This is a genomic window from Paenibacillus nuruki (assembly GCF_001721045.1).
Lineage (GTDB): Bacteria > Bacillota > Bacilli > Paenibacillales > Paenibacillaceae > Saccharibacillus > Saccharibacillus nuruki.
Map to the genome: position 1 here is coordinate 1 of NZ_MDER01000060.1, position 57671 is coordinate 57671.

The 57671-nt window shown below is 38.5% G+C and carries 54 protein-coding genes (1 of these 54 running past the window's edge); all 54 read right to left on the reverse strand.

The window, feature by feature from the left end; all coding sequences use genetic code 11:
* Positions 1-109: 109 nt before the first annotated feature.
* Positions 110-640, reverse strand: coding sequence for a GNAT family N-acetyltransferase (locus PTI45_RS16130; RefSeq protein ID WP_069328633.1), 531 nt, complete (start codon positions 638-640; stop codon positions 110-112).
* A gap of 1 nt (position 641) precedes the next feature.
* Positions 642-1721, reverse strand: a complete 1080-nt coding sequence (locus PTI45_RS16135; RefSeq protein WP_139129270.1) for an N-acetylneuraminate synthase family protein — start codon at positions 1719-1721, stop codon at positions 642-644.
* On the reverse strand, positions 1711-2592 hold the full coding sequence (locus PTI45_RS16140; RefSeq protein WP_069328634.1) for an SDR family oxidoreductase: 882 nt from the start codon (positions 2590-2592) through the stop codon (positions 1711-1713). The genes PTI45_RS16135 and PTI45_RS16140 overlap by 11 nt, the downstream gene beginning before the upstream one ends.
* A 16-nt stretch (positions 2593-2608) precedes the next feature.
* On the reverse strand, positions 2609-3340 hold the full coding sequence (locus PTI45_RS16145; protein ID WP_069328635.1) for a cytidylyltransferase domain-containing protein: 732 nt from the start codon (positions 3338-3340) through the stop codon (positions 2609-2611).
* A gap of 43 nt (positions 3341-3383) precedes the next feature.
* Positions 3384-4331 (reverse strand): dTDP-glucose 4,6-dehydratase, encoded by a 948-nt coding sequence (locus PTI45_RS16150; RefSeq protein ID WP_069328636.1) that lies wholly within the window; start codon positions 4329-4331, stop codon positions 3384-3386.
* Positions 4332-4360: 29 nt separating this feature from the next.
* Complete coding sequence (locus PTI45_RS16155) at positions 4361-5356, reverse strand: SDR family NAD(P)-dependent oxidoreductase (protein ID WP_069328637.1); 996 nt, start codon at positions 5354-5356, stop codon at positions 4361-4363.
* Positions 5334-7160: a motility associated factor glycosyltransferase family protein gene (locus PTI45_RS16160; RefSeq protein WP_069328638.1), complete on the reverse strand. Its 1827-nt coding sequence runs from the start codon at positions 7158-7160 to the stop codon at positions 5334-5336. The genes PTI45_RS16155 and PTI45_RS16160 overlap by 23 nt, the downstream gene beginning before the upstream one ends.
* A 123-nt stretch (positions 7161-7283) precedes the next feature.
* Positions 7284-7631: an SPFH domain-containing protein gene (locus PTI45_RS16165; RefSeq protein WP_069328639.1), complete on the reverse strand. Its 348-nt coding sequence runs from the start codon at positions 7629-7631 to the stop codon at positions 7284-7286.
* Positions 7632-7633: 2 nt separating this feature from the next.
* The gene (gene fliS, locus PTI45_RS16170; protein WP_069328640.1) at positions 7634-8017 is read right to left on the reverse strand and encodes a flagellar export chaperone FliS; all 384 of its coding nucleotides are present in this window, start codon (positions 8015-8017) and stop codon (positions 7634-7636) included.
* 16 nt (positions 8018-8033) lie between these two features.
* Positions 8034-9512, reverse strand: coding sequence for a flagellar filament capping protein FliD (gene fliD / locus PTI45_RS16175; protein WP_069328641.1), 1479 nt, complete (start codon positions 9510-9512; stop codon positions 8034-8036).
* 12 nt (positions 9513-9524) lie between these two features.
* Positions 9525-9905, reverse strand: coding sequence for a flagellar protein FlaG (locus tag PTI45_RS16180; protein WP_069328642.1), 381 nt, complete (start codon positions 9903-9905; stop codon positions 9525-9527).
* A gap of 172 nt (positions 9906-10077) precedes the next feature.
* Entirely contained in the window at positions 10078-10845 is a 768-nt protein-coding gene (locus PTI45_RS16185; RefSeq protein WP_069328643.1) for a flagellin N-terminal helical domain-containing protein, read from the reverse strand.
* Positions 10846-11085: 240 nt separating this feature from the next.
* Positions 11086-11853 (reverse strand): flagellin N-terminal helical domain-containing protein, encoded by a 768-nt coding sequence (locus PTI45_RS16190; RefSeq protein WP_069328644.1) that lies wholly within the window; start codon positions 11851-11853, stop codon positions 11086-11088.
* 243 nt (positions 11854-12096) lie between these two features.
* Positions 12097-12864: a flagellin N-terminal helical domain-containing protein gene (locus PTI45_RS16195; protein ID WP_069328645.1), complete on the reverse strand. Its 768-nt coding sequence runs from the start codon at positions 12862-12864 to the stop codon at positions 12097-12099.
* A 177-nt stretch (positions 12865-13041) separates the two neighbouring features.
* Positions 13042-13275, reverse strand: coding sequence for a carbon storage regulator CsrA (gene csrA, locus PTI45_RS16200; RefSeq protein ID WP_069328646.1), 234 nt, complete (start codon positions 13273-13275; stop codon positions 13042-13044).
* Entirely contained in the window at positions 13275-13715 is a 441-nt protein-coding gene (locus PTI45_RS16205) for a flagellar assembly protein FliW (protein WP_069328647.1), read from the reverse strand. Before PTI45_RS16205 ends, csrA begins: the two co-directional genes overlap by 1 nt.
* 76 nt (positions 13716-13791) lie before the next feature.
* Positions 13792-14700 (reverse strand): flagellar hook-associated protein FlgL, encoded by a 909-nt coding sequence (gene flgL, locus PTI45_RS16210; RefSeq protein ID WP_069328648.1) that lies wholly within the window; start codon positions 14698-14700, stop codon positions 13792-13794.
* A gap of 21 nt (positions 14701-14721) precedes the next feature.
* The gene (gene flgK / locus PTI45_RS16215; protein ID WP_069328649.1) at positions 14722-16269 is read right to left on the reverse strand and encodes a flagellar hook-associated protein FlgK; all 1548 of its coding nucleotides are present in this window, start codon (positions 16267-16269) and stop codon (positions 14722-14724) included.
* A 15-nt stretch (positions 16270-16284) separates the two neighbouring features.
* Positions 16285-16794: a flagellar protein FlgN gene (locus PTI45_RS16220; protein WP_069328650.1), complete on the reverse strand. Its 510-nt coding sequence runs from the start codon at positions 16792-16794 to the stop codon at positions 16285-16287.
* Positions 16795-16797: 3 nt separating this feature from the next.
* On the reverse strand, positions 16798-17085 hold the full coding sequence (gene flgM, locus PTI45_RS16225; protein WP_069328651.1) for a flagellar biosynthesis anti-sigma factor FlgM: 288 nt from the start codon (positions 17083-17085) through the stop codon (positions 16798-16800).
* A gap of 306 nt (positions 17086-17391) precedes the next feature.
* Positions 17392-17805 carry a TIGR03826 family flagellar region protein gene (locus tag PTI45_RS16230; protein WP_069328652.1) on the reverse strand — a complete coding sequence of 138 codons (414 nt, stop codon included), beginning with the start codon at positions 17803-17805 and terminating at the stop codon, positions 17392-17394.
* Between the two features lie 182 nt (positions 17806-17987).
* Positions 17988-18764, reverse strand: a complete 777-nt coding sequence (locus PTI45_RS16235) for a ComFC family protein (protein ID WP_083243574.1) — start codon at positions 18762-18764, stop codon at positions 17988-17990.
* Positions 18765-18781: 17 nt separating this feature from the next.
* The gene (locus PTI45_RS16240) at positions 18782-20809 is read right to left on the reverse strand and encodes an ATP-dependent helicase ComFA (RefSeq protein ID WP_069328653.1); all 2028 of its coding nucleotides are present in this window, start codon (positions 20807-20809) and stop codon (positions 18782-18784) included.
* A 100-nt stretch (positions 20810-20909) separates the two neighbouring features.
* Positions 20910-21635, reverse strand: a complete 726-nt coding sequence (locus PTI45_RS16245) for a response regulator (protein ID WP_069328654.1) — start codon at positions 21633-21635, stop codon at positions 20910-20912.
* Positions 21636-21648: 13 nt separating this feature from the next.
* The gene (locus PTI45_RS16250; protein WP_069328655.1) at positions 21649-22800 is read right to left on the reverse strand and encodes a sensor histidine kinase; all 1152 of its coding nucleotides are present in this window, start codon (positions 22798-22800) and stop codon (positions 21649-21651) included.
* 61 nt (positions 22801-22861) lie between these two features.
* Positions 22862-25543: a stalk domain-containing protein gene (locus PTI45_RS16255; protein ID WP_069328656.1), complete on the reverse strand. Its 2682-nt coding sequence runs from the start codon at positions 25541-25543 to the stop codon at positions 22862-22864.
* 359 nt (positions 25544-25902) lie between these two features.
* Entirely contained in the window at positions 25903-27105 is a 1203-nt protein-coding gene (gene metK, locus PTI45_RS16260; RefSeq protein ID WP_069328657.1) for a methionine adenosyltransferase, read from the reverse strand.
* 334 nt (positions 27106-27439) lie between these two features.
* On the reverse strand, positions 27440-28012 hold the full coding sequence (locus tag PTI45_RS16265; protein WP_069328658.1) for a hypothetical protein: 573 nt from the start codon (positions 28010-28012) through the stop codon (positions 27440-27442).
* A gap of 119 nt (positions 28013-28131) precedes the next feature.
* Complete coding sequence (locus tag PTI45_RS16270) at positions 28132-30510, reverse strand: copper amine oxidase N-terminal domain-containing protein (protein WP_069328659.1); 2379 nt, start codon at positions 30508-30510, stop codon at positions 28132-28134.
* 510 nt (positions 30511-31020) lie between these two features.
* The gene (locus PTI45_RS16275) at positions 31021-35058 is read right to left on the reverse strand and encodes an S-layer homology domain-containing protein (RefSeq protein WP_069328660.1); all 4038 of its coding nucleotides are present in this window, start codon (positions 35056-35058) and stop codon (positions 31021-31023) included.
* A 233-nt stretch (positions 35059-35291) separates the two neighbouring features.
* Positions 35292-36419 (reverse strand): MraY family glycosyltransferase, encoded by a 1128-nt coding sequence (locus tag PTI45_RS16280; RefSeq protein WP_069328661.1) that lies wholly within the window; start codon positions 36417-36419, stop codon positions 35292-35294.
* 113 nt (positions 36420-36532) lie between these two features.
* Complete coding sequence (locus tag PTI45_RS16285; protein WP_069328662.1) at positions 36533-37291, reverse strand: WecB/TagA/CpsF family glycosyltransferase; 759 nt, start codon at positions 37289-37291, stop codon at positions 36533-36535.
* Between the two features lie 6 nt (positions 37292-37297).
* Positions 37298-38449 carry a polysaccharide pyruvyl transferase CsaB gene (gene csaB, locus PTI45_RS16290; protein ID WP_069328663.1) on the reverse strand — a complete coding sequence of 384 codons (1152 nt, stop codon included), beginning with the start codon at positions 38447-38449 and terminating at the stop codon, positions 37298-37300.
* The gene (locus PTI45_RS16295; RefSeq protein ID WP_069328664.1) at positions 38422-40449 is read right to left on the reverse strand and encodes a DUF5693 family protein; all 2028 of its coding nucleotides are present in this window, start codon (positions 40447-40449) and stop codon (positions 38422-38424) included. Before PTI45_RS16295 ends, csaB begins: the two co-directional genes overlap by 28 nt.
* 195 nt (positions 40450-40644) lie before the next feature.
* Complete coding sequence (locus PTI45_RS16300) at positions 40645-42360, reverse strand: phospho-sugar mutase (protein WP_069328691.1); 1716 nt, start codon at positions 42358-42360, stop codon at positions 40645-40647.
* Positions 42361-42421: 61 nt separating this feature from the next.
* A complete protein-coding gene (fabZ, locus tag PTI45_RS16305) occupies positions 42422-42859 on the reverse strand; it encodes a 3-hydroxyacyl-ACP dehydratase FabZ (RefSeq protein ID WP_069328692.1) in 438 nt (145 codons plus the stop codon).
* Positions 42860-43078: 219 nt separating this feature from the next.
* Positions 43079-43378, reverse strand: coding sequence for a DNA-directed RNA polymerase subunit beta (locus PTI45_RS24480; protein ID WP_083243576.1), 300 nt, complete (start codon positions 43376-43378; stop codon positions 43079-43081).
* Positions 43371-44195, reverse strand: a complete 825-nt coding sequence (locus PTI45_RS16315; protein WP_069328665.1) for a flagellar hook-basal body protein — start codon at positions 44193-44195, stop codon at positions 43371-43373. The genes PTI45_RS24480 and PTI45_RS16315 overlap by 8 nt, the downstream gene beginning before the upstream one ends.
* A gap of 36 nt (positions 44196-44231) precedes the next feature.
* Complete coding sequence (locus PTI45_RS16320) at positions 44232-45113, reverse strand: flagellar hook-basal body protein (protein ID WP_069328666.1); 882 nt, start codon at positions 45111-45113, stop codon at positions 44232-44234.
* 99 nt (positions 45114-45212) lie between these two features.
* Entirely contained in the window at positions 45213-46211 is a 999-nt protein-coding gene (mreB, locus tag PTI45_RS16325) for a rod shape-determining protein MreB (protein ID WP_069328667.1), read from the reverse strand.
* Positions 46212-46583: 372 nt separating this feature from the next.
* Positions 46584-47954, reverse strand: a complete 1371-nt coding sequence (gene murA, locus PTI45_RS16330) for a UDP-N-acetylglucosamine 1-carboxyvinyltransferase (RefSeq protein WP_069328668.1) — start codon at positions 47952-47954, stop codon at positions 46584-46586.
* A gap of 247 nt (positions 47955-48201) precedes the next feature.
* Positions 48202-48450 (reverse strand): DUF1146 family protein, encoded by a 249-nt coding sequence (locus PTI45_RS16335; RefSeq protein WP_069328669.1) that lies wholly within the window; start codon positions 48448-48450, stop codon positions 48202-48204.
* A gap of 377 nt (positions 48451-48827) precedes the next feature.
* Entirely contained in the window at positions 48828-49244 is a 417-nt protein-coding gene (locus tag PTI45_RS16340; RefSeq protein WP_069328670.1) for a F0F1 ATP synthase subunit epsilon, read from the reverse strand.
* A gap of 34 nt (positions 49245-49278) precedes the next feature.
* Positions 49279-50679 (reverse strand): F0F1 ATP synthase subunit beta, encoded by a 1401-nt coding sequence (atpD, locus tag PTI45_RS16345; RefSeq protein WP_069328671.1) that lies wholly within the window; start codon positions 50677-50679, stop codon positions 49279-49281.
* Positions 50680-50773: 94 nt separating this feature from the next.
* On the reverse strand, positions 50774-51643 hold the full coding sequence (atpG, locus tag PTI45_RS16350) for an ATP synthase F1 subunit gamma (RefSeq protein ID WP_069328672.1): 870 nt from the start codon (positions 51641-51643) through the stop codon (positions 50774-50776).
* Between the two features lie 135 nt (positions 51644-51778).
* A complete protein-coding gene (gene atpA / locus PTI45_RS16355) occupies positions 51779-53293 on the reverse strand; it encodes a F0F1 ATP synthase subunit alpha (RefSeq protein ID WP_069328673.1) in 1515 nt (504 codons plus the stop codon).
* A gap of 15 nt (positions 53294-53308) precedes the next feature.
* Positions 53309-53857 (reverse strand): F0F1 ATP synthase subunit delta, encoded by a 549-nt coding sequence (locus PTI45_RS16360; protein ID WP_069328674.1) that lies wholly within the window; start codon positions 53855-53857, stop codon positions 53309-53311.
* Complete coding sequence (gene atpF / locus PTI45_RS16365) at positions 53854-54339, reverse strand: F0F1 ATP synthase subunit B (RefSeq protein ID WP_069328675.1); 486 nt, start codon at positions 54337-54339, stop codon at positions 53854-53856. Before atpF ends, PTI45_RS16360 begins: the two co-directional genes overlap by 4 nt.
* 107 nt (positions 54340-54446) lie before the next feature.
* The gene (gene atpE, locus PTI45_RS16370) at positions 54447-54671 is read right to left on the reverse strand and encodes a F0F1 ATP synthase subunit C (protein ID WP_069328676.1); all 225 of its coding nucleotides are present in this window, start codon (positions 54669-54671) and stop codon (positions 54447-54449) included.
* A gap of 145 nt (positions 54672-54816) precedes the next feature.
* Positions 54817-55611, reverse strand: coding sequence for a F0F1 ATP synthase subunit A (gene atpB, locus PTI45_RS16375; RefSeq protein WP_069328677.1), 795 nt, complete (start codon positions 55609-55611; stop codon positions 54817-54819).
* Entirely contained in the window at positions 55604-56017 is a 414-nt protein-coding gene (locus tag PTI45_RS16380) for an ATP synthase subunit I (RefSeq protein ID WP_069328678.1), read from the reverse strand. Before PTI45_RS16380 ends, atpB begins: the two co-directional genes overlap by 8 nt.
* Positions 56010-56255, reverse strand: coding sequence for an AtpZ/AtpI family protein (locus PTI45_RS16385; protein ID WP_069328679.1), 246 nt, complete (start codon positions 56253-56255; stop codon positions 56010-56012). Before PTI45_RS16385 ends, PTI45_RS16380 begins: the two co-directional genes overlap by 8 nt.
* Positions 56256-56422: 167 nt before the next feature.
* Positions 56423-57595 carry a non-hydrolyzing UDP-N-acetylglucosamine 2-epimerase gene (wecB, locus tag PTI45_RS16390; RefSeq protein ID WP_069328680.1) on the reverse strand — a complete coding sequence of 391 codons (1173 nt, stop codon included), beginning with the start codon at positions 57593-57595 and terminating at the stop codon, positions 56423-56425.
* A 20-nt stretch (positions 57596-57615) separates the two neighbouring features.
* Positions 57616-57671, reverse strand: partial view of a uracil phosphoribosyltransferase gene (gene upp / locus PTI45_RS16395; protein ID WP_069328681.1) — the 3' end only. 574 nt of this gene lie beyond the right edge of the window; 56 of the gene's 630 nt are visible here — the last part of the coding sequence; its start codon lies off the right edge, out of view; it ends in the stop codon at positions 57616-57618.

Consider the following 57671-nt stretch of genomic DNA (forward strand, 5'->3'; position numbering starts at 1 on the left):
ATACTATTCATTCCGTAACTTATTGCAAAGTCAGGCTTAAAGTTTATTAACTCTTCGTAAGAATCTGAATTAAGATCACAACTCGAAAAATTTAAATATCGTACATAATTTATTTTTTAAAATCAGAAGAAAGAAAACTATAAAAAATAGAATCATGCCAAGATCCATTTGCCCAATGAGTTTGTCGATGTTTTCCATCGACTTGAAATCCTAGTTCCTGAAGAAAATCATTTTTGGAATGATCAAAATTATAAATTTCACACCATAATCTGTGCAAATTTAATTCTTCAAAAGCATATTTCATCATACATTTGGCAGCATCGATAGCATAATACGAGTCAATATAAAGATCATTTATTCCTATATAAATAGAAAAGTCGGCGCTACGATTAATCCAGTCAATATAACAAAGACCACTAGCTCCCAAAAGGTTTCCGTTATCTCCATCTATTATTGCAAACATGACTGTATTAGGATCGCCTATAACTCTTTTATTGAACCAGTCTAGTTGTTGATCATAATTAAGCTCACGATATTCTCTAAAAAACTGACGCATTTCTGGTTTATTTCTCCAAGTTAACAGTTGACTAAGATCCTCTTTTTCGATAGCTCTTAATTTTATATGTTCTCCATGTAACATGTTATCGCCTCATATCTTTCATATATAAAGCATCACCTTGATTTTTATCTATTAACAAGATCTGACCTACAACAATATCTTTCTCATAAGGATGAATACTATCTTTAGGGGCTGGACGTAATGCTTCTACATCCTCATCTTTTATGATATCTCCTGCTTTTAACGACTTTGTTAATCTTAGACAACGTCGTTGAACAATAAAAGCATCTTTTTCATTATCTTCTACCCGTTTGGTTCCATCGCCTAATGCAGCCTCTAATTCTCTACTACGATCAATCATATCTCTCCACGTTGTAGGATTCATAGAAAACAGATGATCTGGACCTACACGATTATTATCATCTGTAAAATGCTTTTCAATCACTCGTGCTCCTAAAGTGATTGCTCCTAGAACAGTCGCATGACCAGGAGTATGATCAGATAATCCTAAAATCATATGAGGATATTTAATGGCATACGTCTGTAAAACTCTAAGATTAACATATCCAAGGTTCTCTAAATTGCCTGTATAATTTGTATTACATTGTAATAAAATCAATTGCCGATTGTATTTTAAAATCGTTTGAACTGCACGCTCTACATCTGATATTTCAGAAGCACCTGTTGCAAGAATAATTGGTTTTTCTTTCTTGGCAATTTCTTCTATAAAATCTACCCATGATATATCGCCTGATCCTACTTTATAAGCAGGCACATGAGCATCAACTGATGTTATTGCAGCATAATCATAAGGTGTAGTCATAAAATCAATCTGAGCTGATTGAGCAGTAGCTATCAATTCTTGGTTCCAATCTCTATCAAACTCATACTTTTTGTACGTATCAAATACAGAATTTTTCCAGTTTGATTGATGGCTTGATAATCCATTTAATTCTTTAAAACCATAATCGCTGACTATTTTTTCTGCTTTAAAGTGTTGAAACTTGGCAGCATCTGCTCCAGCTTCTTTAGCTAACCATATAAGTTCTTTAGCTCTTTCTAAATCACCATCATGATTAGCTGCTATATCTGCAATAAAATATGTGGGAGAATTAATGCTAATTTCTTTTTCATTTATTTTGATTGAACTATCATATTTCACTAGTCAAATCCTCCTGATAATTGATGTATAGGTCTTGTACAACCTGCTCCAAATTAGGCATTTCATATCCTAGAACATGTTCTACCTTTTCTACATTTAATCCCAAACTATCTGCCCTCATCAATTGTGTATTCTTGTGGATACTCCCTGTATTTGAATTAGACATATCCAAATCAAATTTTTCAGATAATGCTTGTACGAACTGTTGTTTGGAAAAAACGTTTTTAGAAGCAATATTAAAAATGCCATATACATTTTTCATCAAAAGATCGTAAAGAATAACAGACAATTGAGTAACGCTAATACTCGAAGTATAAAAGTCATTAAATAATGTGATCGATTCTTTATTCGTTAACGATTTTATAACCCATTCTACAAAAGTAGGTTGATTGGTTTTATTACGATACCCTACAATATTAGTTCTTATGATAAGACTTTTAGGAGAGGATAAAGCAAAACATTCACCTGCGTATTTAGTTCTTGCATATTCATTGACTAAGCGAACAGGGTATAATTCATCATGTAATTTAGTGTGATCATTTAAGTAATAATGATCCGTAGATATCTGTATCAAATACGTACTATGTTGCAGTGAATATTCTGCCAGAATTGAAACAGCTCTAGCATTAATCATATAAGCAATGGAAGGATTATTTTCACATTCCTGCAGATTAACATTAGCTACCGTATTAATGATCACATCGGGTTTAACTTTATATAGTACCGTTTCAATGCTATCTTTATTCGCAAAGTCTACTTTAAAGTCAGCATTTTCTCTTGAAGCAGTATACAACGTAACATTTCGTTTTTTTAATTCTATAACTAGTGCTTGTCCTAGCATTCCAGTAGAACCAAATAAAAGAACCTTCATTTACTGCCTCCTGAATTTATTCACCTAATTCTTTTTGTTTAATTTCTCGATTAATTTCAAATAAATCTGGATGCTCTTCCATCAGTTTGATTCCATCTAACCAACTAAAAATTTTGTTTTTAACATATAGATGCTTATAAATCTGAGTAATGAGTTCATAATCTTCTGGAGTATCCAAAGTCCAACGATATTTTGAATAGTCTTGTTCCCATATATAATCGTTTATTGAAAATTGATCCTCATGAAGATAGATATATGGGGTGACATGTTCTGTATGAATATCATTGTAAGCATTATCGTAAGATTTTTTTAAAGCATCAAATGAGAAAACTTCTGTATCTAAACCTCGGGGGAAGGTTGTGATTCTTTTATTGCTTACATAATCCACTTTACTTTCTTCCCAAAGTTTAATCGTTTCATTTGTAACCTCTGGATCGATAAGTGGACAATCTGAGGTAACTCTTATAATAACATCTGCTTGATATTCATTAGCAGCTTCATAATATCGAGATAAAACATGATCCGAACTTCCTCTATAAGCCATTACATTATATTTCATAGCCTCTTCTACAATTACAATATCTTCGGCATTAGTTGTTGTAGCAATAACAATAGAGTCTATAGAATCTACTGCTTTCAATCTGTTAATAACATGTCCAAGAACAGTATGGTCTTCTATCGTTTTCATTACTTTACCTGCAAGACGCGTAGAACCCATTCTTGCTTGCACGATAGCAACGCGGTTCATCAAGAACCCCCCTTTATTAACTATTTATAAAAAATTATTGATTTTATTTTTTAGCTGATTCAATTAGCCAGTTCTTTGTATACTCAATTCCTTGTGCCAAAGAAGTTTTAGGTTCCCAATTCAGTATTTTTTTTGCTTTAGTCCAATCACATAGTAATTTAGCAATTTCACTTTGTGGATGAATATGTTCGATATGTTTTATTTTTTCTAAATCTTTAGTAATTAAAAATGCCAAATCATTAACTGAAATATCTTGTCCTAATCCAGCATTAACAATTTCTCCATTTACTTTATCTTCAAAACCAGCACTAACTACAAACTCAGCACAATCCTCTACATACAAAAGATCTCTTGTTTGCGTACCTTCACCATAAATATTTAAATCTTTACCAGCAATATGATTTTTAAGGAATATGGCAACAACTCCACCTTCTCCTCCTGATTTTTGGAAAGGTCCATACGTATTAAATGGTCTTATAACAACAGCTGGAAGATCATAAGCGTAGTAATAAGAAAGTACCATATTCTCAGCAGCTATTTTTGCACCTGCATAAGGAGAAGCAGGCTTTGTCGGATGAGATTCATTAATCCCAGACTCGTCAAGACACTTTTCATACACCATACATGTACTCATAAATACCACTTTAGTATTGTATTTACGACATTGCTCCAAAATAAAAAATGTTCCTAATGTATCATTATTAAATGTTGTTCTAGGATTATCAATAGAATCTTGAACGTTGATAGATGCACCAAGATGATAACAAATATCAAATTTATGTTGAGTAAATAAATCAGCAAGTAGAGATTCATCTAAAATAGATGCTTTAATGAAAGATTGAAAGTTAGGATTTTCTTTAAACTCTTCAATATTTTCTTCTTGTCCATTAGACAAATCGTCCAATATCCATAATTTGTGACCTTTTTCTAATAAAGACTTAGCTACCCATCTTCCAATGAAGCCGGCGCCCCCAGTAAGTAAAATATTCATTATAAAACCCCTCTCTGTAGCAACTATTTTTATAATAATTTTTCTGAATTTAACCATTCTAATATTACTTTTTTATCTATCGGATTCATTTCTAATTCAAAAAGTTCCTTATTGATAGTAACTTTCTTTTCTTGGAAAGCTGATGGGATGATAAACATTTCATCTGTTTCAGTAGCTATTAATTGCTCATCCATAGTCATCAACTCTTCAAACCTTTTTTCTCCTGGTCGAAGTCCAATAGACTGTATCTCAACTTTTTCTGTTATGTTATATTTTTCAGAAACAGCTTCTACTAATACTTCTGCTAAATCTCCAATTCGAATTGTAGGCATTTTCAAAACAAATACTTCGCCACCTTGAGCAATTTCATTGGCTTTCATGATTAACTCTATAGCTTGAGTCGGTGTCATCATGTATCGAAGCATATCTGGATCTGTAATCGTAATTTTTTGTTTATCCAAGATTTGTTGTTTAAATAATGGAATAACCGAGCCACGAGAACCCATTACATTTCCAAAACGCACAGCTGAAAACACTGTAGATTTAGGACCTTTTTGATATTCAGCAGCAGAAATTAAACGTTCAGCTGTAAGCTTAGTTGCTCCATAGGTATTCGTAGGAGAAATCGCTTTATCTGTACTTGTAAATAGTACTTTTTGTACCCCATTTGCTACAGCTGCTTGAATAACATTTTGCGTACCTATTACATTAGTCTGAACCGCTTCAAAAGGATTGTATTCACAGAAAGGTACATGTTTCATAGCCGCTAAATGAAATACATAATCAATATCTTCCATCGCGCGCATTAATCGTTGTTGATCTCGAACGTCCCCGATCAAAAAGCGTAGTTTAGACGCATGCTCTTGTAAAGCTATACTCATTTCATACTGCTTGTATTCATCCCGACTGAATATACGAATAACTTGTGGATCTTCTTCTAATAATTTTTTGATCAAGCTGATTCCAATCGTTCCAGTACCACCTGTTACTAAAATCTTTTTATTATGATACATCCGTTGTTCCATTTACACCGATCCTTTGCATATTAATTTTATCAATTCGACGAATAGACTCTGTAAATAGTTCGATTAGGCTTGGTGTCTTTTCATTAATATCCTTAAGAACTTTTCCTAAATGTTTGTGAATAAGATCAGATTTTACAATTAAATTCTTTTCATTAACAATAATAGGCAATTGCTGATCAAATAATTTGATAGAAACAGGTAATACTGTTTCTAAAATAGGATCAAACCATTCACGATGAACAAGTTTTCCCCATGCAATTTCTATACTTTCCATCATTCTTTGACATTTAACTGGTTTAGTACGGCTAAGTTCTTGAACTTTATTTAATAGTTTTTGAATATCTTTGATTTCATTTTTCATCATATCAAAATCATCTATTGTTGCTTTAATTTTATTTTTTACTTTTGTAACTTTCTCTACATCTATTTCATAATTAGTTTGATCACTCATTTTAATTATACATTCTTGATCAATTTTTTCATTTTCAACTATATCGTAAGCTTTTTCAATAGGCATCCATGTAGTTCCTTCAATAGAGGCACCATTTCGTGTTGTATTAATAAATTCAATATCAGCAAAAGCCGTAACTAAATCTTCCAGCGAATCTTTCATAAACATAAAATTCTGATTTGTTGTATTATAGGTACCATTTACATTAAGAACCTGAATCTGAGCTGTTTCCACATCAGATTTGGCTTGCTCTGTATTGATATGACTTACACCATCTGCATAATATTTATTTCCAGGAAAAGATAAATCTTGCCCCATCATAATAATACGAGTAGCCCCTAACCGTATTGCTGTTTGCATCGCAGTACCTGCTACAGTTGGAGTAGAAGAAATAATAATTTCTTCTTCAGATAATTCCATAAAATACTGAGAAGCCGCATCATTTTTCATTACACTATGAATTAAATGATTAGATTTACGCGCTGATATTTCGTGATAAGCAGATGATGTATGCAGTAAGGGAGATTCTAAAGTTCTTGGATCTTCAAAAACTTTATTATTAATGACTCCACCATCCATAACTACAGTTAAGTGAGGTCTTATATCATTTTTAACCAAAGCTTGAATACTAGATCCAGCAGCAATAATAAGTGCATGTGGTTTTAGACGCGTAACCCAATCAATATCGCCTTGTAAAGATGGACCTGATGAAATAATAACAGCCGTCTTCCCTTTAAATTCTCCTTGCAGTTCTTCAATAGACGGTGTGGAAAACATACTTGCCATCTGATACAATCCGTTACGAATCCAATCTTCTTGGAAAAATTGTTGAGTTTGTTTATTGGAGTCAAATGTAATATTATATTCTCTAAAATCTTCTTTTACTTTTCTTAATACATCCATATCATTGTCTAAATAATGTCGTAAAGCAACAAATGCCATCTCTTGATTCATATAGCTGCAGACAAGATAAAACAACATGTTTAGTTGCGTTTCTCCAACAGAAACCCATTGCAAATTAGGATGATTTAACAACTCACGAAAATCATAACTGCTCATAGAATTCAAGAAAGCTTGTTCATCGGGTTCATAAACAAATAGCCAACGATTTGGGTACATCTCTAGCAGGTCTGCTATTCCTAATCCTTGTCCGAAACCATAAACAAAAATAATATTCAAATTTTCAACAGATCCTCTTACTGCTTCTAACCAATTCTCATCTTTGTCCCAAGATTCTTGAATAAAGTTTTTATTTTGTATAATTTCCGGTTCAATCACAAGCATCTTTTGAGCTACATGTTTAAAACGTTGATTTAGCACTTCCATATTTAGTTCTAAATTAAACACTATCATACCACCATTCGCTTGTGTATTTACTTTCTATATGTAGTATATCGGAATTCCAGAGATTGAAGTGAACATTTACATACAAAAATCCACCTTGTCAGCATAGACAAAGGTGGATTTTTAATCCATTTATTTAAGATGGTCAATAAAAAAACTATCTGTTACATAATTTTGATGATAGGCAGTATGCTGACTTCGAATACTTCCTTGCTTTTCCAACCAGTTACCTGCTTGATCTTTAAAAGAATTCAATTTATTCATGATTAACAAATCGCAATCTAAAACCTTCTGAATATCTATTCGATCTTGATCAGTAACAGCATCGCTATAACTTTGCATTTGTTGAACAATAGCTTCACGTTGGTCTATAAAATCTAACATTTCCTCTTCACTAATAACATGAAGACGGCTGACGATTTCTTGTGTTAACTGATCAAGCTCTTTTAAAAGCTCTTTTAGATTCTCTATAGTATTCATTATTACACACCATTTGCAGCTTCTGGAAGTCGGCTTGCTTCTAACCAAGTTTCACGCAAATCTGAAAGATGGACCAATACTTCTTCAGCAAGATCAACATTTTTCTTCACGTTTGCCTCAATCAGACAGTGAAGCATATATTCATAAATGACAATTAATTCATTAGCAATTGCAAAATCAAAGTTCAAAGATGATATTAATTCATGTACGATTGCCTGTGCTTTACACAAGTTATTATTTGCTTTTTCATAATTTCTTTCATTAATTCCTTCAACACCGGCTTTAACGAATCGAATAGCACCATCATATAACATAATAAGAAGTTTCGGTTTTGAAGCTGTCTGTGCCTGAGCTTGTTGATATTTTTGATAGGGTGATTTAATCACTCTATCACCTCCTTAGTTAAAGACTCGAAAGACTTGTCGACTGGTTATTATATCGGCTGATAGCAGTTTCCATTGCAGTAAATTTCTTATAATAATTAGTTTCAATTGTATTTAAACGACTATTCCAATCAGAAATACGTCTGTCCATACCTGTTAATTGTGTTCCCATTAAGCTATTCACTAAGAATGTAGAGTTAGCGTCACTACTTACGCGAGATGTTCCGGCAGTACTGGCTAAGCTCTCAAGTGAAGACTTCGTAATTTTTTTCATTCTGCTTAGCATACCATCTTGATCCGTATATTTATTTGTAGAGCTTGTAGCTGAATCTTGTGCTCCAAAAAAGTTATTTACAATATTAGGATCTTTGGCTAAAGCAGTTTTAAGTTTTTCTGTATCCAATGAGAGCTTACCACGTGTCTCATATGTTCCTGTGGTAATTCCCAATTGAGCAAAGTTCACTTTAGATCCATCACTTAGTGTAACCCCTTGAATCATTGCTGTACGCATAGTAGAAATCGTTTGTTGCAACATATCATCGCCTTTGAGCATACCACTTTTAGCTTTGGTATTCCAAAGCTTTTGCTCATCGTCACTTAAATCTTTTTTCTGTTCATCTGTCAGTGGTGCGTATTTTTTGTAACGTTCTTCTCCTACTTTTGAATTAAGCATAGAGAGGACATCGTTATAAGCATCCACAAAAGTTTGTACGCTTTTGACTAGTGTATCCGTATCTGGAGTAACAGAAACTTGAGTCGTTTGTCCAGCAGGTGTGACTGTATTTAGCGTAATGTCTACACCATTCATTGAAAATGAGTTGGATTTCTGTGTAATCGCTAATCCGTTCACTGTAAGTTCTGCATCTTTACCCAAATTACTTGTGACATTACCAGCTTTTATTCCAAAGGCTTCAAGCGCTGCACCACTAAAAGTTAATGGAGAATTACCAGTCGCTTTATTGGTCAAAGACATTTTACCACTATTTGGATCAAATACGGCTGTAACACCAGCATCTTTGTTAGAGTTAATTTTTTGTATAAAAGAATTGATCGTGTCCGTAGATTCAATATTAATAGTTTGGCCGTTTATGACTATCGGATCAGTACCACTATAAACATTAGAAAGTGCTTCTGTACCTGCATGAGCACCTGCTCCTGTATTTGATGTCACATTCGTTGCTGAAGCCAAACCTTGTACTGATATATTTAGCACTCCACCACTTGCTGATCCTGTTGCTGTCGCAGATACTGCTGTTGAGTTACCCGTTACTGTTGCTTTCTGAGCATTAATCGAACTACTCAGACTTAAATTGTTTAGTTTATCATTCAAAAAGGAAACTAATTTAGTACTAACATCGCGGTATCCTTCACGTTTCCATTCAACCAATTGTTTATCTTGTGTCAGCTTAGTTAATGGTGCTTTTTCTGCCTTCATCAATTTGGTAACCGTTGCATCAATATCCATACCGCTGGCTAAACCTGTTATTCTTGTAACCATATTGTTTTCCTCCTATACTTTTTTATCTACAATAAGCCCTGTAACTTCCATTAATTTTGCTAAAGCATCCAATACTTTTTCGGAAGGTACTTCTCGGATCAGATCGCCTGTTTCTTTATTTTTCACTTTGATCATAATCGCATGCGTTTCTTGATGTACCGAAATCTCAAACGCTTTTTGTGGGCCCTGTATAGCATCAATTGTTCTTTGTAAATCTTTGATAGCCTGCTCTTGATTTTGTAATTTAGTCAATTGTGTAGGTTGAGAAGCAGCTATAATCGCTTGTTCAAGTGCTTGATTGGGTTGCGGAGATGGACTCACTTCTTTTTTGATTACAGTCGTTGGAGTGGGTATCGTACTTCCCATATTACTTGAAGATAGAATTGGATCCATGCAGAACCTCCTTTTCAATATTGTTATGTGTAAATTATCATTTATTCTATTAGTGGTCTGTTTAGTCTGTTACTATCTATATCGGTCTTTACAGGCAAATCTTTAAGGTATATCACATAAATAAGTAAAAAGACCCTGCCATAGGCAGAGTCTTGAGTACTTGTTTTTCGTATTAACGCAGTAAGGACAATACGCCCTGTGGTGAAGAGTTTGCTTGTGACAACATCGATTGTGAAGCCTGTACCAAAATGTTGTTTTTGGACAATGCTACCATTTCCTTAGCCATATCTGTATCACGGATACGTGATTCAGACGCTGTTAAGTTTTCTACCGTTGTTCCCAAGTTGTTTGAAGTATATTCCAAACGGTTTTGCACAGCACCCAAGTTAGCACGTTGTGTTGCTACTTTTTCAATTGCTTTACTGATGTCTGAAAGTGCAGTACCTGAACCAAGACCAGAGAATCCAGTTCTACTAACACCAGAAACTGTAATTTGGAATTTGCTATCATCTGCTTGAACTTTAACACTACTTGTAATGTGAATACCATTGAAAGTTGTGTTACTCATGATGCTGTCAATTTGTTTACCCAATTGACCCAATTCAGCATTGATGTTAGCTTTGTCGCCAGAGCTGTATGTTCCATTTTCTTTCTGAACATTCAGTTCTTTCATACGTCCAAGCATTGAACTTACTTCGTTCATTGCACCCTCTGCTGTTTGTGCGAAAGAGATACCATCTTGTACGTTACGTTGTGCTTGCTCTAATCCGCGAATTTGTCCGCGCATTTTTTCAGAGATGGATAGTCCTGCTGCATCATCGGCTGCACGGTTGATGCGTAGTCCAGATGATAGTTTCTCCATGTTTTTGCTTGCCGCTGTGCTGTTCATACCCATGTTACGTTGCGTGTTTAAAGCTGGAATATTGTGATTAATAATCATTGTTATTTCCTCCTTGAATTCGTTTATCCCACATCCATGTGGTTTAGTTTGGCGATCAAGCTTAAGGCCGTACGCTCCTCAAGTACTTCTTTCGCTCTACTCTTTATATCGACATCTATTTCCAATTTGTGTATAGCATTATGATGATTTTTTATCATTTACGGTAATTATTTTAATAGAGAATTCTGTCTAATAAAAAGGCTCTGCTTACAGCAGAGCCTTTGAAACCAAAATTTAAGATTAACGAAGTAAGGACAATACGCCCTGTGGTGAAGAGTTTGCTTGGGACAACATCGATTGAGAAGCCTGTACTAAAATGTTATTTTTAGACAATGCTACCATTTCCTTAGCCATATCGGTATCACGGATACGTGATTCAGATGCAGTTAAGTTTTCTACGGTTGTTCCCAAGTTGTTCGAAGTGTATTCCAAACGGTTTTGTACAGCACCCAAGTTAGCACGTTGTGTTGCTACTTTTTCAATTGCTGTACTGATTGCTGAAAGATTAGTACCTGCAGACAACCCTTTAAATCCACTTGTTTTAACACCAGAAATCGTGATTTTGAATTTGCTATCATCTGCTTGAACTGTAACATCAGCAGTGATTTTGATACCATTGAAAGTCGTGTTACTCATGATGCTATCTACTTGTTTACCCAATTGGTTCAATTCAGCATTGATATTGGATTTATCTCCAGCACTGTATGTTCCGTTTTCTTTCTGAACATTCAGTTCTTTCATACGTCCAAGCATTGAACTTACTTCGTTCATTGCACCCTCTGCTGTTTGTGCGAAAGAGATACCATCTTGTACGTTACGTTGTGCTTGCTCTAATCCGCGAATTTGTCCGCGCATTTTTTCAGAGATGGATAGTCCTGCTGCATCATCAGCCGCACGGTTGATGCGTAGTCCAGATGATAGTTTCTCCATGTTTTTGCTTGCCGCTGTGCTGTTCATACCCATGTTACGTTGCGTGTTTAAAGCTGGAATATTGTGATTGATAATCATTGTTATTTCCTCCTTGAATTCGGTTATCCCACATCCATGTGGTTTATTTTGGCGATTAAGCTTAAGGCCGTACGCTCCTCAAGTACTTCTTTCGCTCTATTCTTTATATCGGTATCCTTTTACTAAGTATGTATAGCAATATTCATATTCTACAAATTATATTTATCTTTCTCGTTTACACTATAATAGGATATAGAAAAAAAGACCCTGCCAATGGCAAAGTCTCTAAGGTATTCATTAATCTTAACGAAGTAAGGACAATACGCCCTGTGGTGAAGAGTTTGCTTGGGACAACATCGATTGAGAAGCCTGTACCAAAATGTTGTTTTTAGACAATGCTACCATTTCCTTAGCCATATCGGTATCACGGATACGTGATTCAGATGCAGTTAAGTTTTCTACGGTTGTTCCCAAGTTGTTTGAAGTGTATTCCAAACGGTTTTGCACAGCACCCAAGTTAGCACGTTGTGTTGCTACTTTTTCGATCGCTGTACTCACTGCTGAAAGTGTACTACTTGCAGTTAACCCTTTAAATCCACTTGTTTTAACACCAGAAATCGTGATTTTGAATTTGCTATCATCTGCTTGAACTGTAACATCAGCAGTGATTTTGATACCATTGAAAGTCGTGTTACTCATGATGCTATCAATTTGTTTACCCAATTGACCCAATTCAGCATTGATGTTAGCTTTGTCGCCAGAGCTGTATGTTCCATTTTCTTTCTGAACATTCAGTTCTTTCATACGTCCAAGCATTGAACTTACTTCGTTCATTGCACCCTCTGCTGTTTGTGCGAAAGAGATACCATCTTGTACGTTACGTTGTGCTTGCTCTAATCCGCGAATTTGTCCGCGCATTTTTTCAGAGATGGATAGTCCTGCCGCATCATCGGCTGCACGGTTGATGCGTAGTCCGGATGATAGTTTCTCCATGTTTTTGCTTGCCGCTGTGCTGTTCATACCCATGTTACGTTGCGTGTTTAAAGCTGGAATATTGTGATTGATAATCATTGTTATTTCCTCCTTGAATTCGGTTATCCCACATCCATGTGGTTTTTTTTGGCGATTAAGCTTAAGGCCGTACGCTCCTCAAGTACTTCTGTCGCTCTATTTTTTATATCGGTATTTTTTTTTGTTTTTTTATAGATTTTAGAAATCTATTTTAATTTTTCTCAAAAAGTAATATTATTATTTCTTTTCTGTAGTTTCTTCACTTAACCAATCTTTCAAAAATTCAGAACCTACAGCGGCGCTTTGATTACTTAATTGAATAGCTTCATAAATTTCTTTACGATGAATATCAATATTTTTAGGAGCCGCAATTCCTAGCTTGATCGTATCTCCATCAATAGCTAGAATAGTGACCTCGATTTGATCGTCGATCACAATCGATTCGCCCTTTTTACGTGATAATACCAGCATTAGAATTCGCCTCCTTTTGCTACATTAGGTTGCAATGGATGTCTTATCGTGTATTGCGTATTCTGTAAAATAATTTGCTTGGCTTGATGATTATCGATATTAAAAATAATGGGTGCTACTAAATTAACGGTACGATGTTCCGCTTTTTTATTCCATGACACAATATTACGAATAACCACATGTTCTTCTTTTGTAATACCTAATTCATCTACCACTTCTTGTGGTAATTCAAATTCATAATCAGGGTAGTACACAAATGGATCAATCATAATAAAACTCGTTTCGGGATGTGAAGCTGATTGTAATAAGCTAAACGGTGTAATTTGTTGAACAACCATATATTCTGTAATTTCGTGAAAACCAGGAATTCCTTTAGAAAAAGTATATACTCCTTCTTTTTCAGTCGTAGATTGGTTAGTAGCCGTTTGTGAATCGGACATGTAAGTCTATTCCTCCTTTTTTTGAGAAAAAGGCTACGGACAAGGTGGTCCATAGCCTTTTGAATTATATATAAGTTTATCCCATAAAATTAACTAAAGATAGTTGTAACGCTGAAGCCGACGTTTTAAGTGCTGCTTGATATACTGTTTGAGCCGCTGTTGCTTTGATAAGTGTCTCAGCTACATCCGCATCTTCAACTTTGGATTGCAATGTGGATACATTAAGATCACGATCTTCAAGTCGACTTTGGATCAGTTCTATACGGTTAGTTTTGGCACCTACTTCTGAACGAAGAGCAGACATTTTGGTTGCTCTAGATTCAATGTTTGGTAACTCTGCACTAATCGCTGCATGGTCGTTATTATTCATCGCCGTTGTTAAGCGATCGATCATAGCAAAAACATTATCTGTGTCTGCTTTAGAACCGAAAAAGTCATTACCTGAAGTACTTACTCCTAGCGATACATTTTCACTGATACCATAAGTGACTTGTCCTGTATCTGTTACTACATCAGTTAGACTTGTAACTGTATCTGATAATGCATAAGGTTCTTCACCCAGTTGTTGTCCATTAAAAATATATTTACCTGTTAACTGACTATTACCAATATTGGCAAGCTGGCCTTTCAATTGCTCTAGCTCATCCTTAACTGCTGTCAGTCCACTACTATCTGTTGTTCCTGTTCCTGCTTGAACGGTCAATTCTTTGATACGAGTCATCACATCGCTTGCTTGACCCATAACTGTATCCGAATAATCTAACCAGCTCTTAGCTTCATCTGTATTACTTGTATATTGTTGATTAGCCGCTAACTCCGCGCGATAGCGAAGAGCATACGTTGTTCCTACAGGATCATCTGAAGCTTTATTAATTTTTCGTCCTGTAGAAGACTGATTACTAAGCTTATCCATATTTAAAAGATTGTTATTCAGATTCCTCACGGTTTGTGAAGACATCATGTTTGATGTTATACGCATTCCCATAGCTTCTCTACTCCTTAATTATTAAAGTCCGACTCTACCTGTACTGTTAATCAATTTGTCTAATAATTGATCAAAAGTAGTCATAAAACGGGAAGCAGCACTATAGGCATGTTGGAATTTAATTAAATCTGTCATCTCTTCATCCAGTGATACACCACTAACAGATTTCCGACTTGCATCTACTTGGTCTGTTAATGTTTTGGCATTTGCTGCTTGTCGAGTAGCTTCTTGAGAATCCACACCCATTTGACCTACAATACCATTGAAATAATCTTGTACTGTTGTAGGTGTAGCTCCACCGAAATCCATTTTAGTGTTTTGAAGTTCAGTCATTAACAGTGCAAGACCACCATTACCTGTAACCACTTTTTCATTCGCGCCTGTTCCTGTTGTACGTAAGGAGAATGCAATCTGACTTGCGTCATCTTGTAGTGTTTTATTCATCGTAATGTTACCTGCGTTAACGGTGCCACTTCCATCAGTTGTTCCAAAGAAGTCTCCGCCGGCTTTACCTGAACTGTTATATCCTAATTGATGAAGACCATTAATACCTTTAACGGTAACTGTGAGGTCAGATGTTAGAGTACGATTACCTGCTGCTGTAGAATAAGTTACTCCATTTAGAACAGTTCCTTCTGGAATGACAGATCCTGAAGGTAGTTTTACAGTAAGATCGCCATTTGCCAGTGTATTAGCAAGTTGGTTCAGTTGACTCTTATAATCAGCTACATACGTATCTCTAGAGAGAAGATATCCATGTACTTCACCACTTGAAAGAGTTCCACCTTCATAAGCTGTTTGCAAAGAAGCCGCTGTAACTGGAGTTACAGTAGTACCTGTTACAGCATTTTGTCCACCAAAGTTAACTTGGTATCCATCTGATAATTGAGTTACTTGTACATTGCCGTATTTGGATAATTGATCTATAGCATAGTCACGGCTATCCCGTAAATCATTGGCATCATTGCCCTGAGATTCCACTGACATAATGCTTTTATTCAGACTCCCTACTGTAGATAGTAGAGAATTGATTGTAGTCGAGTCTAAACTTACACTTGAAGTTAAGTTGTTGCTGAGTGCATCTAACTGTTTACTCATTTGATTCATAGCATCTGTTAGTGCCAATGTGTTCTCTTTCAAAATCTTTTGGTTGGTTGTGCTTTGTGGATTGTTACTAAGGTCAGACCAAGAACTCCAGAAGTTATTAATAACAGTTTGTAAACCTGTATCCGATGGTTCATTTACAATTGTTTCTAATTTGTTCAAAGTATCTGAACGAATATCCCAACTACCTAATGAAGAATTTTCACCTTGAAATTGAGTATCTAAAAATAATGAACGTACACGTTGCACAGAAGTTGCTTCTACCCCTGTACCAATTTGTCCAGCAGAAGTAGCGTTTTTGAAAGCAACTGCTTCTAAAGGATTTGTAGCACTAGTATGCACGACTTGGCGTGAATAACCCGCACTATCAGCGTTAGCAATATTATGAGAAACTGTACTCAGCGAGGCTGTCGTTGTCACCAAACTCCGTTTGGACGTTTCTATTGAATGAAATGTAGATGTCATGTTTTCCTCCTAATCTTATCCACGCGTATCGAATAGTCCAGAACGCGTAGCTCCATAAGCTTTATCGGCCGGATGTTGATAAGTTAAATCTTGTTCCGGTACAAGTGCCAACATTTCCAATGAGAAGTCCACATAATCCAAAGCTTGTTGAATCAGTTGCTTGTTGAGTTCATTGAGTTGTTGAAGAGTTTGCAGGGTGGCGGACAATCGAGAACGAGCTTCAAGAAGGAGTTGTTTTTCTTCCGGATCAAATACTAGACGAGCTAGCTCCGTAAGGTTTAAACGTAGCTTAGACTTAATACCACGTTCTAGCAAAAATGCATGTACAATCTCTTCACGCTCTTGTTCTTCATGGTCAATAAATTTCGCTAATTTAGATTCCTGATTCATAATAGCAATCATAGATTCTACTTCATTTTTGATAACAGCTTGCTTTTTGCGCTCACCGAGCTCGATCATTTGCATATGACAATCATTCATTTGATCGAGCTTTGCCACCAGTTGCTGCAAAGTCTCACTACTCATTGATTAATTCCCCGTTCCTTTTAGGAAAGGCAACAGCTTATCTGCAAGCGCGCCTGCATCCACATTATACGTACCCGAAGATACTTGTTCTTTCAGACTTTGAATTTTTTGAGCACGTTCTGCATTAGCAGAAGCTTGTGTGCTGTTTGCTTGTAACATTTCCATTGCCTCCGGCGAGATTGACACTTCATCTTTACGATTTGCTTTTTTATCATTAGTTACCGATTTTGCTTCTGCTGCTCTTTGGTATGGGTTAATTGCACTTACGCGGTTAGTTTCGTTAATTTTCATGGTTGACACGCTCCTTAGTAATTTTAGTTGAGAAGAACTTCCTATTTGGTATAGGACGTTCTTTTTTTGATATCAGGAATCTTGGGTGATAAGCAAAAGGTTGTTTTCCTGATATCATATAGACAACCGATTTAGTATTTACTAAGATTATCGGACATTTTCGAAGTAATTTTTATAGTTATAAAGTGGTTAATTATAAAGCGACATTTCTCATTGCTTAAGTCCTAATCCTGCACAGGTATGCAACTTGAATCACTCATATAGCACTAAATATTGTCGTTATTTGACTTGTATATGGAAATTCCTTTACATATTTCGGAATTTGTCGACTGCCCGATAGGTACCTTGGGTTTTTTGTGCTTCTTCTTTTTTAGCTACTGTATCATCTTCATAAGCATGTTGGATATCTTTGTTAAGACGTGAACGGCAAGAATCGCACATATTACTATCACGAATAGGACTACCACATACTTCGCACGCATAAGACATATTAGGCGCATGTGCGATAGAAATACGTCCTTCTCTAATAAACTGTGTGATTTGCTTCACAGGCACTTCCACTGCTTCAGATAATTCAGTGATGGTTGTTCCTTTATGTTCACGTAAGTACTTGATGCAATCTTCATATTGGAATTCAATTTCTTTTATACAATTACCACAGATTCCTCTGAGGTTCATAACATGCAATTTACCACAACGTGGGCAATTAGCTAAGTTCATCCCGTACCGCCTCCTAATCATTACACTGTATCTTTGTCATTTAAGCTCTTATTTATATTATATCGTACAATAGAGCTCCATTTATTAATAATAAACCTCAAATTAACGATTTATTTAATAGATTCTTTTAAATTGTTCTCAAAATAGACTAGAGTGATTCTAAAATCATAATAGAATCATTTTTAAGAGCGAGCCCATGTTAAGCTAAACACTTGTATATCTATCTGATGACATTTTCCTGCTTCAATTAATGCTTTGGCACAATTATTAATGGTACTACCGGTCGTATAAATATCATCAACTAATAGTATGTTTAACGTTGGAGACTGGTAGGTCGCCAACCATTGTGGTGTATGAGGCGCATAACTGAATACTTCTTGCATATTCAACAGACGTGCCTGACGACCTTGTGAACTTTGCTTTAACGTATCTCGCTGCCTTACTAGAAGAGGGATATAGGATAAATGCTCATAAGTAGCTAAATATTCTGCCAGCACAGCTGCCTGATCGAAACCTCTCTGTATCAACCGTGTAGAACTTACAGGAACCCCGGTGACTATATCGATATTCCACCTTTTTTGATAAAACTCTATCATTTCTCGTTTCATCAGCTGGTAAGCTTCAATCATCATTTTACCTAATAGCGGTGCATAACGCTCCTGACCACGATATTTATAATCGGCTATCCACTGTCTCATCGTATCATTGTAATAAACAGCACTACGGTTAAACATAAAATAGCGCTGAGAAGCAGATTTACGCTGACAATCAGGGCAGTATTCTCCTCGTCCACACACTTTACATTGTTGTTGTGTAATCCAAGGAATAGATAAAGCACATTTCTCACATATTTGAGGATACCTTTTCATAAGAGGTGCTTTTTTATGACAAGTCATACACGCAGTATATTGTGGGTGCAGATAAGATAACCATGTCTGCCAACGATTTTGCTTTAACATTGCCAATAACTCCTTTGTTAACGAATATCTGTTGATTTCGATAGATGTAGATAGCCTTTACGCTTAGCTATACGATTCATAAGTTTGATTTGAGCTACAGCTTTTTTCTGCTCAATCGTCCATTGCTTGGATGCAAAAATAACAAGGCCTTTCGGATCTTCTTTGGATCTTCCCGCTCGTCCTGCCATTTGTACTAAAGAAGCTGCATCAAATAAACTACTGTCAGCATCTAAAATATAAACATCGCTATACGGAATAGTCACTCCTCGTTCCAAAATAGTTGTCGTTACCAGTATTCGTATCTGTTGCTCACGAAAAAGTAAAACCTTATTCGCTCGTTCAACATCTTGAGAAGAAGTGCCTGCTATAGAAAGCTGCGGAAAATAGGATTGTAAAAGTTCAACCAGAGATTCTATCAAAGCGATTCGTGATACAAATACAAAGATCTGTGCTTGACGTGTTACCGAGTAACGCAATTGTTTTAATAACGTATGTGCTAACTGCTTCTTTTTTAAAGCATTATTTACTGTCGGCATCGAAATATACTTGGGCACAGGTAAAGGATGACCATGAAAGCGAGCAGGCACCTTAGCATGAGCAAGAGTGCCTCTTTTAATCTCTTTTTGCAAAGTTGTAGGTGGAGTAGCTGATAGATACACAAAAGCACCATCCGATTTGCAACAATGGTTAGCCGCATAAGCCAGCATAGGATCATTGTGAAAAGGGAAAGCATCCAGCTCATCCAAAATAACCAGATCAAAAGCTTGCGAAAAACGGAGTAATTGATGCGTTGTAGCTATCGTTAGATCTGCTTCTTGCCAGCGATCTTCACTTCCACCATAGAGTACAGCCATCGTTGTGGTAGGAAAAGCTTTCGCCATTCGGGGAGCTAATTCTAGAACTACATCTCGTCTTGGTGTAGCTACTAATACTTTTCCTGCATTTTTCAACACGCTATCAATTAAAGGAAACGTCATTTCTGTTTTGCCTGCACCAGTCACTGCCCAAAGTAGGAAACGTTTATGTGTAAAATAGGAAGTCCTAGGAAACTTCTTTTTGTTTTTAATAAAATATAGGAACAATGTAGCGAATAACTTTTTATTAAATATCGTTTTTGGGTTTAATCTATTTGCTGAACCGATCAGAAAATGTAGTGCACTCGTTGTAGCTTCTGTCTGTGCATCACTTAGTCCCCATCTTGTTTGTATATGTTCTGTATGGATAGGAATATCTATAGTAGAAAAAGGGGTCGTACGTGATGAAGCTACATATACCGATTGAATTAATAATGTACATTCACGGCTTCTACCTAGATTTAGGCATGTTTCACAATAGGCACATGCAGAACTGCCACAGCTGGCGCAGGGTGTATGATTCATAGTGTGGCTACCACAACGTTGACACTGATAACCTAAAATAGGATCTATATGAACACCTGTTAGTAATCGCAGTGATTGAGTGAGATAAGCGAGCTGGGTGTATGTTTTCCACTCCTGTATGTTATCTACTTGCTGATCTGTCATCATCATGATGTATTCAGTAGCCAGTAAAGAACGGCCTGTCATCATTTTTGCTAGTGTTATCGCTCCCAGCATGACTTGTTTTTTCCAAGTCGAGGATAAAGGATATTGAGTCCCTTCATTTTGCTTTTCTTCTATAGTAGATAGTAAAAAAGGAATATCCTCTGTTTTGCCCAGCTTGTCATCCCACAAAAGCTGAATTTGCTCTATCGGAATAACAGGCTGGATCTCACTATATTGAATATGGGAATGATTATAATTTCGTATACGGTTATACAGCCATTTTTCTATGTATTGCTTCCATTCTGTAGGACTCCAACAATCTGCACGATGATCAAGTTCTAAATATTGTTGGCATTGTATGGCCCAACCTAAAGGTATCACAGAAGAGATACAGATTATTTTCTGAGCACGTTCATCTCTTCGTTTCTCTGAAGTCCACCAGATGAGATCGATACGAACATCCAATGATATTTCAAAAAGCCATCCTTTAGACTTTCTAATAGCGTATAAAACAATATGCATGCCTGTTCTCCCTTCTATATAGAAATAAAAACAAAAAAAGCACACCTTCCCTATTCCTAGGAAAAGTGTGCTTCACTTTTACGTGTGTTTATCTTACAAATTAAAGAGTAACCCAACCATGTTTGATAGCATTGATTACTGCTTGTGTGCGATCATCAACTTCCATCTTTTGCAAGATACTACTCACATGATTTTTTACTGTTTTTTCACTGATGAATAGATATTCACCAATCATCTTGTTACTCTTACCTTCTGCCATCAAACGCAATACTTCGGCTTCACGGCGTGTAAGAGGATTATCGTCACCGGCTACAAATTTAACACCTGTATCGCCAGAGCTATTATTATCTGTTAAAACACCAGATTCATTTGTATATGTCATGCGGCGTAGTTGTTGAATCAACTTGCCTGTTACTTTTGGATGGATATAAGCATGTCCTTCCATAACAGAACGAATAGCATTGACCAAAGACTCAGCTTCCATATCTTTTAACAGATATCCTGAAGCCCCTTTACGCAATGTTTCAAATACATAACTTTCATCATCATGAATAGACAGAATAATAACCTTAATATCAGGGAATAGTTCACGCAATTTCTCAGTAGCGACTACTCCATTTTCGATCGGCATATTAATATCCATTAATACAACTTCTGGAGGATTATGATTACAGAATTCTAAAACTTGAATTCCGTCTCCACATTCACCTATAACTTCAAGGTCATCCTCCATATTCAGAATACGCTTTAGACCTTCACGAAAAAGCTGATGATCGTCGGCTAGCAATATCTTAATCTTTTTAGTGCCGTAATCATGGTTTTCCATTCTGTTACTCCTTTCACTTTTCCACGTTCGTCGGAATATGGATTACGATTTTCGTACCCTGATTTTCGGCAGATTCGATTTCCATTCTTCCTTCAAGCAATTCTACTCGTTCCCGCATACCAATTAATCCAAAATGAGTATGATCTTTGGTCTTTTGCTCTATCATATCCAACTTAAAACCGCGTCCGTTATCTTCTACAATCAACTTCACCATTTGTGACTGGAAAGTAATGATAACCGTTACATAAGTAGGATAAGCATGTTTAGACGCGTTAGTGAGTGCTTCTTGAACTAGTCGGTAAATCGCAGCTTCCATAGCAGAAGTGAGTCGATATTCCTTGCCTCTTGTTTCGAAAATCGTGCGGATTCGAGTTTTATTCTCAAAATCTTGCACATATTTCCTTAAAGTTGGAATGAGACCCAAATCGTCGAGGGCCATCGGTCTTAAATTAAAAATTACTTTTCTCATTTCTTCTAAACTAGAGCGCACTTGTCCCTTCAAATCTACTATTTCGTCCTGGACCATCTTATATTCCTGCTTTGTAATCATTCTTTCTACAATTTCGGTCCGAAGAACTAGATTTGCGAGCAATTGAGCAGGACCATCGTGAATTTCCCGGGAAATTCGCTTACGTTCCTCTTCTTGTGCAAGAATGATTTTTAGTCCAATGAGTTGACGGTTTTTAGCAGATTCCAAAATACGAGTGACTTGATTAAGTTCGCCAGACAGGTATTCTAGTACAACCCCCATCTGCGAGCCGATCGTTTCAGCTCGCTCAATCGAACTTTCTACATTTTTCACCCGTTTTTGTAAATCATCCCGTCTTGCTTTTAAATACATTTCTTTCTCACGATAAATCATCAAATCCAATTGCAGTTGTGTTGCACGTTCATACGCTTGCTTGATGTCTTCTTCATTATACCGCACAAAGTCTCTGCTGACTTCAGTCAGTCGAATCCGAGAACTACGATAACTGACTTCAAGCTGATCTACTTTTTCAATCGTTTCAGTGGTTTCACGAAGTACCAATTCAAGTTCTGTATTTAACGAGAGCAATTCACTCCGCGAAGTATCCAAAATCTCGAAGATTTGATATTTGCTATTTTCCATAACACTTGTTGCATTCTTAATGACGTGATCTATTGCATCAGCGTGGAACTCCACTCGATCTTCTCCATTTCTGTAAGTCAATTGTATGATGCATGTATTATCATATCATAACTTATCACGATTGGATGCTTACCGTCTTGGTTTTCTGATCCCATTTTACAGTCAATCCAAGCTGTTCTGACACCAATCTTAACGGGACTAAAGTCCTTCCTGATACGACTAAAGGAGCAACTGTAGAACTTTTCAGCTTACCATTAGCTACATAAGCTTTATTATTTACAGTTAAATCCAGTAATTGTCCTGCACGTAAAATCGTCACTCTTTGACTACTTTGATTCCATGTCGCTTGTCCACCAAATGCATCCATTATATATTTGACTGGCACATAAGTCGCATTATTTTTGAGCATTGGAGAAACATCAATCGATTGTGCTTTGCCATCTAGTGTTGAAGTCTTTTTACCCACTGTCATTGATAATGTACCTTTTGGCATCGTATATGTTGCTGCCTGAGCTGCACCGGTTAAGCGAATATTGTCCATAGCGATCATTCCTGTAGCTGCACGTTCATCTTGTCCTTCAGCTACATTTACCACATATACACGTTTTAATTTAGCCGGATAAGCGATGCCTGAACCAGAAAGATCAATATTTAGTGTTTTCCAACCACTCCAATTGATACTTTTCGCAAAATCAATATAGACGGTTTTGCCACTTGCATCAGTTACTTCACCACGTAACCAGTTGTAACTCTTATCTCCGTATACATCGACAGTTACACCTGTTGTCCCTGCTGTAAGTGCTTTACCTGCTGTGCCACCAAATTGAGCATATGCATATTTTTTACTTGTTCCTACTGTCATATCATAGGTTAATTGTAACACTTTAGAATTCGCATGATCGCCTGTTCCTTGTGTGACTTGAGCTGTTCCTTTAACTGTACTTGGATTTCCTAAGAAACTAACACTATAATTCGGATTTTCAAAGTCTTCCCATGTACTCGTTGCTCCGCCGCCAGCAGTCAATACCATCATTGTACTGAAACCATCATAGCGAGCAATAGCGTATCCCACTGTAGTACCACTATCTACTGAAGAAATACTTAATTGTCCGTCTTTCACACTACCTTTGAATCCAACAAATTCCCATTTTAATGTTTCTGGAGAAATCGTTAAGTTAGATCCATCTTTTAATGTAGCTGTTACAGGTACGGCAATGGTAGTGCCTGCTTGCAATGTAGCTGTAGAACTTGCTGTAGCTAAACTTTGAATAGCTTCAGCTCCTACGACATTGACATTCATACTTGTACTTACGCCACCGCTTGAAGCAATAATTTTAGCTGTTCCATTTTTGGTTGCTTTGAACTCGCTACCTGTCCATTTAATATTGCTACTTCCTGCTTTCCAGGATGGGTTAATTCCAGCGGTACTGATCGGATTATAATACGTATCATAACCATTAGCTTCATATTTAGCTGTTTGTCCTATCAATAATTGCTTAGGACCATTAATACTAAAGCCTTGTACTTTACCTTGTGGAGCTGTTGTATAGACTCCTAGACCGTTTACGACACTGCGTTGAGTGTTACCGCCATATTCTGTTGCGAACGTCAGATCCGCTTGTGTCTCGCCTAAAGGACGTGTAACTAAAGTCGTTGACCCACCGCCATCTAAGTTAATACCTTTCCATACACCGATAGAAGACATAAATGATTGCAATTCATATAAAGACATACCTGCACTATTATCATTATCTTGTACAGTTACAATATAAGCGTATCGCCCATCTTGTGAATAACCGACAGCTGTACGTGCACGATTTCCACCAATAGCTGTTGTACTACGAGAGAAGGAACTTGGTTTCCCTTGATCCACCAGAATCGTATGACCACCGATCATCATTTGCAAAGTAGTTGGATCAATCGTTTTACCTGTAGATTTCGCTTGTAGGCTATAGTCTGTTGTTACTTTTTGTCCAACTTTCATATGTTGTTGTACAAATTGAGCTGCTTTACCATGGGTACGCAAAATATAAGCACCTTTTGGAACCACTTTTTGAATCGTAGCATTAACAGAAATTTGTGTAATGACTCCACCTTGAACAAGCACTTCTGTAGGTGTTGTTGAACTGTTAGCAGGACGTTCGATGGCTTTCCAAGCATCTGTATAGATATACATCGTATTCGAATGGCTAAATGTACCATTAGGTTCTGTCATATAAGAAGCCTGATTAATTCCCGCTAGATCAAAAGTAGAACCATCTTCTGCAGTAACTTTACCTTGAAACGCAAATTGATCAATCATAGGTGTTCCATCTTTGGTCACACCAAAAGCATACATTCCTTTTAATTCAGAAGGACTGGACATCAATACCCCTTCAGAAGCTTGTGCTCCCATCGGTACGCCTTCACTAGCTGTATTAAAGTAGTCACCATTAACACCAGCGACTGCCTTTGTTTCCTGTGCCATACCTTCAACCGATTGTTTCGTTGTAAATTGATTGCCTTTACCGGTCATTACATCTAAATTGACATACGGGTTTTTCAAATCGACTTTAACAACATCCGCCAAAACAGAGACCGTTTTTCCAGAACGAGCTGTTTTATAACGATACTCCAAAAGCTTTGCTCCAGAAGTTATGTAGCTTTCATTCAATTGAGTCGTTTCAGCTGCACTAGCAATGTGTGTGGGTAACCAAGGTACTTGAGTAAAACCAATTTGTAATGCGGGTTGAATCCATAACGAGCCTGCAATAGTTAAAATCATCCATTTGCGTGCTGTTTTTGTTGTGCCTGTCATATGTTAAAACGCTCCTATTCGTTGAAAATTCAGTCGATCATTTGATTGGTGTTTAGAGTTATGATAATGTTCGCCTTGTTTATCATAACGTTGTTTAAGTACAGATGCCACTTCGACACAGTACACCTCATAAGAATATAGACTACAATAGAAGCAAAAAGTTACGGTAAACCAATCATTTTTCTGTAATCTCATGAAAAATGCTAACTTCTTGCTAGCTGATCTACATTATATAAGGTACATAGAATGATAGTTCCAGTTCCGAATAATGGTATTGGTTTTGAGCATAAAAAAGAAGGCTTCTCGAAAAAAAATCGAGTCACCTTCTTTTATCTAACTATAATGGTTGAACCAATGTATTATAGTCCAGCTTGAGATTTCAATAATTCTGCTTTATCGACTTGTTCCCAAGGAAGTTCAACATCTGTACGACCAAAGTGACCATAAGCAGCCGTTTGACGATACAAAGGACGACGAAGATCAAGCATGCGAATAATACCAGTAGGACGCAAGTCAAAATTGTTACGAACCAATTCTACCATTTTTTCTTCGCTTACTTTACCTGTTCCATACGTATCGACACTGATTGATACAGGATTAGCTACACCAATAGCATAAGCCAATTGGATTTCACATTTATCTGCCAAACCAGCAGCAACTAAGTTTTTAGCAACATAACGAGCTGCATACGCCGCAGAACGGTCTACTTTAGTTGGATCTTTTCCTGAGAATGCACCGCCACCATGACGTGCATAGCCGCCATATGTATCTACGATGATTTTACGGCCTGTTAATCCAGCATCCCCTTGAGGTCCACCAATAACAAAGCGTCCTGTTGGGTTAATAAAGTATTTAGTATCTGCATCAAGCAATTCAGCCGGAACTACTGGAAGAATAACGTGTTCACGAATATCTGCTTGGATTTGCTCTAATGTAGTTTCTTCAGCATGTTGAGTAGATACCACGATAGCATCAATACGAACAGGCTTACCATCTTCATACTCTACAGTTACTTGAGTTTTACCATCAGGACGCAAATAATTTAGCGTACCATCTTTACGTACTTCAGCCAAACGGCGCGCGATACGGTGAGACAATGCGATTGGTAAAGGCATTAATTCTGGTGTCTCGTTTGTAGCAAAACCGAACATCAAACCTTGGTCACCAGCACCAATATTTTCTGTTTCTTTCTCCATTAAAGCTGTATCACGTGTTTCTAATGCAGAGTTAACACCTTGAGCGATATCAGCAGATTGTTCGTTTAATGAAGTAAGTACAGCACATGTATTATAATCAAAGCCATACTTGGCACGTGTATAACCAATTTCCTTGATTGTATTTCTTACGATAGATGGAATATCAACATACTCCGAATTGGTACTTACTTCCCCGATAACTAACACCAAACCTGTAGCCACTGCTACTTCACAAGCTACACGAGCATTGGGATCATTAGCTAAAAAAGCATCCAGTACAGCATCAGAAATTTGGTCACAGATTTTATCTGGATGTCCTTCTGTTACAGACTCTGATGTAAATAAATGTCTCTTAAGAGTAGACAAGAGTTTTCAACCTCCCATATGGATATTAAGGTGTCAGCACGATGTAGACAGCTTGAATAATCTAAAGTTGCTACACAAAAAATGAACCCTTTCCATAAGGAAAAGGTTGCTATACAAGCCTCAACAGTCATATTAACGTATTTAATACCAGGTGTCAAACGCTAATCATTATACCACAATCTATATTTTCTATACGTAAAAGATTTAATAGTCAATTGTAAATAAGCTGGATGACTCAGAACATAACATAGATTTAACTATTTTGTTTTATTCTATTTCAGATAGAGAATATCTATCTAGTTGAGCTTGAGATTTTTCTTATAGAAATATGATCTTACTGAATTTTGTAGTCACCGATCACTAAAACAGTCGCATTATATCCTTGAGTCATAGCCACTTCTACCCCGCGTCCATCTCTTGGAAATAAAAGCAGATGATTATTAGGAATAGCTTGGGACCCACCCATTTCACTTCCAGCCGTCAAATCTAAAATTCCATTTTTATCAGAACTGTACACTATAGCCTTACCAGTACGCACAATGACTTCTGTCCCAGCTGCTGCTATCAACTTTTTACCTGGACGTATTTCTACAACTTTTGTAGTCAATGTAGGCGTTGCTACAGGAGAAGGCGTTACACTCGCTGGAGTTGTAGCAGGAGGAGAAACAGGTGTAGTAGGTGTATTGTTTTTGGTACCACTATTGGTAGTAGTACTACCTACAGAACCACTAGTACCTCCACCCAATGCTTTTTGAATTTGTTGATCTACATAACTTTTGGTGACTACCGGATCATCCGCAGAACCGAGTTGACTATTAGCATTACTAGTCGTGATAAAAGAGCTACCTAACCAAATCCCGATACCAATCGTAGCTGTAGCCATTAGCCATGTTGCATACTTTTTCATACTATGTCCTCCTTAAATAAATATATAAAACAAAAATACCCCGGAGCAGTTGCCCGCTCCGAGGTATCTAAGCGAAAGTAGTTATACTTTCTATATGACAGTGTTCATATCAGAAGATATTACTTGCTGTTTACAGTTACAGTTTTAGCAGCTGCATCGTACATTACTGTAGCGTCAAGAGCTTTACCAACCCAAGCGATAGGCAATACAGTACGGTTAGCTTTAGTTACTGCTTTAACATCCATGTTGATTGTAGAACCGTTGATAGTCAATTGGTTAGTTTTAAGTTTCAATTGAACTACGCGGTCTCCTTTGATCAAAGTAACCATAGAAGTTGCTTTGTCAAACAAGATGTTTGCAGGAGTTACACCCAATGCTTCAGCTACGTAACGAACTGGCAAGTAAGTGCGACCATTTTCTACATAAGGAGCAACTTCAGCAGTACGAGTTTCCCCGTTTACTTTGTAAGCAGTGCTTCCGATTGTGTAGATAGCTGTTACAGCGTTAGACTCAACACCTGTAGCTTGTGTTCCGATAGTTGCGATAGTTCCTTGTGCAGCATAACGGTAGCTATCTTTCCAAGTTTGAGTAACATCACCGAAACCGTGGTAAGCAGTGTTAGCAGCGCCATCACCTTGTACTTTAGCAACAATGTTACCTTGTGGTACAGTACGGTCAATACGCAAGTTTACACCGTTGATAGCAATAGTACTAGCAGTAGTACTTTCGCTGTCTACGTAGAAACGCAATACGCCTTGAGTAGCACTGTTGTTGTAAGTGTCGATAGACACGTTACGGATAGTCAAATCACCAGAAGTTACAGATACAGTAGGTACTGAACCGAAAGTTACGCCAGCTGGAAGAAGAACTTCTACCAAACCGTTGTCATCATCAGTCAATGCGCCTGCTGCGCCTTCTTTAAGTGTCAAGTTACCAATGTTTGCACTATCAGAACCAATTGCAGCACTATAAGTTGCATCAGAAGCAGACAATGTTAGAGATGGAGTAGCTGTTGCCACTTTAACTGTACCAGTTAAACCTTGGCTACCAGCAACAGTAACATTCAAGTCACCAGTAAATCCAGGTTGTACTGCTACTTCAACATCTTTCAATGTGATAGAACCAGCATTGCTAGAAGTGTTTTGTGTATTGAATTTCAAACGCATTGTGCGTCCGTCAGTACCAGTGTACTCGATTTGTGGTGCGTTTAATCCGTTAGCAGTGTCAACAGAACCAGTAGTTCCAGTTGCGCCTTCGCCATCTTCATAAACAGACTGCCAACGAGCTCCTTCAGGTAATTGCAATGTTACAGTACGATCAGCGATGAAAGATCCTGCAACAGATTCTTTAACAACGATATCGCCTAATTGTTGCTCATCTTGACCAGCAATTACAGTAGATGGAGAAGCTACAGTTACGCCACCACCGTATTGTCCGTAAGAACCTACTACTAAGTTAGAAACATTAGAAGAAGAGTTACCACTAACATTAACTGTGATATCGCCTTCTTTAGCTTTATCTTCATCGTTTACAGAGAAAGCAAGATCCAAGTTAAATGAAGAAGCAGTAGTTGAAGGAGTAGTTGCTGCAAGAGTCAATGTATCAGTACCAAAACCTGTAGTTGTTACATTAGCAGCAGCTAAGTTACCATACAAAGTTGTGAAAGTACCGCGAGAATCCCACTCAAAACCAGAAGGCAATTTCAATTTAACTGCGTTACCGTCTTTCAAAGAAGCAGCAACAGATTCAGTTAGTTTGAAAGTAAAGTTGAAGCTATCACTGCTTGATTCTGTATCATTAGCTTCTAGAGCCACTTGACCAGAAGATACCACTGTAGCAACTTTTACGTTACCAGTTGGCAATCCACTTGCAGTTGAAGCAGAGAAAGTCACGTTTACATCACCAGTACTAGGACCAGTAGAAACGATTTGTCTCATGTTCAGTAGCAATTCGATATCGTCACCTGGGTTAGTTGTTCCGTTGAAAACGATTTGAGCAGTTTTAGAACTAATAACATTTACTCCGATAGTTTCGTGGTTAGAACCATCGTCTGCTTGAGTAGAAACAAAGTTGTATGTGTTACCAGTTGCAGTTGTGCTAGCAGTGTTTGTAAATTGATCAAACGCTGTAGTAGAACCAGTAGTAGTTGAAGGGAATTCAAAACCTTGTGGCAAAGTAAATGTTAAAGTTTGTTGACCACCACTTAGTGTAAGTTTGTCAATATTTACTTTAACACGTCCTAATGCTACTCCACCTTGAGATTTAGAAACAGAACCTGTTCCCAAAGTTGGTACGTTGTAAACATCAAAACTACCAGATGCATGTGCTGCTGTTGGAGCAACGATACCTGCTACTGGAGCGATACCTGCTAGCATAGCAGCGCTTGCTGCTACGTTTAATACTTTTTTAGTAGACTTTTTCATAAACTTTTGTTCTCCTCCTTGAATATCATAAACATTTTTTTTGTTTTTTTGTTTGTTGTGGATTTTGTCACTCATCAGTCGTTACACCCCCTCTCCGAGTTTAAAGCAAATCCCTTTTTGTATGATGATATCTGTGACAAAATCACAGAAAATCGTAACCGGAATATTTGTCAATCGAAAAACCGCAGTGCACAGAAGTTATTATACATTGCGTCAATGATGCCGTAAAGACATTTTTTCACATTGAGATCGACTAAACATTCCAAAAGTTAATCTCAATTTAATAACCTGTCAGCAATTATGTTGCCTTGTTTTATCGGGTTCATATATGTAGACGCAGGTTTCTTCAAAAAGTTGCGGTTTTTCAAAAAAAGTTTTCTGTTTTTTTTGCGACATATATTATATCGCAAAACAGAGCCTTAATTATCATACTACACTTTAGGAAGATGTGCCACTTTTGTCTACAATACTTTTTTATAACTATATTAGTACTAAACACGTTTTGACCTCTTTAAAACACTCTTTGCATAATTATTTTTGCATAAAAAAAGAGAGAGCTCTTGAAGAACCCTCTCTAGTAACAAATTACATTTTAGGAAGTTTTTTATCGTTGATCATGACTTTCGCTAAAATAACTGCTGTATCTGAACGTAACATTTTTGCAGTTGGAGAATAGTTGAAGCCTTTTTTGGAATCTCCATCAATAGCAGAACCATTGATAAAGCCTTTTTTGGCTACCGCTAATACCGCTGCTCTAGCGTAACGATCGACAGATGTAGCATCTTTGAAGATTTTTTGTAGACCTGCATCAATTTTCGTTTGATCTGTATCCATTTTAAGATTGAGTGCTTTGGCAATAATTACTGCTGCATCCTGACGACTGATACTATCTCCAGGACTAAATACTTGCGGCTGAGTACCACGTACAAAGCCTGCACGCGCAGCTGTTTCTATATAACGATAATCGTATAGTGCATTTTCTGCAATATTACTATCGCTGCTACTTACATCAATAAAGTGTTTGGTACCTTGATAATCAAATGGCATTTGTTTTGCTTTGACGATAGCACGAGTAAATTCACCACGTGTAATATATTGATCTGCTCCGAAAGAAGTATCTGGATCAATAGCTTTCATAATACCTTTGGCAAATAAAGCTTCCATATAATCTCTTGCATAATCATGTTGAACAATATCTGTATACGAATAACTTAGTTTGGCAACCACATAGTAACCAAAACGGTCAAACGGTACAGTTACAGTATGACTCTTCGCGTTTACAACACCACCAAGATTCTCCCATTGTCCAGTACTGTTACCCAATGAACGATCAAAGAAGAATACAGTGATAGCTTTACCAGCGTCTTCAGCGACATTATCAGAATAAGACAATGTTAGTGTCCCACGTTTCGATGGAACCAATTCATTTTGCGGATTACGCTCATAGAAACTTGGAGTTTTAGAATTAGATGATTGGTAAGGATTTTGTCCTAATTTAGTAGGATCGTATACATCAGCTGTAGTAATATCATCAGCTAAACCTGGGTCAATCCAATACACTGGACTACTTTTCACGAAATGATTATTAAACTGACTTACAAAAATTTGTTGTCCTACTTTAAATTTAGCATCCATATTGGTTGGAATAGGTTCAAAGTTATAACGATCGATAACTCCATCTTGGCTATTACCAATTCCAAATAGAAGGCTATGTCCAGAGAATACTTCATTTTTCAATTTGTCATCCGCACTTGTACCGATATCACGACGGATAAGGTTCGTTCCAGATGCAAATTTCAAATTCAAATCGCCTTCAAAGACTTTAGCAGAAGTCTTCATATCCTGCATAAATTCTGCGCCTGGAATATTTGTAGGTACATATTTAACAGTAATATCTGTTTTCACTTGCTCGCCGTTAATCGTAACAATAATTGGAATCTTCGTATCTTTATTAGCTTTCAGATCTTTAACTGTCACACGGTAAGCATCTGGATACTCCGGATCTTTGCCATTGGCTTTACCATTAGGATCAGTATAAAAAGGTTCTTTAGTAGCTTCTTCTTTATTAATAACAACAGAAGTAGCATTTTTAGAATTAACCACTACATCTACAAAATTGCTATTAGTTAACTTTTCAGCTGTTAAAGGTCTTACAATTTGATAAGCCTCTGTTTGTTTACTAATTTCCATTCTTGCAGAAGAACTAGGTCCTCCAGCTCCTGTATTGTATACAGTAAAGTTATAGACAATAGGACTTCCATCTTTCTCTACCTTTTGTCCTCTCAGAATAAAGCTAAACGATTGTTTAGTATAATCATAAAATACGCTTAGTCCTGCATCACTCGGTTTACTATCTTTTGCTTTCAAAGCATCTCCAGTAGTTGAAGTAAATTCATTATTAAGTGTCCATGTTGCGACTGTAGTACCATCTGATTTTTGAACTTTCAAAATATAATTACTTTTATTAAGTGTTGCGTCTCCTCCATCAAGGATGCTTTGTACGCCCTCCTTGGTAATACCTAAATCTACAAAATCGAAAGTACCATAAATATTAAAATCCTGCTGAGTAGTTGTATAAGCTGTTCCGTTCATAGAAAAGTCAGCATCTTTAGCTGTTGGAATAGCATCACTATTTCCTGAGAATTTGAAAGGAAAAATCCCAAGAGTAGTATCTACAGGAATGACAGGTACATCTGTAGGAACTAGATTAATTTTGATCGCATTCTCGTAAGAAGTTTGATTTGTTTTGAATACAATTTTGACTGTATTCTCTCCTGAGAACATTGCATTGTATGCTTTGGATACCGAACTAATAGGAATTCTAAAATTAGTATCATTTTTGCCATCTACAGGGACAAGCGGAATAATCGTATTATTCACATAGAAGAATACTGTTTGTTTATTTGCTCCATCATCTGTATAACGAATATCTGATTGATTCGTTACATTCTGCAATTTACCAGAAAAATCATCTAGAGTATTCGTAATGATTCGTACGTCAGATCCTGCAACGTTCTGGCTATTTTGAATAACTATCCCATCATATGCTTTATTAAAATTAGCATATGGACCAAATAATACGTTTACTTTAGCTGATACTTCTGGCGTATCGACTCCACCCTTAATTGCTTTAAAGGTCAAAGTTTGTGTACCACTTATAGGAAGTTTATCAAGTTTATAAATTAAGCGTTGTGTAGGAACAGCACTTCCACTTACAGGAGATGAGTCAATTAGTGAATAAGAAGCATCACTTGCAACAGCGGCAGTTCCATTACTGTCTACAATTTTGCTAATATTAAGCACTGTATTACCATCTCCATTAACTACCAATACTTCTAAAGCTGTTGGTAATGAGAAGATATTTGCTCCATCCAATGTTGTTCCAGTCATTGTTTTAGCGGATGCTGGAGTTGTATTGGCTGTATATCCAGATAAATAGTTTACTTTAGAGATATAAGCTGCCGTGCTATTACGTAAAGTCAGACCAAGCCCTTTACTTGAGTCGCCTTTAGCAAGAATAGATACGTTGATTCCTTTATCGTAGTCAAATGTGCGATTGTTATCTTGTGGAATTGTATATGCTAGTGTTACGTAAGCAGAAGTACTTTCAGTTTCAATAACAGTTGGTGTTACTGTTCCTGTATATTGGCCTGAAGTTACTGTACTTGGTATACCTGCACCACTAAAAGTATACGAAATATAATCCGTAAAACTTGCAGGACGCGTATTATTAGTCAAAGGAACAACGATTTTACCTGTTAATGCAAATTTATTATCGGAAATCGTGAAATCCGGGAATGTTGAAAGATCTGCAGAAGTCAAACTTCCACTTTGAGCATACGTGTCATAGAACGTTGTTAGTCCATTATAAAATGTTACTTCACGTGTTGTTTCAAGCACTTGTGTTCCATTGATCGCTTGAATCGTCAAAATATTTTTACCTAGCTTTAAAGCTATAGGAGCTACTGTGAATTGATAATTGTTAGAACTTGATACAAGAGAAGTTCTACTGTTACCACCATTCACTAAAACAGTAACTTTTGTTGCATTCGGTGCAGAACCACTAAGAGACATGTTGGCTGTTTGTTGTCCCTCGTTAATTCCGCCTTTGGCAGCCGTTAATACAACAGATGTGTTCTCTTTTAAAGCAACTGCATCGTTATCCAATACAGCATTCAAATTGTAGATAGTTGGACCATCACGATACTCTACATAAATAGATTCGGCTACTTGTGAAGCTACACCTTGTGTCGCTTTAAAAGTAACACGGTTTAAACCTGCATATAAAGGAATATCGGAAATGGTTAAGCTTGAACCACCAGATGTACTGGCATTAATATTTCCGCTTAATCCTTTGTTCGATTTAATCACTGTAACAGCAGTACCATTTTTAGAAATTTGTTCTACATCATAACTAATAGAGTTCGCATTGATATTACTATAGCTACCCGTTACCGTAAGTTTGTCACTATTCGCAATTCGTGGTGTTCCAATATCGTACTGCTCATTAGGGAAAATGAAAAAGCTTCCTGTCGCAGCATTAGCTGACTTTGCACCTAAACCTGGGGGTAGACTACTTACAATAAGAACTACCGCCATAAGCATCGATAGTATTTTCTTCAAAATGATGTTCCTCCTTTGATTTCGGTCGCTGCTCCAACTCACTAATGGCGGGCATAACCTGTCTACCCTTTTTATCGGCATCCTACAGGTATATTTTAATAAGTTCAGAGAAAACAATACAAAAAAACCTCTCTTTCTATAGAAAGAGAGGCTTCAATATCGCCGAGATCCTTTGCTAGCAACCGATCTACGACAAATGATTTATTTTATTAATTTTGAAGAAAATACGTTATTTAAGGTTTGCTTCCACGAGTTGGATCAGGTTTGATTCGCAGGCGAGCAATCAATCCAAGAAGTGGACGTCTTGTTTTGCCAACTAAACCAATAAGCTCTGCTCCAATTTGAAGGACAAACATCATGACACAAATCACTAGGAATGTTACCCAATTGGCTTCATTAATAGCAGCCGATGATTGAATAATAGCTAGAACACCGAAAAATGCTGCAATTCCATAAATCAATAATACTGTCTGACGATGACTTAATCCGAGTTCGCGTAGACAATGATGCAAATGACCTTTGTCTGGTGCAAAAATCGGCTTCTTATGTACCCAACGACGGATAATCGCGAAGAAGGTATCAGACAATGGTACACCGATAATGATTAGCGGAGTAATAAAAGAAACAACCGCGATTTGTTTAAATCCAAGTAAGGATAACATCGCAAGACTGAATCCGAGGAACAATGATCCCGTATCACCCATAAAAATTTTGGCTGGATGAAAGTTAAAGTAAAGGAATCCAACAATAGCTCCCAAAAGAAGTAGACATAAAAGCGCTACAGGGTAGTTACCCATAATCAATGACATTGTGAAAATACTACCGATCGCAATAGCAGATACACCTGCTGCCAAACCATCCAACCCATCAATCAAGTTGATCGCGTTCGTTACACCTACGATCCAGAAGATCGTTAGCGGGATAGCAATCCAGTTTTCAAGTGAAGAATACGAATCTTGAAAAGGAATATTTACAAAATCCACTTTGATTCCGTATCCGAATACTACTGTACATGCAGCAATAATTTGACCCAACAATTTAACACGAGCTGATAATTCAAAACGGTCATCCAGTACACCGATCAATACAATAATTGAACCCGCTGTAAAAAATGCTTTCATAAAATTAGCGTCGCGTGCAGGTAGATCAAATGGCAAAAACGGAAGGACAGCAACAAAAGCAATCGTAAATGCTAAATAAATCCCCAGTCCGCCAAGCCTTGGCATGATTCTCGTATGCACTTTACGGGCATTAGGAACATCTACGGCTCCGATTCGAATTGCAAACTTTTTGACGAGCGGCGTTAGAACCAGTGCCAATGCCAGCGCCAGAACAAATCCGAGAATAAAAATGATTAACATTTTGCTTTTCGACCCCCAATTTATCTCACGGAGCCAATTATACTCCGTTCGAAATTAAACACCAAACTTCTTTTAAGCACGTTTTAGGCGATATTCATCTAAATTTCATCTATTTAATGAACTTTTACTACGTTTTCCTTGTCCTTTAGCACTTTTAATGCGAATTTCGGAAGCGCAAGCATTCTTTTGTATCGTGTAGGCTCTTTAAGTAAGCGATAAAACCACTCCAAACGCAGTTTTTGGAATAATTTTGGTGCACGTTTGGTTTTGCCAGAGATCACATCAAAGCTTCCACCTACACCCATAATGATCGGAACACCCAATTCTTGCTTGTATGTACCAATCCAAGGTTCTTGTGTATCTGCTCCTCTTGCAACAAAAAGAAGATCAGGTGCAAGGCTACGAATTTCAGCAATAATTTGTGCATCTTGATCTGGGCCAAAAAATCCATCTCGATAACCCACAACTAAAGTATGGGGATATAAACTTTTTAACCGGGTAGCTGTTGCCTGAATCACTTCCGGGGTTGAACCTAGTAAATATACTTTCCAATGAAGCGCCTGTCCTCTATCCATCAAACGATGTAATAGATCGTATCCAGCTACACGTTCAGCAACAGGTTGACCACAAGTAGAAGCTGCCCAGACTAACCCTGCTCCATCAGGAACAAGTAATTCTGCATTTTTCATCACTTGCATATAAGCAGGTTGTTCCAAAGCCGTCATAATCATGATTGGATTCGCTGTAATAATCTGCTGCGGTTTACCCTTTTTGATACTTTGTTCCAGATATTCAACGGTATCGTCCATATTCATTTTGGATACTTGTAACCCGTAAATCGGAACCGTCGGTATGGTATTCCATTCTTTCATTATATATCACCTTTGTGCTAAATAATAATGAGCAATAAAACGAGCAGGGCTAGCAGCATCTTGTTTGAGTAATTCGATAAAAGAAGCTTTGCTGGCACGCCATCCTTCTTGATCATCTAGCAATACTTTCGTTTCTTTTGCCAATTGAAGCGGATCCACCTTTGTACTAGTGCCTGTGGCTTGAATTTGTAAACGATTCAAGAATTGATCGATTTTGGGATCATACGATATGCCAATTAAAGGTACGGATTGAGATGCTGCATAGATGAGACTGTGAAGCCTCATACCTATAATAGCATGACAATGGCTAACTTCCACTAACATTTGTTGTGGATCTGTTACTTGTTCTGCGCTACTTATCATACTTCCATGCTCACGGATATCCCCAATACGATCAATAACATACTGAGAAGCTTGCTCATCTTCTGGCAAATGGAAAGGTAAAAAGCGAAGATGAACCGGTGATTCTTGACTTAATAAACGCAAACCATCCGCTATTCCATCTAATTCACGACGCTGTTTATCCCAAAAGCGAACCGATATACCCACAACAGGAAGCGAATCCATATTCGCTTCTCCTATATGAGTTAAAGACTTAACTTGGATAGGATTGCGTGTCGTAGGTAACGGTAATCCCATAACAGGATCAGCAACCACTTCAATCTTAGAACGAGAAAGCCCCATTTTTTCTAATAATAAAGCAGATTCCTGATCCCGTACAGAAACATAAGCACTTCGTTTAAAACTATTTTTAATCCATGAGAAGAAGAATTTCTTCTGTACAGGTCCTACACCTTGAGCATAAATAAACACAGGCTTACGTAACCATTGAGCGATACGAACAATGCCTAGATAGTAAGGAATAGTCATGATGCCTGTAGAATCTTGAAGTAAACTACCTCCACCACTGATCAGACCATCACTTTCTTTAAGCAATTGACGAATTTCGCGAATCTTCAACCGACCTACAGAGCGTACTCCATACATTTTGGAAGTCCATTCAGGATCACCTGACAATACGATCGGCTCGATTTGAATACCTTGTTGTTTACCCTGATCTTCCAGTGAATTCAAAATGGATTTTAATACGGCTTCGTCTCCACTATTGCGGAACCCATAGTATCCAGAGATTACGATTTTCGCAGAAGCGGTAGCCATTTTTTCCAACACCTTTCAAGGATTTGCCATGCAATCACAGCAACCAGTCCAAGAATCAAACCAAGTCCCATTCCTAGCAGACCACGAATCAGAGAAATATGAACAGGTGAATGAATATGTGCAAATGTATCAACCATCGATAATTGACCAATACAAGCAATAATCATAATGTAAATCGCATGACGATACTTCGCTGCAATAAATACACCTAAAATAAATAATGGATGAGCCATTAAGAATTCTTTATTACGTGGACGAACACCTAATAAGCTTTCTAGTGCATTACGGAAATGCATTTCAAGCGGTGTTACTGTTCCTGCATTACCGGTACGCGAAAGATAATACATGCCTACAATTCCTACGATACCCAGTACAATAATCCAAGTTAGTGTAATTGGAGTCGTTAGTACTTTGCGAATACCACCTATACCAAAACTTTGTTTGCCACGATAAAAAGCGATATAAACCGCAATTAAAGCGATAGGCGCAAAGTGTAATAAACTTACACCACGGAATTGGTTGATGACTAGTTGATACGTAATATCGTTTAGAAGTCCGATAATAAATAATGCTCCTGTTAATGACCACAGCGATGTACGAATAAACAAGATAACGGCTTGAATCACACGCTGACTTACAGATAATTGATGTCTTGTTTCGTATAAACGATCTACTTTGCGTACAGCATAGATCATCGCGATCGTTGGTGCACTAATAGCCGCTAATAAAGCAATACCTTGTTCTAAAATAAGCGCTTGATGAATTAAGATCATTCCTGCACTTCCAACAAGTCCAAGTACAAATACGATCAAAGTGAAGCGTCGTACAAAATAATAAACCAGCAAAGCAATATACGCAATCGCACCAATCAGTACAATTAATTTGAAATATTTATTGAAAACAGAATGACTTACATCCATAGCGGAAGCAGGTCCAATTTTAAAACCGTGACTTTCGATATTTTGAATCGCATGCCCTTCGGTTTGTAGACTCTTAATGACATTATCAATCGAGTTAGTCATTTGAGCTTTGGTCGTGTCACGAGATACCGCCAAGTTAATATACATCATCCGAATATTGCGATCTTTGGCTGCCAAAGCAAAACGATCAGCTACTGTATAAGGATCTAGCTTAGAATCGGATTCGCTCAATGAATACAATCGAACCACATTATAATCCATCAGGTAGGCTAATTTGCTAAACCCAGTTTGTGGTTTTTTCAAGTTTTCGATAGCTGCTATACCAATTCCATGTTGATTCAACAATGTAGCAAAGTTAGCAATACTTTTCTTCTCGATATCGTCAGTGAAACCTGTAACTGATTCACCATCGAAAAGAATTGTTTTAACACCATATTCAGCAAATTGACTTAACAATCCATTCATACGATTTTGATCATAAGGTAATGAATCGTTTAAACGGGGTACGATTTGGAAGCCCATGTTGTGAAGCATCCGCATAGTGATTGGATCTGGATCAAGTGGCTTCAGTCCAGCTTCATCCGCAGAAGTCTGAATAACCACACCCGGTAATCCTTTGAAGCTCCAAGGTACAACAGGGATGCCCAATGAATTGTATACACGCTGAAGAACAGGCTCTAGTAATTGTGCATTTTCTTCACTTGTAAACTGGACATATGTAAAATTTTCATTTTGCGGAATAACCTGATTTTGAAGATTAGCCACATCCACAGAATTATACACATTTAGACGTTGCGATTTTTGCAATTCACTTAAATTACTTTGGTATACAGCGACAGAACCTATGCCTGCATCCTTCAGCAATTGAAGCTGTTGCTTGATATAATCCTGGGGATGAGGCTGATACGATGCAATATCGATCAGATTACGATAATTAAAAACAAACTCTACATTTTTGGACGTTGATTCGGTTTTAGTACGATCAAAAGCAATCGGCAATGATGCCACCAAACCAATAATCACTAATATCCATAACCATTTCACAGAAGAATTATTCCAATGCTGCCATTTCTGAACCACTCAAGTACCTCCTTAGTAAGTTCGTTATGTCGCTTTGTGGGAGTCGCCCAAAGAAGAACATAACGAATGGTTCCGCTGTTAAGACTAAGCCTCACAGCGGAACCCTTCATTCATCTGATCTATTATATACTGCCTGGTGTGTCTATCCTACTAAAAATTGATGACAAAATGCCATTTCAACAAAATATTTTTTGTTTATCCGTCTACACGTTGCATCACAGCAGCTGTTAATTGTTGAATGCGAGCTGTTGCATCTGCGCCTGAATCACCACGAACCGCAAAGTATACTTTAATTTTGGGCTCTGTTCCAGAAGGACGTAAGCAGAACCATGATCCATCTTCCAATAAGAATTTCAATACGTTTTCTTTAGGAAGGCCATCTAACCCTTTGGAATAATCCAATGCTTCACTCACTTTAACACCAGCGATTTCAGCAGGGCTATCCGTGCGCCATGATTCCATAATGCCTTGAATCTGTGCAACGCCATCTTTTCCTTTAAGCGTACGAGATTCCAAACTTTCTTGGAAGTGGCCAAATTGCTCATACAACTCTTGCAATACATCATATAACGTTTTGCCTTGTTGTTTGTAATAAGCAGCAGCTTCACTGATTAATAGTGCTGCAACTACTGCATCTTTATCACGTGCATAATTACCTGCTAAATAACCATAACTTTCTTCGTAACCGAACAAATAGGTATGCTCGCCACTTTGTTCAAATTGATTCATTTTTTCACCGATATATTTGAACCCTGTTAATGTGTTAAATACGGTTGCTCCATAATGTTCAGCGATAGCTGCTCCCATTTCACTCGTTACAATCGTTTTGATTACTGCGCCGTTAGAAGGAAGTTTGCCTTGCTCTTGAAGCTGACTCAAATAATAATGAATCATAATCGCACCCGACTGATTACCAGTTAGAACAAAATATTTACCATCTGGATCTTTAACGACAGCACCCATACGGTCACTATCCGGATCTGTACCGATTAAAATATCTGCGTCTACTTCTTCACCTAGCTTAATGGCTAGTGTAAAAGCTTCACGCTCTTCAGGGTTAGGTGACTTCACTGTTGTAAAGTTACCATCAGGTGCTTCTTGCTCAGATACGATTGAAACGTTAGTAAACCCAAGACGCTCTAGTCCTGCACGTACAGGAAGATTACCTGCTCCATGTAAAGGTGTATAGACAATGTTCAATGCTTTGCCTGCTTCACCTTGTAACAACTCACGATTCACGCTAATAGCTGTGACTGCTTGGATAAAGTCTTCATCTTCTTCTTTGCCTAACCATACCAACAATCCTTGTTGTTCCGCTTCTTCACGACTAATACGCTTAATCGCTGCAAAAGAAGAGACTTCACGGATATTGCTAATCACTTGCTCGGCTTCATGAGGAACCAGTTGGCCACCGCTGTTGTTATATACTTTATATCCATTATATTCAGGCGGATTATGACTTGCTGTAATCACAATACCACCCGTAGCTTTGAGGTTACGAACAGCAAAAGACAATTCCGGTGTAGAACGAAGCGAAGGGAATAATTTCGCTACAATTCCATTTCCAGCAAGTACCAAAGCTGCTTCTAATGAAAATTCAGGTGAAAAGTGACGGGAATCATGAGCGATTATAACAGATGGCTTACCTTCTCCAGTATGAGCAGATACAATATACTCTGCTAAACCTTGAGTGGCTCTACCTACAGTGTAAGAGTTCATACGGTTACTACCTGCACCAATCACTCCACGCAGTCCACCTGTACCGAATTCTAGATCACGGTAAAAGCGATCTTCCAGTTCTTTATCTTGTCCTTGGAGTCCTTGCAATTCCTCTTTGGTTGCTGCATCAATCGATTCGTCATTTAACCATTGATCTAAATTACGTTGAGCTTGTTCACTAAGTGTTGTCATCATATCCATCCCTTCTCCATCTATAAGTTATCAATCATCAAATCATTTCATATTCAGTCGATTACTCTTTATTCGGCTCTGTCAGCGCGAACATAATTTCACCCTCAGCAACAACTTTACCATCCACGGTTGCTCTAGCATGTCCTTTACCGATCGATGCTTTCATACGTGTAATATCCACTTCCAATTGAAGCGTATCACCAGGTACTACTTGTCCACGGAAACGAACACCATCAATTCCTGCAAACATCGCTAGTTTGTTACGATTTGCTTCCATTTGCAAAATAGCTACTGCGCCTACCTGTGCTAACGCTTCAACAATCAATACACCAGGCATCACAGGATAACCTGGAAAATGCCCTACAAAAAATGGTTCATTAATCGTTACATTTTTAATACCTACAGCACGTTTACCAACTTCCAATTCCAGTATGCGATCTACCAGTAAAAAGGGAGGACGATGCGGTATAATCTCCTGAATTTGTTGTACATCTAACACAACCAAAACCCCTCTCATTTTCAACAGTATAGGTTCACTTTTTCTTTCATCCATTATCGCATCTTCAGATTGCATGCATAACAATGTGAATCCGAATCGTTCACCTGCATTGTCCCATATAATATGTAAGCAATTTTTAGTTATTTTAAGCAGTCCCCATCATTATAACGGTTTCGACAACAAAAATAAAACTCCTGCATATGCAGGAGCCTTTAAAAGTCATGGTGCAAAAACAAGTTGAAAAATATGCGCCCATGTTTCCGGATATAATACATCCGATATATTTTGTTTACCCAAAATAGCATAACCTACCATTAAGCCTGCCATTAAAGCAACAACAAATCCAACAATCACTAATATGACACGTAATGTTTTGACACCAGCCGAAGCAGATGGAGTAGCTGGCTTCTTCTCCGGCTGTTTTCTCTCAGGTGCAGGCTTTCTCACAATTTTTTTATTAGGAGTTGCTTTACCTTGAGCTTTAGCCGCTTCTTGTACGGCTGCACGTCTACTAGCCACGAATACTATTGGTAATGCTCATCATGTTATCACTAGAAGACAATGTACGTGCTGCCAGCTGATATGCACGTTGTACTGTAATCAATTCAGACATTTCTGCACTCAAATCGACATTAGACCCTTCCAAAAAGCCTTGACGAATCTGAGTCGTTGCAGACATCGTGCCTACAACATCATTTAAGTTCGCTCCGGTAGGTAACATGAATAAGTTTCCATCCATTTGCGTAAGCCCTTCTGGATGAATTATACGATCAACTTGAACCGATTGTGGCAGTACTGTAATTTTGCCTGCACCATCCGTAGAACGAACAACACCTTTGTCATCGATCTGGATACTGGTTTTGGCTGGAACTTCCAAAGGAGCAGATACCCCTCTAGCATTTTTCCCCATTAACAAATAGCCTTGATCGGTTGCCATAAATGCTTTGGTCGGGTCTGTGGCTGAAGGTACAAAGTGGAAAGATCCTTCACGTGTCCAACCTTGCTTCCCATCTGCACTCACTGCAAACATACCATCACCTTGAATAGCCAAATCAGTAGGATTATTAGTCGTCTGCATTTCCCCTTGAGCAGTATTCATCGTTACATCACCCATACGAGCACCGAATCCTAGATTGTATCCTGCTCCTGTTACGCGACCTGGTAGAGCAGATGCTGCACCTGGTTGTTGTTTAACCGCAGTAAATACATCTTCAAATGTAGCTTGTTTTCCTTTGTACCCTACTGTATCGGCATTCGCAATGTTATCAGAGACCATACCCAGTTTTTGCTGGATACCGCTCATCGCTACCATTGCACTGATCATCGAATTATTCATTATTCTCCTCCTTTGCTAACCATCTATACTGCTATATTATACACGACCTACGTCATTGACTGTTTTGTCTAAGCTTTTATCGTAAAATTGTACGATCTTCTGATTTGCTTCATATGCACGAAGGGCTGCTGTCAAATCAACCATTGAAGCGGCTGCATCTACTGTAGAACCTTCCAAGTACCCTTGGCGAACTTCTACATTGTCGCCTGCTTGTAATTGTCTTACACCTGCTGTAGCTGGATCTGTTACACGGAACAATCCATCACCTGCACGAGTCATCTGACCCGGTAGATTCACAACAGAAATGCCTAAGCGTCCAACTGTCGCACCATTGATCTTGGTTGTAATATTTCCTCTTGAATCAAAATTATAATCATCAATCGAACCACGAAGTGTAATCGGATTACCGGTTGCCCCTAATACTTGGTTACCGGTTGATGTTAATAATTGTCCTGCTGCATTCAATTGAAAATTACCGTCACGAGTATAGCCTGTTTCTCCGGTCTTACTGGTTGCTGTAAAAAAAGCTTGCGGACGATACGTTACTGTACCATCTTCTGCTACATATTTACCTGAAGCATCGAAAGGAATGTTCTGCTGAGTAGCCGGGTCTGCCAGATTAATCTCTGACACCAAAGCAAAGTCATCCGCTGAATTCGTCTGACGCATATCACCTTGTACATTCATAGAGATACTTTCTTCTGCCAGTACACCGGTATTCAAACGACCAATGTTTCGGTTGCTTGATCCTTGATCTCCATTATTTAACGAGATCAACATTTCTGGAAAAGAACGTTCAATACTCTCTACTTGCTTGTATCCAGGGGTATTTACGTTTGCTATATTTTGCGTCACGGTATCATGGCGACGTTGCTGAGTAATCATACCTGAAGCAGCCGTATATAAACCTCTTAGCATTACCGGACACTCCTTTCGTGTTCAATATAGGGGTGATTCTGATTGTTTATATCCAAGTTTCCGTCTCATCATTACATTCTACTACTTATATCGGTTAGACTAGAACTTTTTTTTAGAGACTTTGTCCAAATTATTTAACATAATTCCTGTTCCTTTAACAACACAGTGCATTGGATCTTCTGCAACCAGTACGGGAACATGCAATTCTTGAGATAATAATTCTTCTAATCCGTCCAACATCGCTCCGCCGCCTGTCAAAATAACACCACGGTCAATAATATCTGCTGATAATTCTGGAGGAGTCTGTTCGAGCACCGTTTTAGCTGCTGCTACAATCGACAAAATCGTATCGGATAATGCTTCTTGTACTTCACCCGACGAGATGGTAATTGTTTTAGGTAATCCACTAACGATATCGCGACCACGAATATCCATTTCTCTTTGTAAGCCACCCGGACGTACTGTTGCAATATTAATTTTGATATCTTCTGCTGTACGTTCACCGATCAGCAATTTATATTTATTTTTGATATGTCTCATGACAGATTCATCGAATTTGTCTCCAGCGACTTTCAGTGATGATGAAGTTACGATATCCCCCATCGACAATACAGCGATATCTGTTGTACCTCCACCGATATCAATAACCATATTACCACTTGGTTCGAAAATATTCATACCTGCTCCAATAGCGGCGGCTTTAGGCTCTGCTTCCAAAAATACTTCTTTGGCACCACTACGCTCTGCTGCTTCACGAATCGACTTTTGCTCCACTGAAGTAATATTGGTAGGTGCACAGATCAGAATACGAGGATGACTATACCAGCTACGAGCGCCTACTTTATTAATAAAATGTTTGAGCATCGTTTCTGTCACTTCAAAATCAGCGATCACTCCATCACGAAGTGGACGGATAACGACAATATTTTCAGGTGCACGGCCGATCATACGTCTTGCTTCTTCACCTACAGCAAGTACACGCTTAGTTGTTGTTTCTATAGCGACTACCGAAGGCTCGTCCAAAACGACACCTTTTCCTTTTACATGAATCAAAACATTTGCTGTACCTAAATCAATTCCAATATCCTTGCTGAACATATCAAGAGCCTCCAAAAGTTCGTATTTCCGGTAACAAAGCACCGTCCGTTATTTTATGCTTTTACATCATCTGAGAGCCTATTCACTGGTTATGTTTGAAATGTTAACGAATAAACGTTCTCCGGCAACGATCAGTTCAGCGAAAAATATGTATATGTGCCCACTATGAAATGAATGCAAAAGGCTGACTTATTAAAATTAGCATAATTACCAAGGGTATTCAACGCCATTGTTCGTCATTTTTGGAAAAGAAAATGTCATATATAACAAAAGAGCCAGACTATAATCAGTCTGACTCTTCAATATACGTGAATTACGATATCAAAAGCGATCTAATGTTCGCCTATAGATACATTAAATTCATATACTGTTTTATGCGAGTGTAGGTTGAACATTCAAAGCAGCTGTGTTTACTTTTTCTGTTTTGTCAGAAAAAGCAGCCATTTGTTCTTCTACCGCAGGTGTTGGTTCTTGAGAAGGTTCGGCTTCTTCCAAGCGCCAAATATCTGCTCCCAATCCAGATAACTTTTCAGCCAAATGTACATATCCACGATCGATATGATGTGTTCCGCTTACTTCAGTTGTTCCTTCAGAGATCAAACCTGCACAAATCAATGCAGCTCCTGCGCGCAAATCGGTTGAGCATACTTTCGCACCAACAAGACTTGCTCCACCTGTTACGATCGATGTTCTACCTTCAATACGAATCCCCGCGTTCATCAGGTTGAACTCATCGACATGCATAAAGCGATTTTCAAATACCGTTTCACTGATAATACTTGTTCCTTCAGAAGCAAGCATTAAAGCCATCATTTGCGCTTGCATATCTGTAGGGAAACCAGGATAAGGTAATGTTTTTAGATCGACAGCACGAAGTGGCTTATCAGCGATAACCTGTACTCCGTTCTCATCTGGAATGATTGTAATACCCATCTCTTCCATTTTAGAAATAACAGGACCCAAATGATCAGCAATAGCACCTTCCACGTACACGTTACCACCTGTGATAGCAGCGGCAACCATATATGTACCAGCTTCGATACGATCAGGTATAACTGTGTGTACTGTACCGTTAAGAGATTCTACACCTTCAATACGAATCACGCCTGTACCTGCTCCGCGAACTTTAGCACCCATACTGTTAAGGTAGTTAGCTAAATCTACAATTTCAGGTTCTTTAGCTGCATTCTCAATCGTTGTAGTACCTTCTGCAAGAGTAGCAGCCATCATAATGTTCTCTGTAGCGCCTACGCTAGCTACGTCAAGATAAATCTTCGCTCCGCGAAGTCTACCATCACATTTTGCTTCGATGTAGCCTTGCCCCAAATTAATCTCTGCACCCATAGCTTCAAAGCCTTTAAGATGCTGATCAATTGGTCGTGTGCCTATTGCACAACCACCAGGTAAAGAAATACGTGTTTTACCTAAGCGAGTCAACAATGGACCCATAACCAAGAAAGAGGCACGCATTTTGCTTACCCATTCGTACGGTGCTTCACAAGAAGTTAATTCTTCTGCGTTGACCTGAATCGTCTCGTCTTGGTATGTAACAACCGCTCCTAGCGATTCTAATACCTTACTAATCGTCATTACATCGTCAAGAGAAGGTGCGTCATGAATAGTACTTACACCATTTTCTCCAAGTAGTGAGGCAGCAATAATTGGAAGAACAGAATTCTTAGCTCCGCTAACTTTAACACTTCCTGTTAATCGCTTGCCACCGCGGACGATAAATTTGCTCATTAGGGTTCCCTCCGCGCGTCATTTTGCTTATCCGGCATTACACAATGACGAATCTAATCCAGCTGAACATAGTTGCATACAGACGCTAGTGATGTCTGTTATCTCATCTCATTCATCTTCTTAGATTCGTGTGATTGTACAATACCCTATTGCATAAATTTTAGTTTTTAATGTAGTAGGTGAGAATCATACAACCGTTGGTTTTCAAATAAATAGTCTAACACACTTATAACCACACTGTTCACATTCAAAACATAAATCGGATAGACTGTGTCCAGCGGATATAATCCAGCAGGAAATTAGATACGAAATGTCCTAGCACGATGGCAAATAACAAATGAAGCAATTTACCAGCTGCGCTTTTGGGATAACGAATCAATAGATCGAGTTTTAAATTTTGCAATGCCCACCAGGACAAACCAATACAAAGGAGCGATATGAATATGGATAGTAAACCGTTCACACCGACAGCGGACACTGTATCTACCGTACTCATTGTTGAAATAGCTCCCTCCTTTATTGCTTACTGATGAATCATCCTTTTATGCGGACTATTCTATAATACTTGCCAAGCGTTAAAGAATCTAGTCCCAAATTTACAAAAATCAGCATTTTCTTGTCATATTAGTGTTATTTCAGAAAATAAGTGCATACTTAAAGCATTTTTCTCAGCAAATAAATAAATAGTTACTGAAAAGGAAATGCGTGGGGTACGCCTAAAGACCTAACCTAATTCTCAAATTCAATGATTTCTAACATAAATGTCCAAACTTATATGATTAAAATGAACTCAACTATAATAGCACAAGCCATTTTTATAGACAAACTAAAAATAAAAACCGGACCCAAGAATAGCGGCCCGGTTATATCCATTTAACGGTTCTCACCTGATGAAGATACTTTAAGACGATTCATAGCTCGTTGTAAAGCAAGTTCAGCCCGGCGGAAGTCAATGTGATCTTGAGTCGATTTGTTGTTGAGACGGCGCTCAGCACGTTCTTTTGCTGCTCTCGCACGCTCAATATCAATATTGTTTGGCAATTCTGCACTGTCTGCCAAGACAACAACTTTATCAGCACGGACTTCTAGAAACCCACTTTGAATAGCTACCACTGTTTCTTTGCCATTGACTTTGTACACCAATGGAGCGACTTGTAGTGGAGTAACCATCGGAATGTGACCTGCTAGAATCCCAAGTTGACCTTCTACACCTGTGGCTCTTAATTGATCCACCTGTTCGGAAAACACCAGACGTTCAGGTGTTACAATTTCCAATAGAAACGTGCTCACTTTCATCCCTCCTCACGTTTTGCAGGCATATAATTTACAGTGTTTTTGCTTTTTCCACTGCTTCTTCAATCGTGCCTACGAAGAGGAATGCTGCTTCTGGAAGATCATCATGTTTGCCGTCTAGAATTTCTTTGAAGCTACGTACTGTTTCTTTAACAGGTACATAACGTCCTTTGATTCCAGTAAATTGTTCAGCAACATGGAATGGTTGAGACAAGAAACGTTGAATTTTACGCGCACGCGATACAGTCAACTTATCTTCTTCACTCAACTCATCCATACCCAGAATTGCAATAATATCTTGTAGCTCACGGTAACGTGCTAAGATTTGCTTAACACCTTGAGCGATATTGTAATGTTCTTCTCCTACAATTTCAGGATTCAAGATACGTGAACTGGAAGCAAGTGGATCTACTGCTGGGAAAATACCCATTTCAGAGATTTTACGTTCCAAGTTCGTTGTTGCATCCAAGTGAGCAAATGTCGTTGCAGGAGCCGGATCGGTATAATCATCCGCTGGTACATAGATCGCTTGAATCGAAGTAACTGAACCTTTTTTAGTAGAAGTGATACGCTCTTGCAATTGACCCATCTCTGTTGCCAATGTTGGCTGGTAACCTACCGCAGATGGCATACGTCCTAGCAATGCAGATACTTCAGAACCTGCTTGTGTAAAGCGGAAAATGTTATCTACGAACAACAATACATCTTTGCCTTCTTCATCACGGAAATATTCAGCCATTGTCAAACCTGTCAAAGCTACACGAAGACGTGCACCTGGAGGTTCGTTCATTTGTCCGAATACCATTGCGGTTTTGTTAATAACGCCTGATTCTCTCATCTCGTGATAAAGGTCATTACCTTCACGAGTACGTTCACCAACACCAGCAAATACAGAAATACCGCCATGCTCTTGAGCAATATTGTTGATCAATTCCTGAATTGTTACTGTTTTACCTACACCAGCACCACCAAACAGACCGATTTTACCACCTTTAGCATAAGGAGCTAGCAAATCGATAACTTTGATTCCTGTTTCAAGGATTTCAGCTTGTGTAGACAATTCGTCAAATTTAGGAGCTTGACGGTGAATAGGGTTTTTAATTTCAGATACAACTTCGCCAGCTTCATCGATAGGTTGACCCAATACGTTAAATACACGACCTAACGTTACGTTACCTACAGGTACCGAAATAGGAGCACCTAGATCAAGAGCGTCTAGTCCACGTACTAAACCATCTGTGGAAGACATTGCGATACAACGGACAAGATTATCGCCCAAATGATTCGATACTTCAAGCGTCAAGTCGATTTTGTTACCATTATCTAGCGTAGTTTCGACCTTGAGCGCGTGTAGGATTTCCGGAAGTTGACCACGTTCGAATTCCACGTCTACAACCGGTCCCATTACACTTACAACGCGACCTTTGTTCATTATCGTTTTCCCTCCTACTGACTTGCTGTATGCAGCGATGTCATCAAGCACTGCTATGCAATTGCTTGTACATAATTGATATTGTTAAGCTCTATTAGCCTTGTGCATTCGCTCCAGCGACAATCTCTGTGATCTCTTGTGTAATCGATGCCTGACGGGCACGGTTATAGACAAGTCTTAGATCTTTGATCATTTGAGATGCATTCTTCGTTGCGCTACCCATGGCTGTCATTCTAGCACCCTGCTCACTTGCTTTACCTTCGAGCAAAGCGTTATAGATCAGTGTCTGTGCATATTTTGGCAAAAGAACTTCCAATACGCCTTCTGCAGAAGGTTCGTATTCGTAGCTTGCTTTAAGTTTATCTTCTTGCGCCACTTCTACCGATTCCATTGGTAACAAACGAGTGGAGTTCGGAACTTGTGTTAGTGCATTGATAAACTGGTTATAACATAAGTAAAGCTCATCGTATCTGCCTTCTTCGTATCCTTTAACAGCATCGTATGCTATGGATTTGATATCGGCATAGGTCGGAAAGTCTGTCAATTCTGTCACAGCATCTGTAATCGGAAGATTACGACGACGGAAGTAATCGCGTCCTTTACGTCCAATGATGAACAATTCGTACTGATCTGTCGATGTATGATTTTCCTTGATCTTATTACTAACATGTTTGAGCATGTTGGCATTATAACCACCCGCAAGTCCACGGTCGGAAGTCACTACGAGATAAGCGATCCGTTTGACTGGACGCTTCTCCAACATCGGATGATATACACCTCTTGTTCCAGAAGCAATACTCGCAACCACTTCACGCAATTTATCGGAATATGGACGTGCTGCTTGTGCCTTCTCTTGAGCTTTACGAAGTTTGGAAGCCGCAACCATTTCCATTGCTTTAGTGATTTGTCTTGTATTTTCTACGCTTTTAATCTGACGTTTGATCTCGCGCATACCTTTAGCCATATGATTTCACCACCTTAACCCTCTGAAAACAAGTTCAAAGTTGTTTCCTGAATCATGGTTGACCACAGTCCGACAGATTGGCTATCGGAGCTGTAGCAACTTCATTACAGAACATCTATTTTGGATCAAATGAACTTAGTTGGAGGTAGCAAAACCTTTTTTGAAGGTATTGATTGCATCAACCAACGCTTTTTCATTATCAGCTGTTAAATCTTTAGTATCACGAATCGATTGCAAAATCGCATCTTGGCTACTTGCCATGTAAGCAAGGAACTCGGACTCAAAGCGACGTACATCAGCAACCGGAATATCATCCAAATGACCTTTAACGGCAGTGTATAAGCTTACCACTTGTTGTTCTACTAACAACGGTTGGTTAACACCTTGTTTTAGAATTTCCATCATACGTGCACCACGGTTTAGACGGGACATTGTTGATTTATCAAGATCTGATCCGAACTGAGAGAACGCTTGAAGCTCACGATATTGAGCTAGATCTAGACGCAGTGTACCTGCAACCTTTTTCATGGCTTTAATCTGAGCGGAACCACCAACACGAGATACTGAGATACCAACGTTAATCGCTGGACGTTGACCAGAATAGAACAAGTCAGCTTCCAAGAAAATTTGTCCATCTGTAATCGAGATTACGTTTGTAGGAATATAAGCAGATACGTCAGATGCTTGTGTTTCAATAAATGGCAATGCTGTTAAAGAACCGCCACCTTTTGCATCACTAAGCTTAGCCGCACGCTCTAGCAAACGGGAGTGAAGATAGAACACGTCACCTGGGAATGCTTCACGACCTGGTGGACGACGAAGCAATAGGGATAATTCACGATAAGCTGCCGCTTGTTTGGACAAATCATCATAAATAATCAATGCATGTTCGCCTTTATACATAAAGTATTCACCCATTGCACAACCTGCATATGGAGCGATGTATAGTAGTGGTGAAGGATCAGAAGCCGCAGCAGTTACGATGATTGTGTATTCCAAAGCGCCATGACGACGAAGTGTTTCTACAACTTGAGCAACTGTGGATTGTTTTTGACCAATCGCTACATAAATACATTTTACGTTTTGACCTTTTTGGTTAATGATTGCATCGATAGCAATCGCTGTTTTACCTGTTTGACGGTCACCGATAATCAACTCACGTTGTCCACGACCGATTGGAACCATTGCATCGATAGCTTTGATCCCTGTTTGCATAGGTTCATGAACCGATTTACGATCAATAACACCAGGTGCTCCGCCTTCAACAGGACGGAATTCTGTTGCTGCAATAGGTCCTTTACCATCAACAGGTTGACCCAAAGGATCGACTACGCGACCTAGAAGAGCTTCCCCTACAGGAACTTGCATAATACGTCCTGTGCGTTTTACTTGGTCACCTTCACGAATTTGTGAATATTCCCCAAGAATAACAACACCGACATTATTAGATTCCAAGTTCAAAGCCATACCCATTACGCCGTTAGAGAACTCAAGAAGTTCGCCTGACATTGCATTTTGCAAACCGTATACACGGGCAATACCATCACTTACTTGGATAACCGTTCCGACTTCTACGACTTCAATATCGTTTTTGTATTGCTCGATTTGACTTTTAATCAATGTACTGATTTCTTCAGGTCTGATACTCAAGTCAGTCCCCCCTATCTACTGTGCTTGTCTTTGAAAAGACTTTTCCAGACGGTTAAGCTTGCCTGAAAGACTTCCATCGTACAGCATGTCTCCGATGACGACTTTAAGTCCGCCAAGAAGAGTTTTGTCTACAATATTTTGCACACGAATTCGTTTGCCTGATAGTTGTCCGAATCTAGCAATGACTTCTGCTTGCTCACGCTCATCTAAAGGATAAGGTGTATATACAAAAGCATCGACTACTTTAAGAGTTCTACTTACGATCTCAGTGTAACTATTTAACAACTCGCCAAATATTCCATATCTTCCACGTTCGATCAACAATGTAATGGTATGAATTAACGGTTGTGATACTTTGCCTGCAAAAGCAGTTTCGATCACACGACGTTTATCTTCAAAAGATACATTTGGTGTTGCTATAAAATTGCGAAGATCTGCATCTTGTGCAAAAGCTTCAACAATTGCTTTTAGTTCTTGTTCCGTCTCTTCTACAGCGCCATTTTCAGATGCAGCTTCGAAAAGGGCTTTGGCATAACGCGTAGATACTACTGTATCCCGGCTCATTGTCTAATCCCTACTTCTTTCAGATAGTTGTCAACCAACTGATCTTGGGCTTTGGCATCCACTTCTCTTTCCAGTACTTTAGAAGCGATCTGTACAGAGACGGCGCCGATTTCACTGCGAAGTGCAGCAACAGCTTTATTTTTCTCGCTTTCGATTTCACGAGCCGCTTCTTCTTTAAGACGCGTCGTTTCCTCTTTAGCTTGAGTAATTAATTGTTCAGCTTGACGATTACTTGTCTGACGGGATTGCTCAATAATATCTTGAGCGTCCTTACGTGCTTGTTGAAGTGCAGCTTTTTGGTCTTCGACATATTGAGCTGCTTGACTGCGTGTTAATGCAGCTTCATCCATTTGCTGTTTAACCAGCTCACGTCTTTTCTCCATGACAGAGAACAATGGACCGAATGCATAACGACTTAATAACCAATATAAAATCAAGAAAGCAATAATTGTAACTACAAGACTGCTCCATACAAAATGCAAATCAGCTCACTCCTTCCTCAAAACATCTAAATAATTCTCAGGTACCCTGCACGCTAAAAAGAAGGCGCGGATGGCTGTGGCCTTCCCCGCCAATGTGTGTGCTTGATTTACGCTGCTGCGTAGAAAATGAACGCCAATACTACACCGATGATTGGCAATGCTTCTACCAAACCTACACCGATAAACATAACTGTTTGCAATGTTGCTTTTGCTTCTGGTTGACGAGCGATACCTTCAACCGTTTTACTTACGATTAGACCGTTACCAATACCTGCGCCCAATGCGCCCAAACCTACTGCGATAGCAGCTGCTAGAAATGCTAATGCTCCCATTTAAAAATCCTCCTTAAAGATATGTGAGATAGTAAATTTATATTGAGCTCGGTATGAAGGTTATCCTACTTCCGAACTTTGAACCCTTACACAGTGACTGATGATACCAACTATTCAAAAGTTGCCGAAACGTGCCGATAGTATTTTAGTGATCTTCTTCCGTCTCTAGTGACTGTGATATGTATACCATAGCCAGGATCGTGAAGACAAAGGCTTGGATAGAGCCAACAAATATACTGAATCCTTGCCATACAATAAGACCTACAACCGAAGCGATTGCTCCGTACCATACGCCTGACATTTTAAGTAATACAGCAATAAGAACTTCGCCGGCAAAAATATTACCGAATAGCCGCATACCGTGTGTCAACAGTTTGGAGAATTGTTCGATCAAGTTGATAGGGAAAAAGAAAAAGAACGGTTTGAAATAGTGTTTGAAGTATGACTTCGTATTTCTGACCATACCTAGGTAATGGACAAGAATGAATACGATTAGTGCCAGACCCATCGCTGCTCCAGCATCAGCTGTAGGTGATTTCCACCAAGCGACTTCCACACCATGACTTCCTTTTGCCAGTCCGTCCACTACAGATGTTAATGGTTGACCAAAAGCTGTAGCTTTTTCTACGCTTGTATAATCGAACACTAAACCAAATGGAAGCCCAAGCATATTGCTAACAAAGATGAACATAATCAAAGTCAAACCGAGAGAAAGAAAAGGCTTTCCTTTTTTGTAGTCCATTGTACTGGAAATCAGTCCTTGAACGAATTCTACGACCCATTCCATAAAGTTTTGCAGCTTGCCTGGATTTTCTACCGATAGATTACGCGTTGCTAGCTTCACTAGAATAAACACTACAGCACAACTAACAATCAACGCAATAATGATAGATAAATCAAAATCGATGCCCCCGACGTTTATCATCGGTGATTCATGCATTTTTCTCACCCCTTTCATTATCGGAGTTATCACGCTCATGGCGAGAAAGGAAATAACCGATAACAATTAGCGCGAATGGTGCGAACACCAAACTGCCAGCTAGGGCATGAATTTCAAACAAATGCGGGAACTCAATAGCAAGTACTACCGCTCCGATCGAAATTGCTGCACGTTGTGCAAACCCTAGACCCTTCGGTCCTCTTCTACCTGTTGCTGCTGCTTCAGTCATCATACTTACTTTTTTAGCTAAATATTTGGTGTTGATATAACTGACTGCCGAACCAATGATCATCCCAAAAGCAATCGGGCGAGATTGAGGCAGGAATGCAACCGCTACAAAGCAAAGAGCTAGAAAAACAAAGGTAGTCCGGGTCAGCCAATAAATGTAACTTGGTATTTCATTCATTCGTTTCCCCCACTATTTTCTTAATGATAAGAACAATACCGAAAATACCTAGAATCATACCTGCAAGTACTCCGAGTCCGGTTCCTATTCCTGAACTATTCCATACTTTATCCAGCCAGGAACCGAACCAGAATCCGGCGAGTGTACATACAGCTAAATCTATTCCAATCACACTCACAAGTCCAACCGCTTTCCACGGGTTTGAACTTGAATTGCTTGATTTGGGTTCATCTGCCATTCTACACTCCACCCTCGGAATCCCAGTTCATTGTACTGAATCGGCTAAGCCTTTGTCAAACCATCTTCCTTTAGCGCATTAACGCAAGACTTTCACAGAACATCGTTGATATGAAGCGTTTCATCACACTAACCCTACAGTACCACTGTATACTGTGGAATCATTTTTCACAATACGACTGTGGGACCTTTTTTGAACGTTGTGTGAAACTCTTCAGGACGATCCTCTAAAATACCATAATGGTGCAAAATAGCATTGACAATCCGTGGCGATGCTTGACCATCACCATAAGGATTAGAAGCTTCACTCATCGAAGCATACAGTTCAGGATCGCTCAGCAGTGCATGTGCACGCTCATAGATCTTCTCTTCATCTGTACCTACCATTTCAAGTGTACCTGCTTCTATTCCCTCTGGACGCTCTGTGGTATCACGTAGCACCAGCACAGGAACACCAAATGAAGGTGCTTCTTCTTGAAGACCACCTGAATCGGTTAAGATCAGATGCGTATGCGGATAAAAATTATGCAAATCGACAACATCCAGAGGATCGATCAACTGAATGCGCGGATGGTTGCCTAATATTTCATGAGCAGGTTCTTTGACAGCTGGACTTGGATGCACTGGATACACAATAGCAATATCTTCAAATTCGTCAGCAATACGCTTGACCGCTCGGAAAATATTACGATGTGGTTCGCCTTGTGATTCACGGCGATGTGCAGTCATCAAGATCAGACGTTTACCTTCTGCCCATTCCAAAACAGGATGGTGATAATCAGGCTGTACAGTATATTGAAACACATCTGTAACCGTGTTGCCTGTGATATACACGCTTGACGGCAATTTATTTTCTTTTAGCAAATTGCCTGCCGACCAACTTGTTGGTGCAAAGTGTAAATCTGCAAGTACACCTGTCAATTGGCGATTCATTTCTTCAGGATACGGTGAAAGCTTGTTCCACGTACGTAGTCCTGCTTCCACATGACCCACATTAATCTGCTGCATAAATGAAGCATAGCTCGCAAGAAACGTAGTCAACGTATCTCCATGAACCAGAACAATATCAGGCTTCACTTCTTGCAGTACTGGCTCTAAGCCACTAAGTACACGCATCGAAATTTCGTTTAGCGTCTGACGATCTTTCATTACATCAAGATCATAGTCTGGAGTGATATTAAAAACTTCAAGAACCTGATCCAACATTTGACGATGTTGCGCAGTGACGCAAACGATTGACTCAATATGTTCAGGATGTTTTTGCAATTCCAAAATCAATGGAGCCATTTTGATTGCTTCAGGACGTACACCGAAAATAGTCATTACTTTAATTTTTTTCATAAGTCTGGGATTACCTCGCTTTACTTGGTTCCGTACAAGCGGTCTCCGGCATCGCCGAGTCCAGGTACGATATATC

Excerpts from the sequence above, each read along its gene's own strand:
- flgM (WP_069328651.1), bottom strand. The coding sequence starts at position 17,085 with ATGAAAATTAACGAAACTAACCGCGTAAGTGCAATTAACCCATACCAA.
- PTI45_RS16205 (WP_069328647.1), bottom strand. The coding sequence starts at position 13,715 with ATGTCCGATTCACAAACGGCTACTAACCAATCTACGACTGAAAAAGAA.
- fliD (WP_069328641.1), bottom strand. The coding sequence starts at position 9,512 with ATGGTTACAAGAATAACAGGTTTAGCCAGCGGTATGGATATTGATGCA.
- PTI45_RS16145 (WP_069328635.1), bottom strand. The coding sequence starts at position 3,340 with ATGAACCGCGTTGCTATCGTGCAAGCAAGAATGGGTTCTACGCGTCTT.
- atpB (WP_069328677.1), bottom strand. The coding sequence starts at position 55,611 with ATGCATGAATCACCGATGATAAACGTCGGGGGCATCGATTTTGATTTA.
- murA (WP_069328668.1), bottom strand. The coding sequence starts at position 47,954 with ATGAGCAAATTTATCGTCCGCGGTGGCAAGCGATTAACAGGAAGTGTT.
- PTI45_RS16320 (WP_069328666.1), bottom strand. The coding sequence starts at position 45,113 with ATGCTAAGAGGTTTATATACGGCTGCTTCAGGTATGATTACTCAGCAA.
- PTI45_RS16230 (WP_069328652.1), bottom strand. The coding sequence starts at position 17,805 with ATGAACTTAGCTAATTGCCCACGTTGTGGTAAATTGCATGTTATGAAC.
- PTI45_RS16185 (WP_069328643.1), bottom strand. The coding sequence starts at position 10,845 with ATGATTATTAATCACAATATTCCAGCTTTAAACACGCAACGTAACATG.
- PTI45_RS16315 (WP_069328665.1), bottom strand. The coding sequence starts at position 44,195 with ATGAATAATTCGATGATCAGTGCAATGGTAGCGATGAGCGGTATCCAG.
- mreB (WP_069328667.1), bottom strand. The coding sequence starts at position 46,211 with ATGTTCAGCAAGGATATTGGAATTGATTTAGGTACAGCAAATGTTTTG.
- flgL (WP_069328648.1), bottom strand. The coding sequence starts at position 14,700 with ATGGGAATGCGTATAACATCAAACATGATGTCTTCACAAACCGTGAGG.
- PTI45_RS16165 (WP_069328639.1), bottom strand. The coding sequence starts at position 7,631 with ATGAATACTATAGAGAATCTAAAAGAGCTTTTAAAAGAGCTTGATCAG.
- PTI45_RS16280 (WP_069328661.1), bottom strand. The coding sequence starts at position 36,419 with ATGTTAATCATTTTTATTCTCGGATTTGTTCTGGCGCTGGCATTGGCA.
- PTI45_RS16220 (WP_069328650.1), bottom strand. The coding sequence starts at position 16,794 with ATGAGTAGTGAGACTTTGCAGCAACTGGTGGCAAAGCTCGATCAAATG.
- atpG (WP_069328672.1), bottom strand. The coding sequence starts at position 51,643 with ATGGCTAAAGGTATGCGCGAGATCAAACGTCAGATTAAAAGCGTAGAA.
- PTI45_RS16285 (WP_069328662.1), bottom strand. The coding sequence starts at position 37,291 with ATGAAAGAATGGAATACCATACCGACGGTTCCGATTTACGGGTTACAA.
- PTI45_RS16130 (WP_069328633.1), bottom strand. The coding sequence starts at position 640 with ATGTTACATGGAGAACATATAAAATTAAGAGCTATCGAAAAAGAGGAT.
- PTI45_RS16235 (WP_083243574.1), bottom strand. The coding sequence starts at position 18,764 with ATGTTAAAGCAAAATCGTTGGCAGACATGGTTATCTTATCTGCACCCA.
- PTI45_RS16150 (WP_069328636.1), bottom strand. The coding sequence starts at position 4,331 with ATGAATATTTTACTTACTGGGGGCGCCGGCTTCATTGGAAGATGGGTA.
- PTI45_RS16300 (WP_069328691.1), bottom strand. The coding sequence starts at position 42,360 with ATGACAACACTTAGTGAACAAGCTCAACGTAATTTAGATCAATGGTTA.
- PTI45_RS16140 (WP_069328634.1), bottom strand. The coding sequence starts at position 2,592 with ATGAAGGTTCTTTTATTTGGTTCTACTGGAATGCTAGGACAAGCACTA.
- PTI45_RS16265 (WP_069328658.1), bottom strand. The coding sequence starts at position 28,012 with ATGAAAAAGTATGCAACATGGCTAATGGCTACAGCTACGATTGGTATC.
- PTI45_RS16240 (WP_069328653.1), bottom strand. The coding sequence starts at position 20,809 with ATGCATATTGTTTTATACGCTATTAGAAAGTCTAAAGGATGGCTTTTT.
- atpD (WP_069328671.1), bottom strand. The coding sequence starts at position 50,679 with ATGAACAAAGGTCGCGTTGTAAGTGTAATGGGACCGGTTGTAGACGTG.
- PTI45_RS16335 (WP_069328669.1), bottom strand. The coding sequence starts at position 48,450 with ATGAGTACGGTAGATACAGTGTCCGCTGTCGGTGTGAACGGTTTACTA.
- wecB (WP_069328680.1), bottom strand. The coding sequence starts at position 57,595 with ATGAAAAAAATTAAAGTAATGACTATTTTCGGTGTACGTCCTGAAGCA.
- PTI45_RS16180 (WP_069328642.1), bottom strand. The coding sequence starts at position 9,905 with ATGGATCCAATTCTATCTTCAAGTAATATGGGAAGTACGATACCCACT.
- PTI45_RS16195 (WP_069328645.1), bottom strand. The coding sequence starts at position 12,864 with ATGATTATCAATCACAATATTCCAGCTTTAAACACGCAACGTAACATG.
- PTI45_RS16255 (WP_069328656.1), bottom strand. The coding sequence starts at position 25,543 with ATGACAGGCACAACAAAAACAGCACGCAAATGGATGATTTTAACTATT.
- PTI45_RS16155 (WP_069328637.1), bottom strand. The coding sequence starts at position 5,356 with ATGGAACAACGGATGTATCATAATAAAAAGATTTTAGTAACAGGTGGT.
- PTI45_RS16360 (WP_069328674.1), bottom strand. The coding sequence starts at position 53,857 with ATGAGCCGGGATACAGTAGTATCTACGCGTTATGCCAAAGCCCTTTTC.
- PTI45_RS16385 (WP_069328679.1), bottom strand. The coding sequence starts at position 56,255 with ATGGCAGATGAACCCAAATCAAGCAATTCAAGTTCAAACCCGTGGAAA.
- PTI45_RS16190 (WP_069328644.1), bottom strand. The coding sequence starts at position 11,853 with ATGATTATCAATCACAATATTCCAGCTTTAAACACGCAACGTAACATG.
- PTI45_RS16160 (WP_069328638.1), bottom strand. The coding sequence starts at position 7,160 with ATGATAGTGTTTAATTTAGAACTAAATATGGAAGTGCTAAATCAACGT.
- atpE (WP_069328676.1), bottom strand. The coding sequence starts at position 54,671 with ATGGGAGCATTAGCATTTCTAGCAGCTGCTATCGCAGTAGGTTTGGGC.
- PTI45_RS16380 (WP_069328678.1), bottom strand. The coding sequence starts at position 56,017 with ATGAATGAAATACCAAGTTACATTTATTGGCTGACCCGGACTACCTTT.
- PTI45_RS16270 (WP_069328659.1), bottom strand. The coding sequence starts at position 30,510 with ATGAGTGACAAAATCCACAACAAACAAAAAAACAAAAAAAATGTTTAT.
- flgK (WP_069328649.1), bottom strand. The coding sequence starts at position 16,269 with ATGACATCTACATTTCATTCAATAGAAACGTCCAAACGGAGTTTGGTG.
- PTI45_RS16245 (WP_069328654.1), bottom strand. The coding sequence starts at position 21,635 with ATGGAAAACCATGATTACGGCACTAAAAAGATTAAGATATTGCTAGCC.
- csaB (WP_069328663.1), bottom strand. The coding sequence starts at position 38,449 with ATGGCTACCGCTTCTGCGAAAATCGTAATCTCTGGATACTATGGGTTC.
- csrA (WP_069328646.1), bottom strand. The coding sequence starts at position 13,275 with ATGCTGGTATTATCACGTAAAAAGGGCGAATCGATTGTGATCGACGAT.